The 56,475-nt window shown below is 52.3% G+C and carries 53 protein-coding genes, 1 other RNA gene and 2 pseudogenes (1 of these 56 only partly in view); 7 read left to right on the top strand and 49 right to left on the bottom strand.

Features of this window, described 5'->3' with window-relative positions; all coding sequences use genetic code 11:
* From DS743_RS02460 to DS743_RS02445, 4 genes are all read right to left on the bottom strand, one after another.
* A protein-coding gene (locus DS743_RS02460; RefSeq protein ID WP_050890471.1) for a YutD family protein crosses the window boundary here: on the bottom strand, positions 1–488 show its 5' portion. Its footprint begins 58 nt before the window's first position; the window shows 488 of its 546 coding nt (coding positions 1–488); the start codon lies at positions 486–488; the stop codon falls past the left edge of the window.
* A complete protein-coding gene (locus DS743_RS02455) occupies positions 436–1,866 on the bottom strand; it encodes a bifunctional metallophosphatase/5'-nucleotidase (RefSeq protein ID WP_003615701.1) in 1,431 nt (476 codons plus the stop codon). Before DS743_RS02455 ends, DS743_RS02460 begins: the two co-directional genes overlap by 53 nt.
* A 10-nt stretch (positions 1,867–1,876) precedes the next feature.
* On the bottom strand, positions 1,877–2,209 hold the full coding sequence (locus DS743_RS02450; protein WP_013439960.1) for a hypothetical protein: 333 nt from the start codon (positions 2,207–2,209) through the stop codon (positions 1,877–1,879).
* Positions 2,210–2,315: 106 nt separating this feature from the next.
* On the bottom strand, positions 2,316–3,317 hold the full coding sequence (locus DS743_RS02445) for a substrate-binding domain-containing protein (RefSeq protein WP_035185370.1): 1,002 nt from the start codon (positions 3,315–3,317) through the stop codon (positions 2,316–2,318).
* A gap of 152 nt (positions 3,318–3,469) precedes the next feature.
* Between DS743_RS02445 and pepQ the strand changes: the two genes are divergently transcribed.
* Positions 3,470–4,576: a Xaa-Pro dipeptidase gene (gene pepQ, locus DS743_RS02440; RefSeq protein WP_002876588.1), complete on the top strand. Its 1,107-nt coding sequence runs from the start codon at positions 3,470–3,472 to the stop codon at positions 4,574–4,576.
* 63 nt (positions 4,577–4,639) lie between these two features.
* On the opposite strand, the gene DS743_RS02435 is transcribed toward pepQ, so the two are convergent.
* From DS743_RS02435 to DS743_RS02425, 3 genes are all read right to left on the bottom strand, one after another.
* Positions 4,640–4,885 (bottom strand): hypothetical protein, encoded by a 246-nt coding sequence (locus tag DS743_RS02435; protein ID WP_181406066.1) that lies wholly within the window; start codon positions 4,883–4,885, stop codon positions 4,640–4,642.
* A 123-nt stretch (positions 4,886–5,008) separates the two neighbouring features.
* Positions 5,009–5,344 carry a hypothetical protein gene (locus tag DS743_RS02430; RefSeq protein ID WP_035185367.1) on the bottom strand — a complete coding sequence of 112 codons (336 nt, stop codon included), beginning with the start codon at positions 5,342–5,344 and terminating at the stop codon, positions 5,009–5,011.
* 22 nt (positions 5,345–5,366) lie between these two features.
* On the bottom strand, positions 5,367–5,786 hold the full coding sequence (locus DS743_RS02425) for a DUF948 domain-containing protein (RefSeq protein ID WP_016396726.1): 420 nt from the start codon (positions 5,784–5,786) through the stop codon (positions 5,367–5,369).
* A 131-nt stretch (positions 5,787–5,917) separates the two neighbouring features.
* On the opposite strand from DS743_RS02425, the gene DS743_RS02420 reads away from it, so the two are divergent.
* A complete protein-coding gene (locus DS743_RS02420) occupies positions 5,918–6,769 on the top strand; it encodes a mechanosensitive ion channel family protein (protein ID WP_072544159.1) in 852 nt (283 codons plus the stop codon).
* A gap of 41 nt (positions 6,770–6,810) precedes the next feature.
* On the opposite strand, the gene DS743_RS02415 is transcribed toward DS743_RS02420, so the two are convergent.
* Positions 6,811–7,431, bottom strand: coding sequence for an XTP/dITP diphosphatase (locus tag DS743_RS02415; RefSeq protein ID WP_035185363.1), 621 nt, complete (start codon positions 7,429–7,431; stop codon positions 6,811–6,813).
* A 238-nt stretch (positions 7,432–7,669) separates the two neighbouring features.
* Here DS743_RS02415 and DS743_RS02410 point away from each other — a divergent pair, with 238 nt between their 5' ends.
* A complete protein-coding gene (locus DS743_RS02410) occupies positions 7,670–8,065 on the top strand; it encodes a YslB family protein (RefSeq protein ID WP_035185361.1) in 396 nt (131 codons plus the stop codon).
* A gap of 81 nt (positions 8,066–8,146) precedes the next feature.
* Here the strand turns inward: DS743_RS02410 and trxA are convergent, their stop codons facing one another.
* The 18 genes from trxA to DS743_RS02320 all read right to left on the bottom strand — a co-directional run bounded on the left by trxA (position 8,147) and on the right by DS743_RS02320 (position 29,537).
* On the bottom strand, positions 8,147–8,458 hold the full coding sequence (trxA, locus tag DS743_RS02405) for a thioredoxin (protein WP_035185360.1): 312 nt from the start codon (positions 8,456–8,458) through the stop codon (positions 8,147–8,149).
* A 93-nt stretch (positions 8,459–8,551) separates the two neighbouring features.
* A complete protein-coding gene (locus DS743_RS02400) occupies positions 8,552–10,912 on the bottom strand; it encodes an endonuclease MutS2 (protein WP_181406067.1) in 2,361 nt (786 codons plus the stop codon).
* Between the two features lie 66 nt (positions 10,913–10,978).
* The gene (locus tag DS743_RS02395; RefSeq protein WP_016396732.1) at positions 10,979–11,302 is read right to left on the bottom strand and encodes a DUF1292 domain-containing protein; all 324 of its coding nucleotides are present in this window, start codon (positions 11,300–11,302) and stop codon (positions 10,979–10,981) included.
* A gap of 2 nt (positions 11,303–11,304) precedes the next feature.
* Positions 11,305–11,733 carry a Holliday junction resolvase RuvX gene (gene ruvX, locus DS743_RS02390; protein ID WP_002876575.1) on the bottom strand — a complete coding sequence of 143 codons (429 nt, stop codon included), beginning with the start codon at positions 11,731–11,733 and terminating at the stop codon, positions 11,305–11,307.
* Positions 11,733–11,990: an IreB family regulatory phosphoprotein gene (locus DS743_RS02385; RefSeq protein ID WP_003615719.1), complete on the bottom strand. Its 258-nt coding sequence runs from the start codon at positions 11,988–11,990 to the stop codon at positions 11,733–11,735. Before DS743_RS02385 ends, ruvX begins: the two co-directional genes overlap by 1 nt.
* Before the next feature lie 65 nt (positions 11,991–12,055).
* Positions 12,056–14,689 carry an alanine--tRNA ligase gene (gene alaS, locus DS743_RS02380; protein WP_002876573.1) on the bottom strand — a complete coding sequence of 878 codons (2,634 nt, stop codon included), beginning with the start codon at positions 14,687–14,689 and terminating at the stop codon, positions 12,056–12,058.
* Positions 14,690–14,927: 238 nt separating this feature from the next.
* Positions 14,928–16,289, bottom strand: a complete 1,362-nt coding sequence (locus DS743_RS02375; protein WP_035185358.1) for a DEAD/DEAH box helicase — start codon at positions 16,287–16,289, stop codon at positions 14,928–14,930.
* Entirely contained in the window at positions 16,282–17,241 is a 960-nt protein-coding gene (locus DS743_RS02370) for a DHH family phosphoesterase (protein ID WP_003615726.1), read from the bottom strand. The genes DS743_RS02375 and DS743_RS02370 overlap by 8 nt, the downstream gene beginning before the upstream one ends.
* Positions 17,242–17,303: 62 nt before the next feature.
* Positions 17,304–18,419 carry a DNA polymerase IV gene (gene dinB, locus DS743_RS02365; RefSeq protein ID WP_013439971.1) on the bottom strand — a complete coding sequence of 372 codons (1,116 nt, stop codon included), beginning with the start codon at positions 18,417–18,419 and terminating at the stop codon, positions 17,304–17,306.
* Positions 18,419–19,867: a glucose-6-phosphate dehydrogenase gene (gene zwf / locus DS743_RS02360; protein WP_035185354.1), complete on the bottom strand. Its 1,449-nt coding sequence runs from the start codon at positions 19,865–19,867 to the stop codon at positions 18,419–18,421. The genes dinB and zwf overlap by 1 nt, the downstream gene beginning before the upstream one ends.
* A gap of 92 nt (positions 19,868–19,959) precedes the next feature.
* On the bottom strand, positions 19,960–20,367 hold the full coding sequence (yajC, locus tag DS743_RS02355) for a preprotein translocase subunit YajC (RefSeq protein WP_002876568.1): 408 nt from the start codon (positions 20,365–20,367) through the stop codon (positions 19,960–19,962).
* Between the two features lie 88 nt (positions 20,368–20,455).
* Positions 20,456–21,466: a Holliday junction branch migration DNA helicase RuvB gene (gene ruvB / locus DS743_RS02350; RefSeq protein WP_035185350.1), complete on the bottom strand. Its 1,011-nt coding sequence runs from the start codon at positions 21,464–21,466 to the stop codon at positions 20,456–20,458.
* Positions 21,467–21,480: 14 nt separating this feature from the next.
* Positions 21,481–22,074: a Holliday junction branch migration protein RuvA gene (ruvA, locus tag DS743_RS02345; protein ID WP_035185347.1), complete on the bottom strand. Its 594-nt coding sequence runs from the start codon at positions 22,072–22,074 to the stop codon at positions 21,481–21,483.
* A 9-nt stretch (positions 22,075–22,083) separates the two neighbouring features.
* Positions 22,084–24,066: a DNA mismatch repair endonuclease MutL gene (mutL, locus tag DS743_RS02340; RefSeq protein WP_035185345.1), complete on the bottom strand. Its 1,983-nt coding sequence runs from the start codon at positions 24,064–24,066 to the stop codon at positions 22,084–22,086.
* Positions 24,066–26,636, bottom strand: a complete 2,571-nt coding sequence (mutS, locus tag DS743_RS02335; RefSeq protein ID WP_035185343.1) for a DNA mismatch repair protein MutS — start codon at positions 26,634–26,636, stop codon at positions 24,066–24,068. The genes mutL and mutS overlap by 1 nt, the downstream gene beginning before the upstream one ends.
* A gap of 138 nt (positions 26,637–26,774) precedes the next feature.
* Positions 26,775–28,388, bottom strand: a complete 1,614-nt coding sequence (groL, locus tag DS743_RS02330; protein WP_035185340.1) for a chaperonin GroEL — start codon at positions 28,386–28,388, stop codon at positions 26,775–26,777.
* A gap of 22 nt (positions 28,389–28,410) precedes the next feature.
* The gene (gene groES / locus DS743_RS02325; protein WP_002876557.1) at positions 28,411–28,695 is read right to left on the bottom strand and encodes a co-chaperone GroES; all 285 of its coding nucleotides are present in this window, start codon (positions 28,693–28,695) and stop codon (positions 28,411–28,413) included.
* Between the two features lie 155 nt (positions 28,696–28,850).
* Positions 28,851–29,537, bottom strand: coding sequence for a redox-sensing transcriptional repressor Rex (locus DS743_RS02320; protein ID WP_002876556.1), 687 nt, complete (start codon positions 29,535–29,537; stop codon positions 28,851–28,853).
* A gap of 292 nt (positions 29,538–29,829) precedes the next feature.
* Here DS743_RS02320 and DS743_RS02315 point away from each other — a divergent pair.
* Positions 29,830–31,746 (top strand): annotated as a pseudogene (locus tag DS743_RS02315) (ABC-F family ATP-binding cassette domain-containing protein).
* Positions 31,747–31,812: 66 nt separating this feature from the next.
* Here the strand turns inward: DS743_RS02315 and tsaD are convergent.
* From tsaD to DS743_RS02215, 20 genes are all read right to left on the bottom strand, one after another.
* Positions 31,813–32,853 carry a tRNA (adenosine(37)-N6)-threonylcarbamoyltransferase complex transferase subunit TsaD gene (gene tsaD / locus DS743_RS02310; RefSeq protein ID WP_035185336.1) on the bottom strand — a complete coding sequence of 347 codons (1,041 nt, stop codon included), beginning with the start codon at positions 32,851–32,853 and terminating at the stop codon, positions 31,813–31,815.
* A gap of 2 nt (positions 32,854–32,855) precedes the next feature.
* Positions 32,856–33,386 carry a ribosomal protein S18-alanine N-acetyltransferase gene (rimI, locus tag DS743_RS02305; protein ID WP_035185333.1) on the bottom strand — a complete coding sequence of 177 codons (531 nt, stop codon included), beginning with the start codon at positions 33,384–33,386 and terminating at the stop codon, positions 32,856–32,858.
* A 4-nt stretch (positions 33,387–33,390) separates the two neighbouring features.
* Positions 33,391–34,113, bottom strand: coding sequence for a tRNA (adenosine(37)-N6)-threonylcarbamoyltransferase complex dimerization subunit type 1 TsaB (gene tsaB / locus DS743_RS02300; protein ID WP_002876548.1), 723 nt, complete (start codon positions 34,111–34,113; stop codon positions 33,391–33,393).
* Positions 34,114–34,130: 17 nt separating this feature from the next.
* Positions 34,131–34,661, bottom strand: coding sequence for a folate family ECF transporter S component (locus DS743_RS02295; RefSeq protein ID WP_002876547.1), 531 nt, complete (start codon positions 34,659–34,661; stop codon positions 34,131–34,133).
* A gap of 41 nt (positions 34,662–34,702) precedes the next feature.
* A complete protein-coding gene (locus DS743_RS02290; RefSeq protein ID WP_003615748.1) occupies positions 34,703–35,452 on the bottom strand; it encodes an acyl-[acyl-carrier-protein] thioesterase in 750 nt (249 codons plus the stop codon).
* Entirely contained in the window at positions 35,449–36,312 is an 864-nt protein-coding gene (gene rsmI, locus DS743_RS02285; RefSeq protein WP_035162528.1) for a 16S rRNA (cytidine(1402)-2'-O)-methyltransferase, read from the bottom strand. Before rsmI ends, DS743_RS02290 begins: the two co-directional genes overlap by 4 nt.
* The gene (yabA, locus tag DS743_RS02280) at positions 36,312–36,644 is read right to left on the bottom strand and encodes a DNA replication initiation control protein YabA (RefSeq protein ID WP_002876544.1); all 333 of its coding nucleotides are present in this window, start codon (positions 36,642–36,644) and stop codon (positions 36,312–36,314) included. The genes rsmI and yabA overlap by 1 nt, the downstream gene beginning before the upstream one ends.
* 14 nt (positions 36,645–36,658) lie before the next feature.
* The gene (locus DS743_RS02275; protein ID WP_035185327.1) at positions 36,659–37,531 is read right to left on the bottom strand and encodes a DNA polymerase III delta subunit-related protein; all 873 of its coding nucleotides are present in this window, start codon (positions 37,529–37,531) and stop codon (positions 36,659–36,661) included.
* The gene (darA, locus tag DS743_RS02270; protein ID WP_002876541.1) at positions 37,531–37,857 is read right to left on the bottom strand and encodes a cyclic di-AMP receptor DarA; all 327 of its coding nucleotides are present in this window, start codon (positions 37,855–37,857) and stop codon (positions 37,531–37,533) included. Before darA ends, DS743_RS02275 begins: the two co-directional genes overlap by 1 nt.
* An 11-nt stretch (positions 37,858–37,868) precedes the next feature.
* On the bottom strand, positions 37,869–38,507 hold the full coding sequence (gene tmk / locus DS743_RS02265) for a dTMP kinase (RefSeq protein WP_035185324.1): 639 nt from the start codon (positions 38,505–38,507) through the stop codon (positions 37,869–37,871).
* A 129-nt stretch (positions 38,508–38,636) separates the two neighbouring features.
* Positions 38,637–38,873 (bottom strand): YaaL family protein, encoded by a 237-nt coding sequence (locus DS743_RS02260; RefSeq protein WP_035185322.1) that lies wholly within the window; start codon positions 38,871–38,873, stop codon positions 38,637–38,639.
* Between the two features lies 1 nt (position 38,874).
* Positions 38,875–39,474 carry a recombination mediator RecR gene (recR, locus tag DS743_RS02255; RefSeq protein ID WP_002876538.1) on the bottom strand — a complete coding sequence of 200 codons (600 nt, stop codon included), beginning with the start codon at positions 39,472–39,474 and terminating at the stop codon, positions 38,875–38,877.
* Between the two features lies 1 nt (position 39,475).
* The gene (locus DS743_RS02250) at positions 39,476–39,805 is read right to left on the bottom strand and encodes a YbaB/EbfC family nucleoid-associated protein (protein ID WP_002876537.1); all 330 of its coding nucleotides are present in this window, start codon (positions 39,803–39,805) and stop codon (positions 39,476–39,478) included.
* A gap of 71 nt (positions 39,806–39,876) precedes the next feature.
* Entirely contained in the window at positions 39,877–41,700 is a 1,824-nt protein-coding gene (gene dnaX / locus DS743_RS02245; protein ID WP_035185320.1) for a DNA polymerase III subunit gamma/tau, read from the bottom strand.
* 53 nt (positions 41,701–41,753) lie between these two features.
* Positions 41,754–41,850: signal recognition particle sRNA small type (ffs, locus tag DS743_RS02240), an RNA gene on the bottom strand.
* Positions 41,851–41,859: 9 nt separating this feature from the next.
* Positions 41,860–42,369, bottom strand: coding sequence for a tRNA adenosine(34) deaminase TadA (tadA, locus tag DS743_RS02235; protein ID WP_013439987.1), 510 nt, complete (start codon positions 42,367–42,369; stop codon positions 41,860–41,862).
* Positions 42,369–42,971 carry a class I SAM-dependent methyltransferase gene (locus DS743_RS02230; RefSeq protein ID WP_002876534.1) on the bottom strand — a complete coding sequence of 201 codons (603 nt, stop codon included), beginning with the start codon at positions 42,969–42,971 and terminating at the stop codon, positions 42,369–42,371. The genes tadA and DS743_RS02230 overlap by 1 nt, the downstream gene beginning before the upstream one ends.
* Before the next feature lies 1 nt (position 42,972).
* The gene (pyrR, locus tag DS743_RS02225) at positions 42,973–43,503 is read right to left on the bottom strand and encodes a bifunctional pyr operon transcriptional regulator/uracil phosphoribosyltransferase PyrR (RefSeq protein WP_002876533.1); all 531 of its coding nucleotides are present in this window, start codon (positions 43,501–43,503) and stop codon (positions 42,973–42,975) included.
* 91 nt (positions 43,504–43,594) lie between these two features.
* Positions 43,595–46,462: a hypothetical protein gene (locus DS743_RS02220; protein ID WP_035185318.1), complete on the bottom strand. Its 2,868-nt coding sequence runs from the start codon at positions 46,460–46,462 to the stop codon at positions 43,595–43,597.
* Positions 46,463–46,518: 56 nt separating this feature from the next.
* The gene (locus DS743_RS02215) at positions 46,519–46,797 is read right to left on the bottom strand and encodes a hypothetical protein (protein ID WP_003611058.1); all 279 of its coding nucleotides are present in this window, start codon (positions 46,795–46,797) and stop codon (positions 46,519–46,521) included.
* A gap of 220 nt (positions 46,798–47,017) precedes the next feature.
* Between DS743_RS02215 and DS743_RS02210 the strand changes: the two genes are divergently transcribed.
* Together DS743_RS02210 and DS743_RS02205 are read left to right on the top strand one after the other, a co-directional pair.
* Positions 47,018–48,229 (top strand): SLAP domain-containing protein, encoded by a 1,212-nt coding sequence (locus tag DS743_RS02210; protein ID WP_035185315.1) that lies wholly within the window; start codon positions 47,018–47,020, stop codon positions 48,227–48,229.
* Between the two features lie 131 nt (positions 48,230–48,360).
* On the top strand, positions 48,361–49,380 hold the full coding sequence (locus tag DS743_RS02205; RefSeq protein WP_035185312.1) for an SLAP domain-containing protein: 1,020 nt from the start codon (positions 48,361–48,363) through the stop codon (positions 49,378–49,380).
* A gap of 667 nt (positions 49,381–50,047) precedes the next feature.
* Here DS743_RS02205 and DS743_RS02200 read toward each other — a convergent pair.
* Entirely contained in the window at positions 50,048–53,548 is a 3,501-nt protein-coding gene (locus DS743_RS02200; protein WP_258945802.1) for a glycosyl hydrolase 53 family protein, read from the bottom strand.
* A gap of 239 nt (positions 53,549–53,787) precedes the next feature.
* On the opposite strand from DS743_RS02200, the gene DS743_RS02195 reads away from it, so the two are divergent.
* Complete coding sequence (locus DS743_RS02195) at positions 53,788–54,735, top strand: glycoside hydrolase family 3 N-terminal domain-containing protein (protein WP_035185307.1); 948 nt, start codon at positions 53,788–53,790, stop codon at positions 54,733–54,735.
* A gap of 129 nt (positions 54,736–54,864) precedes the next feature.
* On the opposite strand, the gene DS743_RS02190 is transcribed toward DS743_RS02195, so the two are convergent.
* On the bottom strand, positions 54,865–55,983 hold the full coding sequence (locus DS743_RS02190) for a serine hydrolase domain-containing protein (RefSeq protein ID WP_035185305.1): 1,119 nt from the start codon (positions 55,981–55,983) through the stop codon (positions 54,865–54,867).
* A gap of 147 nt (positions 55,984–56,130) precedes the next feature.
* Positions 56,131–56,475 (bottom strand): annotated as a pseudogene (locus tag DS743_RS02185) (IS30 family transposase); the annotation flags it as partial.

Genomic DNA, 56,475 nt, shown 5'->3' with positions numbered 1-56,475 from the left:
TCAGCATAGCTGCCCTTCTTGGGCCGGCCGTCCTTGACCTTTCTTTCGCTAAAAGCCGCCTTGTTCTTCGGCCGCTTTCTGGCTGGCCGCCGGCGCTGGGTCGGCCAGGGCTTACGACTGGGCTGGAGGGATTCCAAGATAAAGTAAGGCGCGCCAGGGTTGCAGTATTCAGTCAAGTAGTCAACAATCGTCGACTTTTTTCGGTCAATGGATGTCTTGACATAGTCATTGTAAAAGCCCCTGAGGCGGAGGTGGTCGCTGGATACATCCCCGACCAGATAATCATACTGGTCCAGGTATGGATCGTACTTTTTCTTCAAAACTTCCCGGTCTAAAGCATCCCGCTGGTTGACCAAAAGGCGGTATTCCCGCTGATTGATCACGACCTTTTCACCGGCAACCACCACCTCTGCCAGGGGGTGGAGGGGCTTAGCTTCAGCTGCCTCTGTTTTCTGCTCTTTTTTCGGCTCTTTCTGCTCTTTCCTCAATAAATTCACCTTCTTTTTTCACAGGATACTTGCGGCCTAAGTAGTCGCCTACGACTTCCCTTAAAAACTGCGGGAAGAGGAATTCATTTTCACCGACAATGGCCAAAGTCGGGAAAAACGGGATCAGGACATAGTGGTCCAAAACGGCGATCCGGTATTCTTCCGCCGGGTCCAGCAATTGCCCGTTGACGAAAACGTTCCTGGTCATTGGGTCATACTTGATCCCTCTGTAGTAGACCTGGCCAAAAATCTTCCCTCTAAAGCCCATCCCCACCAGAGGATAATGTTCCAAAAAGTGCCGGTTCTTTTCCACTTCCATGACCAGCCGCCACAAGTCCCGGCCTAAAAGGGTAGTCCGGACGACATGCATCGGGTGCGGCAGGGCATGCTGAAGGTCAAACTGGTTGATGAGGCCGCTCTTAAATGGCGTCAAAAAGAGGCCGGTGCTCAGCATGGCCAGGTCAGTACCGGCAAAGTCAGCGATCGCTTCCAGGGAGACGTCGATCGCGGCCAGCTTGTCATCCTTGAACTTCTCTGGCAAGTCCGCCACCTGCCGGCTCTGCAGCATCTTCTTCCCCTCTTCATATAAGGCGGCAATTTCTGCTTCATCGCCCGCCTGGCTTGGCAAATCAGCTACCGGCACGGTAGTTGGTTTAATCGAAATGATCTTGTGGTCATCGCCGATTTCCAGGCTAATGTCGCCGACATAATTGCCCCACTTGCCCGTCTGGGTGATCCAGGTGCGGCCTTCCTTGACCCCTTTTTCCAAAAGGGTGTGGCTGTGTCCGCCCACGATCAGGTCGATTTCCGGGTAGTGCTTGGCCAGCCACTGATCCATTCTGAGGCCCACGTGAGTCAGCAAAATCAAGCAGTCATACTGGCCGGCAATTTCCGGCAGGACCCGGTCCATAGTTTCGCCCAGCATCTTGATCTGCCAGTGGTTGGGACCGTATGTCATTGGATAAGCGGCCGTCAGACCCACCAAGGCCAGGCGGGTGCCCTTTTTGGTCTTGATGATCTTGTAGTCATTAGCCCAGGCCGGCCAGCTTTCGTCTTCTTCTCTGAGATTTGACAAGAGGACCGGGAAGTTGGCATGGTCAAAAAGCCGCTCCAAGACGGCATGCGGGTTGGAAATCCCCTCATTGTTGCCGATCGTGATGGCGTCATAGTGAAAGTCATTCATCAAGCGGATGTTGGCCCGGCCCTCTGTAGCATCAGACAAGGGATGGGACCGGTCCATGAAGTCGCCGGCGTCAAAAGTCAAAACCTGGTCGGCAGCCGCCGTTTCTTGCACCTGCTTCAAATAGCGTCTGATTTTTGGAAAATGCTCAAAGTGCGAGTGCAAGTCGTTGGTATGCAGAATCCGCAAAGTTTCCATTGTCTTCCTCCTAGCCGATCTTGTTGGCTTTCAAAACCATTTCGTAAGCATCCCTGACCGGGCCTTTAGGCTTGTCCCATTCCACCCATTGCGGGTTCTCCCAGTCTTCTTCGTTCATCAAAGTATGCAGCTGGTAGGCCTTGTTAATGTACTGCTCGTAAGTTTCCAGCGCCTTGGTGCGCGGGATGTTGATGACCAGAATCCGCACGCTCTTGATTAAACCGTTGTTGGCCGCCAGTTCCGCGAAGCCGTTTTGGTCGATGTTGGAAATTTCATAGTACTGACTGCCGTCGTTTCTGGTAATCTCTTCGATCAAGTCGAATTGCTGGTATAAGTGATCCATTTGTGCCCCCCATTATCTTATAAAAAGATTGTAACACAAAGTTCAGCCGCCTTTGCCCGGGCGAAACTAAAAGAGCCCGCCGCTTGGTAGGCTCTTTCGAAAAATCTTACTTGTTCAAGGTACTTTGCTTCTTGATCAGTTCATATGGCAAAACGATGTGCTTGTCTTCCAGGCTTTCATCGTTCATCAGCTTGGTCAGCATTCTCATGGCCACGGCACCCAAGTCGTAGAGCGGCTGCTTGATCGTGGTCAAGGCTGGCCGGACAACTGAGGCGATCTGGGTCGCGCTGGCCGTAATGATTTCGAAATCTTCCGGCACCTTAGCCCCGCGATCCAGAGCTGAGTTGAGGAGGCCGACTGAGGAAACGTCCTTGGTGATGATGGCCCCGTTGATCCCCTTCTTGGCCAGTTCCGGGTAAAGGTTGTAGCCGTCAGAGTAGTCCTTGATGTTGTCAAAAATCTCGCAGCCTTCCAGTTCATTGTCAGCCACGAACTTCTCAAAGGCCGGAATCCGGTAGTTCCGGTTGATCGAAGCTTCCTTGTCGCCCACGATCAAGGCCAGCTTTTTCTTGCCGTCGTTCAAAAGCAGGTTCAAAGCTTCCGTGTCGGCCTTCTTGTAGTCGATGTTTACTGAAGGGAATTCCAGTTTGTCGGAAACAGTCCCGGCCAAAACGACTGGCGTGTCGGTCCGCTTGAATGCTTCCGCTGCTTCTTCAGACAGCTTGTTGGACATGTAAATAACCCCGTCAACCTGCTTGTTGAGCAAGCCTTGAATGACGGCGTCTTCCTTCATCAAACGGTTTTCCACGCTGGAGATGATGATATTGTACTTGTACAAAACAGCAATGTCGTCGATCCCCTTTGACAATTCGGCAAAGTACAAGTTGGTCAGGTCCGGCACGATCAAGCCGACTGTTGTGGTCCGCTTTGAGGCCAGACCCTGCGCTACCGCGTTTGGTTGGTAGTGCAGACGCTTGATAACTTCCATGACCCGGTCACGGGTTTCCTTGCGGACATTGTTGTTGCCGTTGACTACCCGGGAAACCGTGGCCATAGAAACCTTGGCTTCCCGAGCAACATCGTAAATGGTTACATCTTGCTTATTCATAATAACAGCCCTACCTATCTAAATACTAAATACTGATTTAATGATACCATGAGAACACTTTTTGTGCAATCGCTTACAGCTATTTTTTCAACTTTTTTCAGTTTTTTTAGTGCTATACTGAGGTTAATTTCATCAGTAAGGAGAATTTTGCCATGAATTTAGACAAATTACAAAACTGGCTGCAGGAAAACGGGATGGACGTAGCCTACGTTTCCAGCCCGACTACCATCAACTATTTCACGGGTTTCATTACCGATCCTGAAGAAAGAATCTTTAAGCTTTTCGCCTTCAAGGACGCTGAACCCTTCCTCTTCTGCCCGGCCTTGAACTATGAAGAAGCCAAGGCATCAGCTTGGGACGGGGACGTGGTCGGCTACCTGGACAGCGAAGACCCATGGAGCAAGATCGCTGAAGAAATCAAGAAGCGGACCAAGGACTACCAAAACTGGGCTGTCGAAAAGAACGGCTTGACGGTTGCCCACTACCAGGCCCTGCACGCTCAATTCCCAGACTCCGACTTCTCCAAGGACTTGTCTGACTTCATCGCCCACATCCGCCTCTTCAAGACGGAAAGCGAACTGGTCAAGCTGCGCAAGGCCGGGGAAGAAGCGGACTTTGCCTTCCAGATTGGCTTTGAAGCCCTGAGAAACGGGGTTACCGAACGGGCCGTGGTCAGCCAGATTGAATACCAATTGAAGCTGCAAAAGGGCGTGATGCAGACCAGCTTTGACACCATCGTCCAGGCCGGCAAGAACGCGGCCAACCCGCACCAAGGCCCAAGCATGAACACGGTACAGCCAAATGAACTGGTACTTTTTGACTTAGGGACCATGCACGAAGGCTACGCTTCTGACTCCAGCCGGACGGTCGCTTACGGGGAACCGACTGACAAGATGCGGGAAATCTACGAAGTCAACCGGACTGCCCAGCAAGCAGCCATCGACGCGGCTAAGCCAGGCATGACGGCCAGCGAACTTGACGGGGTAGCCCGCAAGATCATCACTGACGCCGGCTATGGTGAATACTTCATCCACCGCCTGGGCCACGGGATCGGGATGGAAGTCCACGAATTCCCGTCCATCGCTAACGGTAACGACGTCGTTTTGGAAGAAGGCATGTGCTTCTCCATTGAACCAGGGATCTACATCCCAGGCTTTGCCGGGGTCCGGATCGAAGACTGCGGGGTCCTCACCAAGGATGGCTTCAAGCCATTCACCCACACCAGCAAGGAGTTGAAGGTTCTGCCGGTTAAGGAATAAGACTGAAAACAGAAAAAGGCTTCTAGAAGTATCTCTCTTATAGAAGCCTTTTTTCGTATACAATTATGCCTTGCGCAGGTCGCGAATCAAGTAGTAGACGCCAATTAAAGTCAACAGCAAGTAGACATTCAGAAAATCGTGATAGCCTTCCTTCATGACAAAAATGGCAAAAAACACGGCAGGCAGGATAGTCAAGATTATTCCCCGATATTTTCTCAGCTTCAAAACAAAAGGATTATCTGATTTTCTGAAGGAAAAACACATTACCATTAGGTAAATCAGAAAAAGGACCATGTTTGTTTTCGGCATGTGATTTATCCTCAACTAGTAAAAAAGCGAAACCCGAAAGCATCGAGTTCTACTTTTCTGCTTATTCAAAATCTATCGTGAAAAAATTTACTATTCTTGATCTGGACTAGTCGGCGTGCTTGGTTATTCCGGCTTCTCTTCCCCTTCTTCGCTCTTTTCAGCATTGTCCAGGTCGCTGGCGTCTTGTTCGCCGGCGCCGTTAGCTGAATCGTCGATTACGATGTCGTCGAAGTCCTTCAATTCAGAATCATCTTCAATGTTCTTTGGGAAAGAAGCCAGTTGGTTTTTCACGATTTCTGTCCCGTTGTCGTACTTTTCCTTCAAGTCTTCAACGTTTGGATTGCTCTTGATCTTGTCCTTGACTTCTTTAAGCTTGTCGTCTGAGATCAGGCTGGCAGCTGCAACCCCAGCAGCAGCCCCAAAGACGGCCCCTAATAAAAAGCTACCAAATTTGCTCATGGTTGTTCTCCTTTTCTTAATCCTAACCCTTCCGCCGGAAATGTCTGGCAAAAGCCGACGTAATTACGGAAGTGATCATTCCCGTCCGGGTAAAGTGGGCATTGGAAACCTTGTTGATCATCTTCTTGGATGATTCGTTGATGTCTGAGACGCTTTGGCCCAGGTCAGCGGCGGCCTGAACGACCGGCTGCAAAGTTTCCATCTTACTATTGACGTCTTGCAAAAACGCGTCGGTCTTTTCCAAGAGTCCGCCGGTCTGCTTCATCAAGTCATCCATGTCTTCAGTCAGCTTGGCCATAGATTCATTGGTCAATTGGACTGTCTTCTCAGCCTCTTTCAAAGTCTTCGAAACATTAAGCAACATGGGAATCGTGAACAGGACCAGTACCAAAAAGGCAATGGCCGCGATCAAACCGGCTAAAGCGCCAAATGAAATTGTCATAGCTTACTTCCCCTTTCCTTTCTAAAAAGAGTCTAGCATGAAAACGATTTAGACACAATCGAAAGATTTTTCAAAGTTTTTACCCGCTTTTCTGATATCCTTTAAGCATAGCTGAAAGGAGCATTTTTTCAATGAAAAATCTTGATTTCAAAATTGCCGGCATCTCTGTCGACGTCGACAAGCTTTTTACCAGCGGCGTGACCATCCTCTGGAAGCTGCTGATTTCGACCCTGGTCTTCTACCTGGTCAGCCATTTTGGTCGGAAAATTATCAAGCGCTACCTGGATAAGCACAACGACAAGCTTGTCCTCTCCAAAAGGTCCCAGACCATCTCAGCCTTGGTGAACAGCCTCTTCCACTACACCATGGTCTTCTTCTATGTCTACTCCATCTTAACCATCCTGGGCATCCCCGTCGGCACCTTGATTGCCAGTGCCGGGATCTTCTCTTTGGCCATCGGCCTTGGGGCCCAGGGCTTCATGAGCGACCTGGTCAACGGCTTCTTTATCCTCAGTGAAGGCCAGTACGATGTCGGCAACAATGTCGAGATCGGGACTGAAGCCGGGACCGTGACCCAGCTGGGCCTCAGAACCACCCAGATCGTCACCACTGACGGCACCTTGATCTTCATCCCCAACCGGCAGATTTCCATCGTCAGAAACCTAACCCACGGCGGGATTGGCCTTAACTTGGACCTGAACCTGGATGCAGACACCGACTTAAAGCAGCTGGCCAGCCTGCTTGACCAGGCTGATGAAGATCTGCTTGCCTGGCATGACAAACTGGTCAGCGGACCAACCCAGATCGGGGTCATCGGCCAGCAGGGGCAGACGATCACCTACCGGGTCCACTTCCAGGTCAAGCCGGGCTTTGAAGGCAAAATCCGCCAGGCCTACTGGCAGACCTACCTGCAATACTTACGGGCCAACCAGGTCAAATTTGGCCAGGAACCGGTTATCATCAACAACAGTAAAAAAGCTTGATCTAAAAATGCTGAGCCGCGGCCCAGCATTTTTCTTTGATCTTAGTTGAATTGAGCGAGCCAAGCTGGCAGTTCTTCGATCAAAGCCTTGACTGCCTTGCCCCGGTGGGAGACTTCGTTCTTTTCTTCAGTGGTCATTTCGGCGAAAGTCTTGCCCTTGCTTGGTACGTAGAAGAGCGGGTCGTAGCCGAAGCCGCCCTTGCCGCGCGGAATTGCCAGAACTTCACCTTCGCAGGTGCCAGTTACAACCAAGTCCTTGTCTTCGTGGCCTGGCATGGTCAAAACAAGGGTAGTGACAAACTTGGCTTGGCGCTCGTCTTGCGGAACCCCGCCCAAGGCTGCCAAAAGCTTAGCGTTGTTTCTGGCATCGTTGTGGGCCTCACCGCCGTAACGGGCTGAGTGTACGCCAGGAGCGCCGTTCAGTTTAGCAACCTGCAAGCCTGAGTCGTCAGCCAGAGTTGGCAGCTTGCTGTAGTCTGCCAAAGCGTGCGCCTTCAGCTTAGCATTAGCTTCAAAAGTCGTCCCCTTTTCGTTAACGTATGGCGGGTTGTCCAAATCTGCATTTGATTTAAGCTCAATGTCCAGACCAGCCTGCTTGAAAGCTTCTTGCACTTCCTTAACCTTGTTTTGATTATCTGTAGCAAACAATAGTACTTGAGTCATATGGTACTCCTATCATTTCAAAATATAAAAAATCTCTCTACTGAAATTTTACCACTTATTCAAGCCTTTTCGAACTTACAAATAGAGTAATTTCTGCTATTTTCACCGCTTTTTCAGCCGACAGGAACTTTTTTCTTTTTTTCGGCGATTTCCTAGCCTTTTTCTAAAACTTGTTAAATAATTTCACCATCCTGTAATATTTAAGGTAGAATAAAAACAGAGAATAAGGATGAGGATTATGTCAGAACACAACGACCACGTATACTTTGTTAATCAACTATACCGCGACTTCTTGTTGCCAACCATTTTAGGTGGAGACACGCCGGCGATTCTCTACTGGGCCGGCAAGCGGATCACCCGCAAATATGCCTTGAGTGAATTTGAAGACTTAAGCGAATTCTTCAAGATGGCTGAATTCGGCAATTTAACCATTGTCAAGGAGCGCCGCTCCTCAGTCATCTTCTCCTTGAGCGGGCAGCCAATCAGCGACCGCCTGGCCGCCGGCAGCCGGGAATTCTCCATGGAAAGCGGAATGATCGCCGAAGCGGTTGAACAGAACCGGGGCCGGTCAGCTGAAGCCGAAATCGCCATCGACGACAAGAAAGAGACCGTTCAGATCACCGCCTTCTTCTAACAAGCAAATTCAGCAAGATAAAGAAAATACAAACGAAAAAGACCAGAGCCAATGGCTCTGGTCTTTTAACATGCTTATTTCTTAGTCAGTGTACTGGTCAAGAATTTCGTTCAGCTTTTCCTTTGGAGTATAGCCAGTCAAGCGGTCAACCACTTGCCCGTCCTTCTTGATCAAGAGGGTTGGGATGGCCATGATGCCATAGTTCTTGGCCGTTTCCGGGTTGTCGTCAACGTCCATCTTAGTGAAGTGCACGTCTTGTCTTTCTTCAGCCAAAGCTTCGATGACTGGTGACTGCATCCGGCAAGGACCGCACCAGGTTGCCCAAAAGTCAACCAGAACTAAGCCATCCTTGGTTTCTTCTTCAAAAGTTGCGTCAGTAATTTCATCTACCATATAAATACCTCAAATTCGTTAATCTGAAAAACATTATTATCTACTTACTGCTTTAAGTTTACTAGACTTACTTACTTTTTGCAAGTAGATTGCCTACTTTAAGGTCACGATCGTGGCCCCGGTCCCGCCTTCATTGGCTGGCGCGTAGCTGTAGGTCTTGACATGCTTGTTGCGCTTGAGATACTGCTGGACCCCCTGCCGGATGGCCCCGGTCCCGATCCCGTGGATGATCGTGACCGTGCTAAGGCCGGACAAAAGGATGGTGTCAAAGTACCGGTCCAAATTGACCATGGCCTCTTCATAGCGCTGCCCTCTAAGATCCAGGGAACTGCGGGCCCGGCTGGACCGGGAGGCAGAAGTGGCCCGTCTTTGGGCCTGCTGCTTCTGCCCGGCGGCCAGCTTGTCGATGTCCCTGTCGGTCACCTTGAGCTTGATCCGGCCCAAGGAAACCTCATAGTCATGCTCACCCAGCTGCTTGGTCACCGTCCCGGTCTGCCCGTAAGACAGGACCTTGACCTTGTCACCCACCTGGACGTGGTGGCGTTTCTTTTCCTTTTGCAGGACCTTGTTTTTGGCCAGGTTGGCCTCCTGCTTGGCCAGCTGATTGAATTCGCCCTTGGCGTCCATCAGCTGGTTGGTCTTGACCTGCATCCCTTCCTTGCGGGCTTCCTCCAGCTCGGCGATGATCTTGTCGGCCTTCTTGCGCTTCTTGGCCACGATTTCATTGGCCTGGTCCAAGGCAAAGTCCAGCTGCTTTTGGACCCGCTGGTTGTAGATATCCAGGGCATCCTGCAGCTTCTTTTCCAGCTGCTTGGCCCGGTCCAGGCTGGTCTGCAGCTTCTGCTTGTTTTCCGTGACCAGTTTGGTCTGCTTGTTTAATTCGTCGATCATGTGGTTGATGTCAGAATCATCGCTGCTCATCAGCTTCTCAGCCCCGGCCACCACGTCTTCCCGCATGCCCAGCCGGCGGGCAATGGCAAAGGCATTACTGTGACCCGGGATCCCCATCTGCAGGCGGTAGGTCGGCGACAGGGTCTTGATGTCAAATTCCATGGAGGCGTTGGTGGTCCGCTCTCTGTTATAGCCATAGAGCTTGAGTTCCGGGTAGTGGGTCGTGACGATGATCTTGGCCCCCTTCTTTCTGAAGAAGTCCAAAATTGAGATGGCCAGGCGGGCCCCTTCTTCCGGGTCGGTCCCGGCCCCGATTTCGTCGATCAGGACCAGGCTTTGGTCGCTGACCCGCTTCATGATCGCCACGATATCGTTGATATGGGATGAAAAAGTACTCAGCGACTGCTCGATTGACTGTTCGTCCCCAATATCAGCAAAAATCTGGTCAAAAACCGCCACGCTGGAGCCCTCATTAGCCGGAATAAAGAGACCGGACTGGGCCATCAGCTGGAGCAAGCCTGCCGTCTTCAAAGTGATCGTTTTACCACCAGTGTTGGGCCCGGTGATCAAAATCGTGTCAAAGTCCTGGCCTAAAGCAATGTCATTGGCCACGACCTTGTCTGGATCAATCAAGGGGTGACGGGCCCCCAGAAGCTTAAAGGACTGGTCAGCAGACAAAGCCGGCTGGCTGGCCCGCATCTGCTTGGCCAGCTTGGCCTTGGCCTGGAGGAAGTCCAATTCGCTTAAAGCCGCGGCCACCCGCTTGATAGCTTCCATTTCTTCTCTGGCGTCCAGAGACAGTTCATGCAGAACCCGGTGGATTTCCTGCCGCTCTTCAGCCAGCAAGTTTTGCAGGCGGTTGTTTAACGGCAGGATGGCAGCCGGTTCAACAAACAAGGTCTGGCCAGAGGCACTTTGGTCGTGGACCACCCCGCCGAACTTGTAGCGGTATTCCTGCTTGACCGGGATAACGTAGCGGTCGTCCCGGATGGTCACGATCTGCTCAGACAGGTACTGGCCGTTCTTGCCCTTGGTGTAGGCGGTCATCTTTTCCTTGATTTCCGCTTCCGTGGCCAGGCGGCCGTGGCGTAGGCGGGCCAGGTCAGCTGAAGCGGTATCCAGGACTTCCCCGTCATAAGTCAGCGAAGTCCGCAGGCGCCGGTAAAGGTCATCCGGCAATTCCAGGTCATCCAGCAAAGTTTCAATCGCCGCCAGGTCCAAGGTCTTATTTTCTTCCGCGTCTTCTACAAAGCGGCTGCTTTCCTGGGCCAGGGTGAAAATCAGCAGGATATTGCCTAATTCCAGGGCGTTCAAGTCGGCCTTGACCTTCAAACGCTTGAGGCTGGGCGCAACATCTTGAAAGTCGGTCAAAGGCAGCTGGCCCTTGATCCGGTCCAAGTCAACCAGGGCCTTGGTTTCGCTTAAGGCCCGGCTGACCGTCTCCCGGTCGCTGGCGGGCTGGAGGTTCAAGGCCTTGCTCTTGGCCGGAGCCGTTACCGCTTGTTCAGCCAGGCGGCTGCTAATTTCCTGGTATTCCAGAATGTCTAAAATTTTATGATTCATCATCTCAGTAATTTTATCTAAAAAATTTTCCTAACAAAAAAAGCGGGCTAAGCACCCGCTTCTTTCTTATTCTGCAGAATCCTCACCGCTCAAACGGTCATCTTCAAGGAAGGTGTTGAGCACCCCTTGAACCATGTCCCATTCAGCGTCAGAAGTGATTTCGTGCAGGTCGCTGCTGGTTACGTCGCCATCTTCATCGGCGTCGTAGCTGAAAGCCTGGACTTCAATTTCGTCGTCATCTTCTACAGCTGCCGGGTAAAGCAGGATGTAGGACTTGTCATTGTCGTCAGAATGGAAAGTAAACAATACTTCAAATAATTCTTCATTGCCGTCTTCATCGATCAAGGTCAATTGTCTGTCTTGATCTTCGGCGCTAACTTCAAAAGCCATAGTTATTCCTTTCGCTGTAAATCCAAATAGTTCTGCAAAATCAACACAGCTGCCATTTGGTCAACGACCTCCTTGCGCTGCCGGCGATCATGCATTCCCGCCTCTTCAACCAAAATCCTCTCTGAGGCCACGGTCGTCAAGCGTTCATCGTCATAGTAGACTGGCAAGCCGAACTTCTGTTCCAGGCGCTCGCCCATGGCCTTGCTCCGGCTGACCGACCGGCCGGCCGTTCCGTCCATGTTCTTAGGCAGGCCCAGGACAAAGCCGTCCGCTTCATATTCGCGGACCAGCTTCTTTAAAGACCGCATGCCGAAATTGTGCCGGTCTTCATCAATCGGGATCGTCATCACTGCCTGGGCGGTGATGCCCAAGGGATCACTGACGGCCACCCCGATGGTCTTGGAGCCGACGTCCAAACCCAGCAGGCGCATTACTTGTCCTTGTCCAGGTAGCTCTTGACCAGTTCTTCGATGATTTCATCGCGTTCGTGCTTCAAGATCAGGTTCCGGGCGTCGTTGTGGCGTGGGATGTACGCTGGGTCGCCTGAAAGCAGGTAACCCACGATTTGGTTGATCGGGCTGTAGCCCTTTTCTTCCAGGGCCTTGTATACGTCTTCCAGAGTGTCGCGGATGTTCTTTCCCTTATTCTGATTAAAATCAAAGTGCATCGTCTTATCAAGCGAACTCATTGTTATTCCCCCTCTTTTGTCTATTCTACTTAAAAATTTTCCTTAACTCAATTATTTTAGCTTAATTAGTCCAGCTGGCTGACTGCAGCATCGATGGCATCCTGCAGGCCTTCTGGCTTCTTGCCGCCGGCTTGGGCCATGTTTGGCCGGCCGCCGCCGCCACCGCCAAAGATAGCAGCCACGCTCTTGATCAAGTCGCCGGCCTTCAGACCCTTGTCCAGGGCCTTTTGGCCCAGGCTGATCAGCATGTTGGCCTTGTCTTCAGACTTAGCGCCCAGGATCAAGACGTCAGACTTGCCTTCGCTCTTCCATTGGTCAGCGATTTCCCGCAAGTCGTTCATCCCCTTGACGTCAGCGATCGTAGCGATAACCGTCAAGTCACCAACCGTCTTGACCTGATCAAAGATCTTGCCGGCCTTGGAAGCGTTGATTTGGGCTTTGTAAGCGGCGTTTTGCTTTTCAGCGCTTCTGAGTTCTTCTTGCAGGCTGGCAATCTTGCTTTGGATGTCTTCAGCCTTAGTGGCCTTAACTTGAGCCTGGATCTGGTCCAGGATGTCTGAGCGGCCAGCTAAGTATTCGTAAGCCAGCTTGGAAGTTACGGCTTCAATTCTTCTGACCCCGGCACCGATGGCTTGTTCAGAAATAATCTTGAAGACGCCGATTTGGGAGGTGTTGTCACAGTGAGTACCCCCGCAGAATTCGATGGAGAAGTCATCCATTTGCACGACTCTGACCTTATCAGTGTACTTGCCGTCAAACAGAGCCAAGGCCCCCATCTTCTTACCGGTTTCCGGATCAGTTTCCGTGGTCTTGACTTGGATTGATTCCCAGATCTTTTCGTTGACGATCTTTTCAACATTCTTCAATTCTCTTGGCGTGATTGGGTCAAGGGAAGTGAAGTCGAATCTCAAGTAGTCTGGTTCAACAACTGACCCGGCCTGGTGGGTGTGTTCACCCAATACTTGCCGCAAGGCGGCGTGCAAGAGGTGGGTAGCTGAGTGGGAGTGGCGGAGGCCTTCCCGGCGCGCCCGGTCAATCTTCAGCTTGTAGGTCTGCCCCTTTACAAGTGGCAGGATCACGTCGACAAAGTGCAGGTTCTGGTCGTTAGGCGCGTGCTGAACGTCAACTACCCGGGCAACTAAGTTGCCTTCCTGGTCGTAGATGTCACCGTGGTCAGCCACCTGGCCGCCCCGTTCAGCGTAAAATGGCGTCTTGTCGAAGATCAAGGTTGCCTTTTCACCGTCAGCCTTGTCCACCAGCTTGTCGTCAACGATGATGTCAACCAGCTGGCTTTCTTCTTCATAGACCCCGTATTCAAAGACGCTCTTGTCCTTGATTTTCATCAAGGTTTCGTCTTGTGAACCCATGGATTGCAGGTTACCCCGGGCCTTGCGGGCACGTTCCTTCTGCGCTTCCATTTCGGCGTCAAAGCCATCCTTGTCAACCTTCAAGCCCTTGTCTTCAGCAGCTTCAACCGTCAATTCGTATGGGAAGCCGTAAGTGTCGAACATCTTGAAGGCGTCCTTGCCGGAGATGGTCTTGTCTTCGCTGTTTTCGGCCTTGTCGATCAAGTCGTCCAGCAAAGTCAAGCCGGCTTCCAAAGTTACACCGAAGCGGTCTTCTTCGTTCTTGATGACCTTGCTGATGAATTCAGCCTGGTCGCTGACTTCTGGGTAGTGACTCTTCATGATGTCGCCGACAACTGGCACCAGCTTGTAAAGAAAGGCGCCGTCGATGCCTAGCTTGCGGCCGTTCAAGGCTGCCCGCCGCAAAAGCCGGCGCAAAACGTAGCCGCGGCCAGTGTTGCCTGGCAGAGCCCCGTCACCGATGGCAAAGGAGATAGCCCGGATGTGGTCAGCGATAATCTTGAAGGAAGTGTCGTCAGCCTTGTTTGCGCCGTACTTCTTGCCCGCGCTCATTTCTTCAGTAGCGTGGATGATTGGCAGGAAGAGGTCGGTTTCAAAGTTGGTCGGGGCATCTTGCAGGATAGACAGGACACGTTCCAGACCCATCCCGGTATCGATGTTCTTGTGTGGCTGTTCAACGTAGCTGCCGTCTGGCAGGTGGTTGAATTCTGAGAAGACGATGTTCCAGATTTCCAGGTAACGGGCGTTTTCCCCGCCTGGGTAGTTTTCCGGGTCGTCTTCTGGCACGTCATTGTTTTCCTGGCCACGGTCGTAGAAGATTTCTGAGTCAGGACCACATGGGCCTTCACCGATGTCCCAGAAGTTGTCTTCCAATTGCACGATGTGGCTTTCCGGCAAGCCGACGACTTCATGCCAGATCCGGTGAGCTTCAGTATCCTTAGGGTAAACAGTTACGTAAAGCTTGTCCTTGTCCAGGTCCAGCCAGTCAGGACTGGTCAAAAATTCCCAGGCCCAAGGAATCGCTTCTTCCTTGAAGTAGTCACCAACTGAGAAGTTGCCCAGCATTTCAAACAAGGTTTGGTGGCGGGCAGTCTTACCGACGTTTTCAATGTCGTTGGTTCTGATTGACTTTTGTGAGCTGGTAATCCGGCGGTTCTTTGGCACAACTGAGCCGTCGAAGTACTTCTTCATGGTTGCCACCCCGGAGTTGATCCAGAGCAAAGTCGGGTCATCCTTTGGAATCAAGCTGGCTGACTGCATGACCATGTGGCCGTGTTCAGCAAAAAAGTCGAGGAACATTTGCCGAAATTCTGAACTGTTTAACTTTTTCATCAAAATCTCCTAAAAACACAAAAAACAAGCATGTTTGCCTTCTTCAAGGACGCTCTAGACGCGGTACCACCTTGATTGCAACAATGCTTGTTACCTCTTGGTTATCTTAAATTAATCACTTTAAGGAGCATTTCCTGCCTGGTGATAAACCCTTCCCAGCTGCCGGTTCTCTCTTTGAATCGCCTAGACAGAAAACATATCTTAAACGTCCCTAATTTTACTACTTATAGAAAAAATGTCAACGGTTTTGCTCGCGCTTGCGCTTACGGAGGCGCTTTTGGTGGCGCATTTCGTGGCGGGCTTCAATCTTCCGCTTCTTGCGGTTATCTTCTTGAATCGCCTGCTTGATCTTCTTCTTATAGCCAGGCTTGCGCTTGGACTTGACCTTCTTGACCACGCCCCTCATGTGGGGGTCAAGCTGGCGGTTTGCAGCCGTCCGGTTGTCCCGGCGGCGGTAGTGAGTCCGCGGAGCGAGTGCCCCGTCCTTGATTTCAACGAAGTCAAAGTGAACGCCCATGTGCTCCAAGGCCCCCACCCTGTTCATCTCTTCTTCCCTGACCAAAGTCACGGCGTGGCCCGGCAGGCCGTTCCGGCCAGTCCGGCCGATCCGGTGGATAATGAATTCCAGCTCCTTGGGAATCTCATAGTTGATCACCAGGCTGACGCCAGGCAGGTCGATCCCCCGGGCAGCCAGGTCGCTGGCGACGACATACTGGTACTGGCCGGCCCGGACTTCCCGCAGGGTCCGCTTTCTTTCCCGTTCGGTAATGCCGCCGTGGATCTTGGCCACCTTAAGCCCTTGCTTAGTCAGGTAGTCAGCCAGTTCGTCAACCATCTGCTTGGTATTGGCGAAAACCAGGGCCAGGTAAGGCTGGCCCATGGTCAAAAGCTTGTAGACGATCTTCTTTCTGTCCTTGCTGCCGATGTCCAAGAGGTCGTTTTTGATGGTTGGGGCAATAACTGCCGGATTGTCGATCACGATTTCTTCCGGCTTGGCCATGTACTTGCGTAAAAAGTTGGTCAGCTTGACCGGAATCGTGGCTGAAAAGGCGGACATGACCACGTCCTTTGGCAGGCGGGCGGCAATCTTGTCCACATCGGCCAGGAAGCCCAAGTCCAGGGTCATATCGGCTTCGTCGATGACAAAGTTCTTGACCTGGTCCAAAAGCAGGATCTTCTTGTCAGCAAAGTCCAAAAGCCGGCCCGGCGTAGCGATAACCAACTGGGGCTTGTTCTGTTCAAATCTGGCGATCTGCCGGTCCCGGTCGCTGCCCCCGGCCAGGTGGGCAATGGCGATGCTTAAACCGGAATTATCCCGCAGCTGGCGGGCCACCCGGTAGAGCTGGTCAGCCAGTTCCCGGCTGGGAGCCGTGACGATGGCCTGGACATAGCGGGCGTCTTCATCAATGGCGTTTAAAATCGGGATCAAGTAGGCGTGGGTTTTCCCGCTCCCCGTAGCCGCCTGGACGATCACGCTTTCGCCTTTCAGCATGGCCGGGATGACTTTTTCCTGCACCGGAGTCGGTTTAGCAAAGCCGATCTTGGCCAGGCCCTGGCGGATTTCGCTTCTTAAGCGGGTATCAGTAAAAATGTTATTCATGGTCTTCCTTGTATTTCTTGGTTACTTCAACTAATTCCTGAAAAATCTGGTCGATTTCCACCTGGTCATGGGCCGTTGCCCCAGAGGCTAATTCATGGCCGCCCCCGTCGTGGGCTTCAGCCAGCTTGTGGATGTGCGGACCCTTTGACCGGTAGTGGACCCGGTAAGTACCGTCTTCTTTTTCCACGATGACCAGCCAGGTCAGAATCCCCTTGATCCGGCCCGGGGTTGAAACAGTGACTGAAGCTTGCGGCTGGGTAACGCCCAGGGCCTTTAAGTCAGCCTGGCTAATTACGGCGATAGCGACCAGGCCGCTTTCGTCCAGCTGCATTTTCTCCAGGGCCAGGCTCTGCAGCTTGGCCTGCTGGAAGGTAACTTCACTTTCGTTTCTGGCAATTTGGGAGATGTCGATCCCCGTCTCCATCAAGCGGGATACTACTTCGAAGGTGTGGGCGCTGGTCGCGTCATACATAAAGCGGCCAGTGTCACCGATAATACCGGCGTAGAGGGCCAGGGCGATTTCCTGGTTAAGGGGCAGGCCTTCTGCTTCGATAAAGTCAGCGATGATTTCACAGGTAGCAGCGGCTTTTGAGTCAACGTAAGACATGTCAGCATATGGGTCAACGTCCGGGTGGTGGTCAATCTTGATCAGGTAGTCCCCCAGCCGGTAGCGCTGGTCAGAGATCCGCGGCGTGTTGGCCGTGTCAGTCGTGATCACCAGGGCGCCTTGGTAGTCTTCATCCTTGACTTCGTCCATGGTGTTGATCCAGTCCAGGTCACCGACGTCATTTTCCCCGGTGCAGAGAATCTTCTTGTCCGGGAACTGCAGGCGCAGGCTCTTGGCTAAAGCGGCCTGGGAGCCGATAGCGTCCGGGTCGGGATTGGTGTGCCGGTGGAGGATAATGGTTGGATATTGCTTAATCTTACTAAATATTTCGTCAAAAGTGTTCATCGCGGGGTCCTTTCTGCCTTATGAGTTCAAAATTTCATTTTAGCAAAAAATCAGCCTTTTAGCTATTCATCTGCAAAAAGACTGATTTCCTGGTAATGTTTTTCTTCAAGTTCGCCGGCTGACAGGCCCAAGAGGCGGATGCCTTCAGCCAGGAATTCCGGTTCCCGGGCCAGGAGCTCCTTGGCCAGCTGGTAAAAGACTTCCGGGTCACTGGTCGGCTGGATCTGCTGCCGGCGGGTGATAGTTTTAAAATTGCGGTCGCGGACCTTTAAAACGACCACCCGGGCTAAAAGATTTCTCTCCTTTAGTTCAGCCGCCACCGTCTGGCTGAAGTCCTTTAAGTAGGCATCAGCTCGGTCCGGGTCATAGATTACCGGTTCAAAAGTCCGCTCCTTGCCCAGGGACTTGCGCTGCCTGGAGGCTTGGACGGGGCTTAAGTCAATGCCATAAGCATGCAGGGCCATGTAGTAGCCGGACTTCTTATAGTCTTTTAAAAGGCGGCTGAGCCCGTAATTTCTGATGTCGCGGCCGGTCAAAACTCCGGCTTCCTTTAGCCGCTCCTGGGTCTTCTTGCCGATGCCGGGGAATCTCTTGATCTCCTGCCTGTCTAAAAAGTCCTGGGCCCGGTCCGGGGCAAGATAAGTGCGGCCAAAAGGCTTGGCGTATTCTGACCCCATCTTGGCCAAAAACTTGTTGTAGCTGACCCCAAAAGATGAGGTCAAATGCAGCTGACGGAAGATCTGCTCTTGCAAATAGCTGGCCAGCTCCAGGGCGCTTTTGCCGGGGATCTTGCTCCGGGTCACGTCCATATATGCTTCGTCCAGCGCCACGCTTTCGATCTGGTCGGTCAGTTCGTGCATTAAGCCGTGCACTTGCCCGGAAACCCGGTGGTATTTCGCGAAATCGGGTTCAACGAAAACCAGTTCTTCAGCTGGAATCAGCTTGACGGCTTGGGCGGCCGCCATGGCTGACCCGACCCCGTACTTTCTGGCCCGGTAGTTGGCGGTGGCGATCACGCCATGGCCGCCAGTTTTCCGGGGGTCCTGGGCAATCACGACTGCCTTATTCGCCAATTCCGGCCGGTCCCGCATTTCAACTGAAGCATAGAAAGCGTCCATGTCCAAGTGGATGATCCGGCGGGAAAAATCGTTCCTGGGCAAAAGGTCAATATCGGCCATTACTTGTAGATCCAGCCATCCTCAGGATCCGCAAAGATCTTGCTGGTATCCGGCCCCATGCCGTAAGGACGGTACTTGACCGGCTTTTCGCCGGCAGCGTTTTGCTTTTGCCAGGCAGCTTCAACCGCGTCCACGAATCTCCAATACTGCTTCAGTTCTTCCCACTTGGTAAAGTTGGTGGAGTCGTTGACAAAGACGTCGTGGATCAAACGTTCATAGCCGTCTGGCACCTCAGCTTGTTCATCTTCGCTGTAGCGGTAGCGGAATCTTTCAAGACGGAGGTCACCGCCAGCAACAATCTTGCCGTTTAAGCGGAAGTATACCTGGTTGACCGGGTCAATCTCAATAGTCAGTACGTTGGTCTTAGCCTTATCGCCATACAGGCCAGCTTCATCCTTAAAGACCACGTCCACCCGGGTCTTCTTTTCCCGCATTTCCTTGCCAGTTCGGAAGTAAATCGGCACGCCAGCCAAAGGCCCCTTGCTAAATTCCAAACGGCCAGCCACGTAAGTTTCCGTCTTGGAGTCTTCCGCCACGTTCGGCTCTTTGACATATTCAAAAGTGGTTTCCGTCCCCAGATACTGGCCGCGGATGATGTTTTCGCTGACGGCTTTTTCATCTGGGATAACTAAAGATGCCAAAAGGTCTTCTTTAGCCGCGTGGATGGCCTTGTCAGACAAGTCTTTTGGCTCCGGCATGGCCAAAAGGGTGATGATCTGCATGATGTGGTTCTGAACCATGTCCCGCAGGGCACCGGAGCTGTTATAGTAGCCGCCCCGGGCTTCAACGCCCAGCCGTTCAGCCAGGGTAACCTGGACATTTTTAACCGCGTCGGCGTTCCAAATCCGCTTAAACAAGGAGTTGCCAAAGCGCAGAGGCAGGATATTCTGCACCATTTCCTTACCCAGGTAGTGGTCGATTCGGAAGACCTGGTCTTCAGCAAAAGAATTGCGGATCTGCTGGTTCAAGACTTCCGCACTGGCCAGGTCAGTCCCGAATGGCTTCTCAACCACCAGGCGGTTGAAGCCGGTCCCGGTCAAATGCTGGTCGGCAATGTGTTCGGCAATCGTCCCAAAGAAGCTTGGGGCCATGGCCATGTAGAAGATGCGGTTGCCGCCGCATTCATAGCGCTCATCCAGTTCCTGGGCCAATTGCTTCAAAGTTACGTAGTGTTCAACGTTGGTTACGTCGTGGGACTGGTAGTAAAAGTGGCTGGCAAATTCCGTCAGCTGCGCTTCGTCGACCTCTTCCCAGCTTTCATGAACAGCTTGGGCCACCTGCTCGCGCAGGTATTCATGCGACCATGGCCGCCGGGCAGTGCCGATAACGGCAAAATTGTCGTGAATGACATTCCGGCGGTAGAGATTGAAGAGGGCCGGATAGATCTTGCGGTGGGCCAGGTCGCCGCTGCCGCCGAAAAGGATCATTACTGTTGGAATATTGTTCATTATAGTACCTCAAAAAAATCAACTACTAACTATTTTAGCAATTTATCGGCGCAGGCAAAGCAAAAACGTCCCCGAAGGAACGTTTTGTTCGTTTACTCTTGACTGTCTTTGTCTTCTGCCTTATCTTCTGCTTCTTCAGTCTTGGCTGCTTCAGCCTTTTCTTCTGCTGGCTTGGCTGCTTCAGCTTCACTTGCGTCAGCTTGCTTCAAAACAGTTCTGACTGCCAGTCTGGAGAAGGTTAGGTAAATGCCGTCAGCGTCCAAGACGATAGTCTTGTCAGCATCGTTGATTGAGTCGATCTTGCCGCGCAGGCCGTCGACCATTTCCACGCTGTCGCCCTTCTTGAGCTGATTCATCATTTCCTGGCGCTGCTGTTGCTGCTTCTTTTGCGGCTTGATCATCGTAAAGTAAGTAAAACCAAACAAAACGGCCAGCATAACCAGCATGAAGATGCTGCTGCCAGCACCGCTGTTGGCTGCGGCTAATGCAAAAGTATTCAAATTATCCACCTCATAAAATTTATTTGCCGCTTTTTGGCAGATGCCAAAAGGCTTTAACGAACATTATACTGTAAACCAGATTTTTTTGCTATTCTTCCTCGCCCGGCAGGGGCAAATTCAGCTGCTGGTAGGCCTTCTGGGTCACTACCCGCCCCCTTGGGGTCATGACGATAAAGCCGTTTTGCAAAAGATATGGCTCATACAGGGACTCGATCGTCTCCCGGTCTTCCCCGATATTGGAAGCCAGGGTCCGGATCCCGACCGGGCCGCCCCCATAGCTTAAGATCATGGTTCTCAGCAGCTTGCGGTCAGTCTGGTCCAAGCCGGCACTGTCGACTTGCAGCTGCTTTAAGGCCATGGCCGTGGTTTCCAGGGAGATTTCTTTTTCTCCCTTGACTTCCGCAAAGTCCCGCACCCGCTTTAAAAGGCGGTTGGCCACCCGGGGCGTTCCCCGGGACCGGCGGGCCAGTTCATGAGCAGCTTTCGGGGAAATCTTGGTGTGGAAGACCTCGCTTGAGCGGAGGATGATTTTTTCCAAGTCTTCGACCTGGTAGTACTGCATGTGCTCAACGATCCCGAAGCGGTCGCGCAGAGGCGCCGACAACTGCCCGGCCAGGGTGGTTGCCCCAATCAAGGTAAAAGGCGGCAGAGGCAAGTGGATTGCATGAGTCGTCTGCCCTTCCCCAACCACGATATCGATGTAAAAGTCTTCCATGGCTGAATAGAGGACTTCTTCAACCGGCTTGGCCAGGCGGTGGATTTCGTCGATAAACAAGACATCCCCCGGCTCAAGGTCAGTTAAGAGGGCCACCAGGTCCCCGGCCCGCTCGATGGCCGGACCGCTGGTGCTTTTTAAGTTGACCCCCAATTCATTGGCAATAACAAAGGCCAGGGTGGTTTTACCTAAACCTGGCGGGCCATAAAGAAGGACATGGTCCAGGGCCTCGTCACGCTGGCGGGCGGCCTGGATGTAGACTTCCATGTCCTTTTTGACATGCCCTTGCCCGATATACTGGCTGAGCAGCTGGGGCCGTAAGGACAGTTCCACCGCTTCCTCGCCTTCGGCGGCTTCCTGGCTGGTCAAATGTTCTTCCGTCATTTCCCTTTACTCCCTTATTTCTTCAGCAAAAGGCCCAGCCCCTGCTTGATGTATTCGTCAGCGGACATTTCCGGCAATTTCTTCAGTTTCGGCTTGATCCGGTCAACTTCCTTTTGACTGTAGCCCAAAGCCCCAAGGGCCAGAAGAGCGTCTTCCAGGGCTGGGAAAACAGACTTAACCGGTTCATCTTCGGTAAAGAGGTTTTCCGCCACATAGTTGCCCATCTTCCCCCGCAAGTCCAGGACGATCTGGGATGCCGTTTTCTTACCGATCCCCGGGAAACGGGTCAAGTAGGAAACTTCGCCGCTCTCAATGGCGGAAGCCAGGGCTCCGTTGTCTTCAGCGGCCATGATGGCCAGGGCAGACTTAGGACCGATCCCGGAAACTTCATTAAGCTTGTTGAAGAGGACCTTGTCTTGCTGGCTCTTGAAGCCATAGAGGGTCATCCCGTTTTCCCGGACGACCTGTTCAACGTAGATCCGGGCCTTGTCCCCATTTTTATAGGCATAAGGGGTCGGGGTCAGGATCCGGTAGCCGATTCCAGCCACTTCAATCACGACATAGGCCGGATTAACCACGGTAATGGTGCCCTCAAAATACTCGTACATCTAGTTTTGTCACTTCCCTTTCTTAAAAAGCTTGCTTAAATCATTCTGGCTCAAGCGGACGACGGCGACCTGGCCGCTGGCATCCCGGTAAGGGTCGCTGGCCGTCTGCAAACGGAGAAGCAGATCGGCGGCTTCAGCGCCGGTTAAATTGACCCGGCGGGAAACATTGCTTTCCGCCGCCTTAGCCGCCACCAGCTTCAAGAGACTTTTTCCATCGTTTTCCCGGCTGGACAAGAGCTGGTCTAAGAGCTCCCTGACCTGCACGGTGACTTCCCCTTTCAGCCAGGTTGGGTAAGAGTGCATCAAGAGGGTGTTCTGGCCAAAGTCTTCCATCTCCAGGCCCAGCTGGCGCAAAAGGGGCAGCTGGTCTTTTAATTTCTGGTAGTCATAGACGCTGAAGTCAAAGACCAAAGGCTCAAGCAAGCCTTGCTGGTAGTTCTCGTCTTTTTCCAGGCTGGCTAAAATCTGGTCGTACTCCAGCCGTCTTCTGGCCGCCACCTGGTCAAGCAGGTAAAGGTCGCCCCCGTGTTCAGCCAGGAGATATCCCCCCATCTGGCCCAAAAGGCGCAGGGCCGGCAGGTGTTGCCTTAGCAGCTGGTCAGCCTTTGACGTGACCGGGCTAGCGGCTTCCTCTCCGCCCGCAAAAGGCGGCAGGGCCGTCTGTTCCTTGACATGCTGGTCCCAGCTCTTGGTTAAGACATATTGGTCATCTTCTCTGACCTGGTTTAAGTCCACGTATTCCGGAGCAGAAGTTTTTTCTTCTTTCTCTTCTTCTTTCTCTTCTTGTTTATTTTCTTTCTTCTCTGCTGTTTCTTTTGTTTCTTTTGTCTCTGTTTCTTTTTTATTAGTTATATCTGTTTTGCCTTCCGGCTCAGCCACCTGGGAGACTTCCAGCTGGAAGTCATCTGGCCGGCGGGTGTCGACCACGTTTGGTTTTAAGTTGAATTCCAATTGGTCCAACTGGGTCTTGTCTTTAAAAGGAGTCAGCTGAAAAAGCGGGCTGGCCTCGTCCTCATCCATTAAAGCCTCAGTCACGGCACTGGTGATCAAGCGGCTGAGCTCTTTTTCCTTGGACAGGCGGACTTCTTCCTTAGTCGGGTGGACGTTGACGTCGACTAAGAGGGGATCAGCCTCAATCGCCAAGACCGCGATCGGGTACTTGCCCCCCAATTTGTTGCCGTAGCCGTCCAAAAGGGCACTGGAGAGCTGGTAGTTCTTGATGTAGCGGCCATTGAGCAAAATCGAGATAAAGTTGCGGGATGACCGGGTCAAGTTTGCTTCTGACACCAGGCCATAGAGGGTAAAGTCCGGGTCCTCATTTTCCACCGTCAGCATTTTTTCGGCGACTTTGCGGCCATAAATATTGGCCACGTCCTGCTTTAAGTTGCCGTTACCGGGCGTTCTGAGCAAGACTTTCCCGTCGCTGGCCAAAGTCAGGCTGATTTCCGGGTGCCCCAGGGCAATCCGGTTGACAATATCCACAATCTTCAAGAGTTCAGTCTTCGGGCTCTTCAGATACTTCAGCCGGGCCGGAGTATTGTAAAAAATATCCCCGACCGTGATCTTGGTTCCCTTAGCGCTGCCGGCATCTTCCTGGAACTTTTTCACCCCGCCGGCAAAAGCTGCCCGGGTGGCCGTCTGCCCGTCAGTTGAAGTCAAAATTTCCACATGGGCTACGGCTGCGATGGAAGCTAGGGCTTCCCCTCTAAAGCCCAAGGTCGCGATATTGAACAAGTCATGCTCATCTTGAATCTTGCTGGTCGCGTGCCGCATAAAAGCCAGGTCAACCTGGTCCGGGGCAATCCCGCTGCCGTTGTCTTGGACAGAAATCTGCTTTAAGCCCGAATGCTGGACTTCAACCCTGATCCGGCTGGCCTGGGCATCGATCGCGTTTTCGACCAGTTCCTTGACCACGCTGGCCGGCCGCTCGATAACTTCCCCGGCCGCGATCTGGTTGGTCAGATTTTCTGAAAGTTCATGAATTTTCGCCATTATTCTTCCTTCAAGGCCTGCTGCCAGTCAGCTACCAGCTGCATGACTTCCAGCGGCGTCTTTTCATTCAAGTTGACCTGGCTGATCTCGTCTAACAGTTCCTCCTGCTCTGCCTTGAGCGGGTTCTCTTCCACTACTTCCACCGGACTGAAGAGGTCCAGCTGCTGGCGGCTTGGGTTGATCTCCCGGGCTCCTTCTGCTTCCAGGCGCTTGAGCATGCTGGAGGCTTCTCTTAAAACGGCCCGCGGCAGGCCAGCCAATTTGGCCACGTGGATCCCGTAAGACTGGTCGGCTGGTCCTGGCAAAATCTTGTGCAGGAAGATCAGCTGGCCGTTTTCTTCCGTTGCTCCGACGTGGATGTTCTTTAAGTGCGGCAAGGTTTCGTCCAGTTCAGTCAGTTCATGGTAGTGGGTGGCAAAAAGGGTCTTGGCGCCAACCTTGTCATGCAGGTACTTGATAATCGCCCCGGCCAAGGCCATCCCGTCGTAAGTGGCCGTCCCCCGGCCGATTTCGTCAAACAGGACCAAAGACCGGCTGGAAGCGTGCTGGAGGGCCTCATTGGCCTCGCTCATTTCCACCATGAAGGTGGACTTGCCGGAGTAGAGGTCGTCAGCGGCCCCGATCCGGGTGAAGACCTGGTCAAAAACTGGCAGCTTGGCGCTGTCTGCCGGGACGAAGGAGCCGATCTGGGCCATGATGGCGATTAATGCCAGCTGCCTCATGTAGGTGCTCTTACCAGACATGTTTGGCCCCGTGATGAGGTAGATACTGGTGTCTTCATCCATGACCAGGTCGTTAGGGATATAGGAGCCAGCTGGTAAAACTGCCTCAACAACCGGGTGGCGGCCGTTCTTAACGGCGATTTCGTTTTTGCTGGAAAAACTTGGCCGGCAGTAATTTTTCTCTTCAGCATCCTGGGCAAAGGCCACGAAGACGTCCAGGGCCGCCAATTGCCGGCCCAGTTCCTGCAAGGCCGGGATATGGGCCTTGACAGCCTCTCTCAGCTGGCTGAAGAGCTCGTATTCCAGGTCAGTTGACCGGCTCTCAGCTTCCAGAATCAAGTTTTCGTGTTCCTTTAATTCCGGGGTAATGTAGCGCTCAGCATTGGTCAGGGTCTGCTTTCTGGTGTAGCGGTCCTGGGGCACTTTAGCGACATTCCCCTTGCTGACTTGGATGAAGTAGCCAAAGACCCGGTTGTAGCCGATCTTCAGATTGTCGATCCCGGTTCTCTGCCGCTCTTCCATTTCCATCTGGGCCAGCCACTTTTTCCCGCCATTCATGGCTTCTCTGTACTTGTCCAGGTCCTCGCTGACCCCGGCCCGGATAATGCCGCCTTCTTTAGCCGAAATCGGCGGCTGGTCAACTAAGCAGTTAGTGATGCTCTCAGCAAGTTCACTTTGCGGGTCGATCCCCTGCCCGTATTTTTCCAGGTCTGGATTGCCCGATTCGGCCAGGGCCTGGATGATCAGCTTGGTCGCCTCTAGGCTTTTCGCCAGTTGCAAGAGCTCACGGGGGTTGACATTGCCAAAAGCCACCCGGCCACTCAACCGTTCCAGGTCATAGACTCCCTTCAAGGAGTCAACGATATTTTCCCTGGTAAAGTAGTCGTCCAACAGGGCTTGCACCATCTGCTGGCGCTGCTTAATCCGGTCTAAAGACAAGAGCGGCCGGCTCAGCCACTGCTTTAAAAGCCGGCCCCCCATAGCCGTGGTGGTCTTGTCCAAAACCCAGAATAAAGAGCCCTGCTTCCTGCCAGTCGTGGCTGACTGGGTCAGTTCCAGATTCCGCTGGACAGTGTTGGCCATCTGTAAATACTGGCCGATTTCAAAGCTTTCCGCCACTTGCAGGTGAGCTAGGCTCCGCTTCTGCGTGGCCAAAAGGTAAACGACCAGCTGGCGGACGGCGGCTTTTTCCATAGAGTCAGTCAGTTTCTGCTGGACATAGGAAATTTCCGCATGCTCGCCTTCCAGTTCTGCCGGTTCAGACACGGTGATGTTGGCCTTTTGCAGTCTGTCCCGGTCGCTGGCGCTAAGGTTGCCAGCAAAAACGACTTCCCGGGTTCTCAAAGACAGGAGCTCGTTGACCACCTCGGCGTAGTGCTTGACGTGGGTGGCAAAAATCTCCCCGGTCGACAGGTCGCTGTAAGCCAGACCATAGCCGCCGGCCTTTTCAACCACGCTGGTCAGGTAGTTGCTTTCCTGGCTGTCGTCTGGCCCCTGGGCCATCTTGGTGCCGGGAGTAACCAGCTGGATGATCCCCCGCTTGACCATCCCCTTGGCCTTCTTCGGGTCTTCCAATTGCTCGCAGATGGCCACCTTGTAGCCTTTTTCCACTAAAGTGTTGACATAAGAATCAACCGCCATGTGGGGCACCCCGGCCATGGGAATCGGGTTTTCCGACTTATTTGACCGGTGAGTCAGGGTCAACTCTAAAATCTGTGATCCCTTGATGGCATCGTCTTCATAGAGTTCGTAAAAATCTCCCACCCGGTAGAAGAGAAAGGCATCCGGGTACTGGTCTTTAATCTGGTAATATTGCTCCATCATTGGAGTCGTGGCTTTTCTTGGCATAAAAACTCCCTCGCTTATCGTATGCTTTCAATTATACAGCATTTCGCCGGCCTACTTGCCTTGTCTGCACGCAAAAAGAGCCCAGCCAAAGCTGGACCCTTCTTACAGTAATTCTTGTGTGTGTTAATTTTCAGTATTTTACATCATGCCTGGTTGAGCTGGAGCAGCTTCTGGCTTGTCTTCCGGAATTTCTGCCACAACTGCTTCAGTGGTCAGCAAGAGGCCGGCGATTGAAGCGGCATTTTGCAGGGCTGACCGGGTCACCTTGGTTGGGTCGATGATCCCTTCGTCAATCATGTTGACATACTTGTCTTCAGCAGCGTTGTAGCCGACTTCCGGGTCAACCTTGCGCAGGTGGTCAACAACGACTGAGCCTTCTTGGCCGGCGTTTTCAGCGATTTGGCGAACTGGGGCAGTCAAGGCACGGGCCACGATGTTGATCCCGGTTTGTTCGTCAGCAGTGTCACCCTTGATTGCCTTAACAGCTTCTTCAACGTTAACCAAAGCAGTACCACCACCAGCTACGTAGCCTTCTTCAACAGCAGCACGGGTAGCGTTCAAGGCGTCTTCTACCCGGTAGCGGCGTTCCTTGAGTTCAGTTTCAGTAGCAGCACCGACGTGGATTACGGCTACGCCGCCAGTCAGCTTGGCCAGACGTTCTTGCAGCTTCTTCTTGTCGAAGTCAGAAGAAGTGTCTTCGATTTGCTTTCTGATGGTGTCAACCCGTTCTTGGATGGCTTCCTTAGCGCCAGAGCCGTCAACGATAGTAGTTGAGTCCTTGGTGATAGTTACCCGGCGGGCTTGACCCAATTGGCTGAGCTGGGTGTCCTTGAGTTCCAGGCCCAGGTCTTCAGAGATTACCGTACCGCCAGTCAAAGCAGCGATGTCAGCCAGTTGTTCCTTGCGGCGGTCACCAAAGCCAGGAGCCTTAACAGCAACAACGTTGAAGGTACCGCGGATCTTGTTCAAAACAAGAGTTGGCAAAGCTTCGCCAGTCACGTCATCAGCGATGATTAGGAGTGAGCGGCCTTCTTTCACGATTTCCTGCAACATTGGCAAAATGTCCTGGATGTTGGAAATCTTCTTGTCAGTGATCAAGATGTATGGGTTTTCCAAGTCAGCTTCCATCTTGTCGTTGTCCGTTACCATGTATTGGGACAGGTAGCCGCGGTCGAATTGCATCCCTTCAACCACGCTCAGTTCAGTTTCGATCCCGCGGGAGTCTTCAATGGTGATAACACCGTCTTTGCCGACCTTTTCCATGGCTTCAGCGATCAAGTCGCCGATTTCCTTTGAAGCACTTGAGATTGAAGCAACTTGGGCAATTTGGTCCCGGCTGGAAACTTCGTGGCTGTTCTTGTGCAATTGGTCAACGGCTGCTTGGGTGGCCTTTTCAATCCCGCGGCGAATGCCAACTGGGTTAGCCCCGGCAACCACGTTCTTCATCCCTTCTTGCACGATGGCTTGGGTCAAAACAGTGGCCGTGGTCGTACCATCACCAGCGATGTCGTTGGTCTTTGAAGCAGCTTCAGCAACCAGCTTGGCCCCCATGTTTTCGTAGTGGTCTTCCAGTTCAATTGCCTTGGCGATAGTCACGCCGTCGTTGGTAATCGTTGGGGCGCCGTAGCTTTGTTCCAAAACTACGTTTCTGCCCTTAGGCCCCAAGGTCGTCTTGACCGTGTTGGCCAGCTTGTTAACCCCGTTTAAAAGTGAACGTCTTGCTTCTTCTGAAAACTTGATGTCTTTTGCCATTTTTTAATTCACCCTCCTTAAATTACTTAATAATTGCCAAAATGTCTTTTTCATGAAGGACTAAGTATTCCTTGCCTTCGTACTTGACTTTGGTGCCAGAATACTTATCGTATAAAACTTCATCGCCCTCTTGGACGGTCATAGGAAGCTTGCTACCATCTTCCGCGTACAGGCCGCCGCCTACGGCAACAACCTTGCCTTGGGTTGGCTTTTCCTTAGCGTTGGAAGCAAGTACGATACCACCAACAGTTTGTTCTTCAACTTCTTTAACTTCAACGATCACGCGATCTCCAATTGGCTGTAACACGTTATTCCCTCCTAAAATTAATTGTCTTTAGAAATTCTTTAGCACTCATCTTGATCAAGTGCTAACTTACAACTATGATAATAATACCTTTTTTCCAAAAAGGCAAGAGAAAAATAGCACTTTTTAGCCGAGAGTGCTAAAAAGTGCTGTTTTCCTTATTTATTCGTGTTGTTCATGGCCTTTTTCCGCTCTTCCAGCTGCTTTTTGATCATTTCGTCAGAGTCAAGGAAGTAGATCAAGGTCTGCAATTCGGTAGCCAGGTCGACGTTTTGGATCCGGACCCCGTTTGGGGCGGACAGGCGGATCGGGGTAAAGTTCATGATCCCCTTGATCCCGGCTTCGATCATTTCATCAGCCGTCTTCTGGGCCGTCGCCTGGGGAACGGTCAAGATAGCGATCCGGATCTGCTGGTCAGCGATCTGCTGCTTCATTTCATCCATTGAGTAAACCGGGACCCCCTGGGTGATCTTGCCGGTGATTTCCGGGTTGATGTCGAAGGCGCAGGAAATTCTGATATTATTGCTGCGCTTGAAGTTGTAGTTCAAAAGGGCATGACCCAGGTTGCCGACCCCGACCAGGGCAACATTGGTCAAAGTGTCCTGGTTGAGGATCTTCTTAAAGAAGCTGAGCAGGTTCTTGACGTCGTAGCCGTAGCCCCGCTTGCCCAGGGCACCGAAGTAAGAAAAGTCCCGGCGGATTGAAGCGCTGTCGACTTGAACGGCTTCCGCCAGTTCAGTTGAAGAAACCTTGTCTTTGCCTTCATCATTCAAAAGCAGCAAGTAGCGGTAATATAGCGGCAATCTTTTGGCAGTAGCCTTGGGAATTCTAAATTTGTTGTTCATAAAAAGATGCCTCCAGTTTTTATTTTGTGAATGTGAATCTCTAATCAATCTTCTACTATGATACCCATTTTTACCAGTCCTTGGCAAGTCGTATTTTCACAATATTTGCCGTATAATCCTTTTTATTGAACTTTTTCACAAATTGATTAAGAGATCAGCGCTTCCGGCATTTTCTTTAAAGAAAAAGAAAAAATAAAAGGAGGGAAAAAAGAAGCGGAAAAGAAAGGGAAAATCAGCCTGGCTGGCGGCAGGCAAGCCTTTTGCATGGTACAATGTTTCAAGGTGAAAAAATATGATAATAGCACAAGGACACAATTTGGAGCAACGCTTCGGAGCTGCTCCTATATTCAGCAAGGTAAACTTTTCAATTGAGAACAATGCCCGGATCGGCCTGGTCGGGCCAAATGGGGCCGGGAAAACGACCCTTTTAAAGATCATGACCGGCCGCCAGGAAGCCAGCCAGGGGGAATTTACCGTCAACAAGGGGATCGAGCTTGGCTACATCGCCCAGGAGCACGACTTTGACGAAGAGAAGTCGATCTGGGAAGAGATGCTGACGGTCTTCCAGCCCTTGATCGACCAGGGCCAGCAGCTGGAAAAGCTGCAGTACGCCATCGCCGACCATCCGGAAGACGAAGAGCTTCTGCGCCGCCTGGACCAGGCCCAGTATAATTTTGAACAAGCCGGCGGCTATACCTACCAGGCCGAAATCAAGAGCATGCTCAACGGCTTCAACTTCCCGGAAGCGACCTGGAACAAGCAGATTGCCAGCCTGTCCGGCGGGGAAAAGACCCGGCTCAGCTTCGTCAAGCTCCTTTTAAAGAAGCCCCCGCTCCTGCTTTTGGACGAACCGACCAACTACCTGGACCTGGATACTTTGGACTGGCTGGAAGCCTTTCTTAAGAACTACCCTGGCGCCATCCTGACGGTTTCCCACGACCAGTACTTCTTAGACCACCTGGCTACGCAGATTTTTGAACTCCAGCATGGGGAACTGACTGTCTTTAAGGGCAACTACAGCCAGTACCTGGCGCAAAGAGAACTGCGCGACCAGCAGCAAGAAGCCGCTTATGAAAAGCAGCAGGAAGAGATCAAGCGAGAAGAAGAGTTCATCCAAAAGAACATCGTCCGCGCCTCCACCACCAAGCAGGCCCAAAGCCGGCGCAAGGCCCTGGAGAAGATGGAACTGGTCGACCCGCCAAAGCACAAGTCAAAAGTCCGGATCAAGTTTGACAGCGCCCGGCCGTCAGGCAAGGAAGTCTTGATCTTGAAGGACCTGGCCGTTGGCTATCCAGACAAGACCATGCTTAAGGACATCTCCTTCCAGATCAATAAGGGTGACCGGGTGGCCATCATTGGCCAAAACGGGATCGGCAAGTCCACCCTTTTAAAGACCGTCATGAAACAACTGCCGGTTAAGAGCGGGGCCATCAAGTACGGGGCCAGCCTGGATATCGGCTACTATGACCAGGAACTGCAGGGATTAGACTATTCTAAGACCGTGATCGATACCATCTGGGACCGGCACAAGGACATGAACGAAAAGGACATCCGGTCCATCCTAGCCAGCTTTTTGTTCACGGCCAAGGACATTGACAAGCAGGTCAGCCAGCTGTCCGGGGGGCAAAGAGCCCGCTTGACCCTGACCGTCTTGTCCATGGAACACAACAACTTCCTTTTGATGGACGAACCGACCAACCACTTGGACCTGGACGCCAAGGAAGTTTTGGAAAAAGCTTTGGCCGATTACGACGGCACCCTCCTCTTCGTTTCCCACGACCGCTACTTCATCAACAAACTGGCCAACAAGATCGTCGTCGCTAAAGACGGCCAGGCCAAAATCTATGAAGGCAACTACACTTACTACTTGAACGAAAAGGCCAAGGAAGAAGCCGCTGCTCAAGAAACAGCCGCGCAGGAAGCGCCAGTCGTCAAGTCAGTCAGCGAAAGCAAGTTCTCCTACCAGGAGCAGAAAAAGCGGGACTCGGAAAAGCGGAAACTGGAGCGGCAGGTCGCCCAGGCAGAAAAGGACCTGGAAGAGCTGGAAGCAAAAGAAGAAGAGATCCAGGAAGCAATGGCTGACCCGGCAATCGCCGCCGACTTCAGCAAGCTGGGGCCTCTCTAGGAAGAATTGACCGCTGTCCAGGAAAAGATCAGCCAAGTTAGCCAGGCTTGGGAAGATGCCTCCTTGGCCTTGGAAGAATTTTAATTTTAGGCAAAGGAAAAGCAAGTCCAGTACTGGACTTGCTTTTTTGTTGCATTTTCGTCTTGCTTTTTACTTGTAATCCTCAGCGTAAGGCAGTTCCATTGACGGGTCCGCGTCCAAGGTCAAGTCGGCAAAATTACCGGCCAGGTACTGGTTGTAAGCGGCAGCCCCGATCATGGCCGCGTTGTCCCCGCAGAGCTTAAGCGGCGGCAGGATAACCTTCGGTGCCTTTTCCAAAGCAGCGATCTCCTTGTTCATCCGCTCTCTTAAGCCCTGGTTGGCGGCAACCCCGCCCCCCATGATGAAGGTCTTGGGCTGGTACTGCCGGATGGCCCGCATGGTCTTTTCAGCCAAAACGTCCACCACGGCCGCCTGGAAGCTGGCCGCCAGGTCATACTTGTCTAATTCCTGCCCCAATTGGTCAGCATGGTGGCAGGTGTTGATAAAGGCACTCTTGAGGCCTGAGAAGGAGAAGTCGTAATTATCTTCATCGATCATAGCTCTAGGGAAGCCGAAAGTATCCTTACCCTGGTGGGCCCACTGGTCGATCGTCTTGCCGGCCGGGTAGTTGACCCCCAGGACCCGGCCAATCTTGTCGTAAGCTTCTCCGGCCGCGTCATCGCGGGTGTCGCCCACGATTTCAAAGTGGGTCGGGTCTTTCAGCAAAACAATTTCGGTGTGGCCGCCGGAAACCTGCAGGGCCAAGGCCGGATACTCAACCGGTTCAACCAGCTGGGCAGCTGAAATGTGGCCCATGATATGGTCCACCCCAATTAAAGGCAGGCCGGTCGCCATGGAGGCTGCCTTGGCCGCGTTGATCCCGATCAAAAGGGCTCCGACCAGGCCTGGCCCGTGGGTTACGGCGATGGCATCCAGATCTTCCCAGCTGACCTTGGCTTCTTCCAGGGCTTCCCGGGTAATCTGGGTAATCACTTCGATATGGTGGCGGCTGGCCACTTCCGGCACAACCCCGCCAAAGCGGGCATGGCTCTTGATTTGGGTAGCCACGACCAGGCTTTCGACCTCTGACCCGTTCTTGACCACGGCAGTCGAAGTCTCGTCACAGGAGCTTTCAAAAGCTAAAATGCGAATGTCTTTCTTTTCCTTCACAGTCAGTTCTTCTTTCTTAGATGGCAGATCATGTTCAAACCGTCGCTGTCCGGACGGTCATCATTATCGTAGTAGTTCTTGCGGACAAAATTGTCTTCAAAGCCAAGCTGCCGGTAGAGCTCTTGGGCCTTCTTGTTTTCGACCCGCACTTCCAAGGTGACCGCTTTAAGGCCAGCCGACTTGGCCAAATCTAAAACCGTCTGAACCAGGTAGCTCCCGATCCCCTGTCCCTGCTCTTTCGGCATCACCGCCAAAAAGGTGATGTGGGCTTTAGAGAGACTGAAGCGGCAGCCGATGGCTCCGACCAAAAAATCCCTCTCAAGCAAGAGCAAGTATAAGGAATCCCGGCGACGCAATTCTTCGGCAAAGACTTCCCAGTCCCAGGGCAGGCGGCCGGCATAAACTTCCTTTTCCAGCAAAAGGAGGCGGGCAAGCTCGCCTGCCTCCGCCTTCTTTAAGCAGTATTCATGGCCGCTGATGCTGATTGCCCGGGGGGCAAACTGCACCAGGTCAGCTTTAAAGAATAGTCCCATAAGTCTAAACTTCTTCTACATATGCACTGTCTGCTGCAAATTCCTGGCCGGTCTTCTTTGCCCAGTCATACTCGGCCTGAGTCCGGCGCAGATAGTTCGGCACGGCCTGGTCCGGATCAAGGACGGGAGCACTTACCGCCAAGCGGCCAATTGCACCGGCGTGCAGAAGGTTCTCTTCCCCTTCAGCCAGGCGCAGGTCCTTGTCAGCCAGCCCTGCCGCGATTTCTTCCTGGTACTTGCTGAAGTCGCTGCCGGCAAAAATCACCTTCTGGTCAGGCAGGGCTCCTACTTGCTCTAAGAGCTCGCTTAAGTGGTAGTGACCGTCTGCAATCACGGCTTCCTTGCCCCGGTAAGCACCAGCAAAGAAGTTCTTGTTTCTGGCGTCTAATGCCGCCACGATCAAGGCATCTTCACCGGCAAAGTTCTGGGCCAGGGCCTGTAAAGTTGAGACCCCAACCAGCTCTTTATTCAAAATGCTGGCAAACATCTTAGCCGTGGTCAAACCGACTCTGAGTCCGGTATATGAACCAGGCCCGATCGCCACCGCGAAGCGGTCGATGTCTTTTAAAGACAGACCGTTTTCTGCCAGCAGGCTGGCAATATCCGGATCAAGGTCAACGCTGTGGTTGCGCTGGTTTTCCTCGATCTTTTCGCTGACCAAGTGGTCAGCTTCATTCAAGGCAACGCTCAAATCGCTCGTTGCCGTCGAAATGCTTAAAATCTTCATGCTCTAACTTTTATTTCCTAAAATTTTCTACTCAGCTTGACCCGGGACAGGCCTTCCAGGATAAACCAAACCACGACCATCTGAATCCATGGAGTGATCATTTCCTTGAGGATCCGGCTGGACAGGGCGACCATAAAGTTGGTCCCGTACATCATGCTGACCCAAAGGGTGTTCAAGCCGATGTTGCAGATTACCGTGACGCAGATTACGGACGCGATGACCCGCCAAATCTGGATGGGCTTCTTGTACAAGAAGAAGCCGTAGATCATCGGCCCCAAGGCCGCGGTCAAGGTGTAACCGATAAAGAAGCCGCCCAGGTTGCCAAAAATTGCGGATGAAACCAGGTCGCTCAAAGCACCGCCGGCAAAGCCCCACCAAGGCCCGAACAAGTAGCCCAGCATGACGCTGCCGATAAAGCCCAGGCCCACCTGCAGGGTGGCATCCCCGACCTTAAACTGTCCCAAAACCACCTTGATGGCGATAACCATGGCCAATAAGACCAGCTCCCGCAGCTCCAGCTTGCTGCTGACTTTTGATTCACTTTTCACAAGACTGTCCTCCTAAAAATGGCTTAACAAAAACAACTGAATCAGTCTCTATTAAAGCACATTTTTTGCCAGTTTACCTCACAAAGTGCCATAAGTTCACCTTGCCGGGTAATGGCGTGGCAGGTCTTGACAGCGCTGTCTTCCGTTTCCTGCATAACCTGGCAGGCAACCTCATCGCCGTATTTAATTTCCTTCTCAAACTTGATGGCCAGGTCTTTCGGCTCATGGCTGTTGATGAAGTCCCGGGGAAGGCTGTCGACGATCCAGTCCAGGTAGTGGGCGTTGTTGACGTGGTGGTTGGAGTCCAGGTCATAGTAGTAGGCCCGGTAGACCTTCTCGTCTTTGTAATCGTCTTTTGGCCGCAATTTCTTAAAGCGGGGCATTTTAGCCAAAAGGGGTGCTCCCAATTCCTCAGCGATTTTATCATCGCTGGGCAAAAGCTTCCGGCTCTTTAAATCAAACAAAACCCACTGGCTGTGGGCAATTACCAGGTCTTTGCCTGCTTCGTCCTCAATGCCGAAGTCCCGGTAGGACAAAAAGCGGTTGTAGCCAACCGCTTCAGTCCAGACCCTAACCTTTTGGCCGGCCCGGGGAAGGCTAGTAAATTCAAACTCGTACTGAGTGACTACCCAGCCCCTGCCTCGCTCTTTCATGGCGCTAGCCCCGCCTAAAGTTGGCGCCAGCTGCCTTTCAGAGCTTTCCATCATCAGGTCGATCATTCTGGGCAATTTCAGCTGGCCGCTTTCCCCGCAGTCAGCGTATTCCAGCTGGTAATCCTTGTAGTATCTCATTTTGCCCCCTCCTGGTGGTAGCGGTCATAGAGTTCGTTTTTGGAAACGCCCTGGCTCTTGGCCACCTGCTTGATGGCATCCTTTTTAGAAACGCCTTGGGCAACTTGCTCTTTGACCAGCTTGACCAGGTCAGCCCAGTCCAGGGGCTTTTCTTCCGTGTTTGGCGACACCAAAACGACGAACTCGCCCCGGGGGTCGACTTCTTTAAAGTGCTGGATGACTTCTTCCAGGCTGCCGCGGATGAATTCTTCATGAATCTTGGTCAGTTCTCTGGCACAGACGACCTGCCGGCCGCCTGGCAAAACTTCCAACATTTGCTCTAAAGTCTTCAATAGCCGGTGGGGTGCCTCATAAAAGATCGAGGTAGCTCTTGAAGCATTGATTTCTTCTAAAAAAGGCCGCTGCTGGCTGGCCTTGCGGGGCAAAAAGCCGTAGTAGGTAAAGGGCTGTCCGTCAAAGCCGGAAGCGATCAAGGCCGTGGCAAAAGCCGACGGGCCCGGCAGGGGAACGACTGGAACATTGCTTTTGATGCATTCCTGGACCAAAATATAGCCGGGATCAGAAATCACCGGCATGCCAGCATCGCTGATCTCAGCGATTGTCGCCCCCTCCTGCATCAACTTGACCAGTTCCGGCGCCTTTTCTTTAGAGTTGAACTTGTGAAAGGCAACCATCTTGTTGTGAATGCCCAGCCGGTCCAGCATGATCCCGCTGGTTCTGGTATCTTCAGCGGCAATGTAGTCAGCCTCTTCCAGAATCCGCTTGGCCCGGATCGTAATGTCTTCCAGGTTGCCGATCGGGGTAGGCACCAAGTAGAGCTTGCCCTGCTGGTCATTCGCGTAGCTGTGTTGCGTTTGCATTATTTGTGCACCGCCTTCTTTCCAAAATTATCCAAAATATCCAGGCAAAACATGCAGTCCGCGCTGGGATCCCGGTGGGTTCCGTAGTACATGTTGCAAATATGGTAGCCAGACTGGTAGATCTGCTTGAGCATGGCCATCCCGCTCTGGCTCTTGCCTTCGTGTTCTTTAACCGTCAATTTGTCCAGCTTCTCGCGCAAAAGCTGGTTTTCAACCTTGAGCTCGGTATTTTCCTTCAAGCTCTCCAGCATCTCCTGCTGCAGGGAGTCCATGCTTTTGAGCATGCGCTCCATCTGCTGCTGCAGCTGCTGCAACTTAGTATATGGGTCCACTTTCCTTACCGCCTTTACTGCTGCCACTTTAAGGCCAAATAGTCCAAATTGTTCAAAAAGCCGACATTACTCTGCCGCATCTGGTCAACCCGCATGAGGTCCGCCAAAAAGTTGGCCGCTTCCTGGTAGTCACCCTTCTCCAGGTCCTTTTCGCCCCACTTCTTGAGCAAAATCCAGACATACTTCTCCCAGGCCTTGGTCCCCTGCTTTTGCTTTTTAACCAGGTCCGCCAGCTGGTGGGCGGACACGATAGCCAAAGAGTCATGCTCGCGGAGCTCCTGGTAAAAATATTTTACCGCCTGGTCGACTTCCTGGCTGCTTTTCACCTGGTCAACTTCTTCCTGGCTCATCCCGTTGGCCAAAAGGAGCCTGTCCTTGCTGGAAGCAGCTTGCTGGCTGAAATTGATGATCTGGGTTCTGGACTTGATCGTCGGCAGAATCTGCCCGCCGTTATTGGCAATCAAGAAGGTGACTACCGGCGCCGCTGGCTCTTCCAGCAGGTTGAGCATGGCGTTTGCAGCCGGCAGGGTCAATTTCTGGGCATGGTTGACCACGAAGTAGCGCCGGTCGCCTTCCAGAGGGCTCTTGGCTAATTCCTGCTTAAGCGGCCGGATCTGGTCAATCGCGATCGACTGCTTGTTTTCTTCCGTGTCGATCAAAAAGACGTCCGGGTGGTTGCAGGCCAGAATCCGCCGGCAAGCCGGGCAGGTCCCGTCCGGCTTCTTTTCGCCCGTGCAGTTCACGTAGCAGATCAGCCAGTAGGCCGTGTTTAAGGCTTCTGCTTCATCACTTGACAAGAGCAGGTAGGCATGCGACAGCTGACCCCGGTCCTGGGCTTGCTTGAGCTGCCGGGATTCAGAAGCGCCAATTTGCTTTAAATCCAGCATTAAAAGTGTAGGAACTGGTCAACCGGCAAGACAAAGACCGTCGCGCCGCCGACCGTGATGTTGACCGGTTCAATCGGCTGCTCGAAGGAAATGCCAGGGTGAATGCCAGGGTTGATTGTTTCTTCTCTGGTTTGGGAATGCTCTTCGATCAGCTTCAAAACGCCGTCAACGTCTTCATCTTCCACCCCAATCAAGAAGGTGGTGTTGCCTTCGCGCAAAAAGCCGCCCGTTGACGCCAGTTTAGTGGCGCCTACATTGTTGTCAACAAAAGCCGCCTGCAGGCGCTTGGCGTCTTCAGACTGGACAATGGCAATGATCAGTTTCATCTTGATCCCCCCTAAAACAATTCTGGAAATGTGCTTTTCACCAGTTTAACACTTGCGGCCACAACTTGCGGCAAATCTTGACTCGCGTCAACCACTTTTACCCGGTCCGGATGAGCCTGGTTGACCTTTTGGTAGCCCCGATAGACCTCTTCATGGAAGGCCAGCTTCTCTTGTTCCAGCCGGTCTTCGCTGCCTGACCGGACATTGGCGATTCTGGCCAGGCCCTGGGCCGGGTCTAAATCCAAAAAGATGGTCAGGTCCGGCTCCAAGTGGCCGGTAGCGAAAGCGTTGATCTGGGCTACTTCATCAATTCCCAGTCCCCGCCCCTGGCCCTGGTAGGCCAAAGAAGAGTCGACAAAGCGGTCGGAGATGACCAGGTCCCCCCGCTTTAAAGCCGGATTGATGATCTCGCTGACATGCTGGGACCGGCTGGCCGCGTAGAGCAGGGCCTCGGTCTTGGCATTCATTTCCGTATTGGCCGGGTCCAGGATGATGTCGCGGATTTTTTCCGCGATTTTTGACCCGCCTGGCTCCCGCGTTACTAAAATTTCCCGCTTGCACTGGCCCTGGATGGCCTTGACGACTTCATTGATCACTGTCGTTTTGCCGGCGCCGTCGGGACCTTCAAAAGTGATAAAGTAACCTTGCATTTGAACTTGCCTCCTATCTATCTATTTTACAGAACTAAGGCTAGTATTTACAGACTTATCTTCCCACTAAATCTAGTAGGTAAAAATCGTAAAAAAATAATCCCCCGAAACCGGGAGATTATCAGTTTTTTATTGGGAAATGGCGTTGGTCACGCCGGTGTAAGAAGCATGGCGGTAGCGGGCCTCATCGTACAAAAAGGCATACTCAGCTCTTAAAATCTTGTCCGCCACGATATTGTCCTCGGACATGTCCAGGGTCATGTTGTCTAAGCCATTGCTAAGGCTGATTTCCTGCTGCAGCTTTTCTACCAAAGCCATCAGCTTCTCATCTTCTGCTTGCTTGATTTTGTCGCTGTGCTTACTCATGCTATAGCTCCGTTCTACCTTGAACTGCCCGCTTCAAAGTGATCAAGTTGGCATACTCAATGTCTGAGCCGACCGCCAGGCCCGCGGCCAGCCGGGTAACCTTGAGGCCGGCCGGCTTGATCAAGCGGGAAATGTACATGGCCGTTGACTCCCCTTCCGGGGTGGAATTAAGGGCCAGGATGACTTCTTTGGCAGCATCATTTTTCTGCAGGCGGACGATCAAGGACTTGATGTTGATCTGCTCCGGCCCGATCCCGTCCATCGGTGACAAGACCCCGTGCAGGACATGGTAGAGGCCGTCATATTCGCCCATATTTTCAAAGGCCATCACGTCCTTGGCTTCCTCAACCACCATGATGGTTGACCGGTCCCGGGCTGGATTGCTGCAGATGGCGCAAGGGTCTTGTTCGGTAATGTTGCCGCAGACGGAGCACTGGCGCAGCTTTTCCTTAACGTCGACCAGAGCCTGGGCGAATTCGTCCACGTCTTCTTTAGGCATGTCCATGGCGTAAAAGGCCAGGCGGGTCGCCGTCTTTTCACCGATGCCCGGCAGTTTCATGAAGGAATCGATCAAGCGGGCAATTGGCAATGGGTATTGCAAATTACATCAGGCCTTTCGTGTACTTGCCCAGGCTCTGCTGGGTTGCCTGGTCGATCTGCTTCAAGCCCTTGTTAACAGCGTCGATAACCAGGTCTTCCAGCATGTCCGGGTCATCCGGATCAATGGCTTCCGGCTTGATGAACAAGCTCTTTAAAGTCCGGTCGCCGGTAAAAGTAGCCACTACCATGTCGTCAGCTGCCTTGCCGGTGAATTCCTGGGTCGTGATGTTTTCCTGTTCCTGGGCCATTTGCTCCTGCAGCTTCTTGGCTTGCTTCATCATCTGCTGCATGTTCATGCCGCCCATTCCTGGGAAAGCTGGTCTCTTGCTCATGAAAAAATCTCCTTTTACTACTTCGTTTTTATCTGCTTAATTTTAACGCGAAAAAAGTTTTTTGGCGAATATTAGTCCTTAACCTGGGCCAAAGGGCCGAAAAGCTCTTCTGCCTTGGTCACGATCGCATCATCTGCCGCTTCTTCCGGCGGCGCCTGGTCCGGCAAAGGCGGCTCAGGAGCTGCTTCTTCTGCCGGCTGGGCTTCTGCTGGCTGGGCCTTGGCCCGGAGCTGACTGGCATGTTCTTTAATGAATTCCTGGCGGATCTTTGGCCAGGCCTTTTCGTCAACGATGGCGATGGTCCAGCTCTCCTTAGTCAATTGATCCAGGTCAGCTTTGAGAGTTGCTAAAAATTCCTGAGGATTTGTGGCCAGCTGCCAGGCCCGGGACTGGCTGGACAAAAGAACCGCCCGGTCGCTGGCCGCGATCGGCTGCAGGAAGCCCAAGACCGTCTTGGCCGGCTCTTCCAGCATGCTTGGCAAGTCGCGGTCCCAAAGGTTGCGGGCCTCAGCTAAGCCGGACTTGGTGGCCTGGCTTAAGACCGCGTAGATCTCTTCCTGGCTGCTGGTGATTTCAGCCTGCAGGCTTTCGGCTTGCTGCTGCTTTTCCGCCGCCTGCTGGGCCACTTCGGTTGCCCCGCCCTTTTGCGTGTACAGCTGCTGGTTGAGCTGGAAGACATGGCGGGGGCTGAAGGCCTGGCTTGGCCGCTGACTCAGCTGCTGAACCTGCTGGGTCAGCTGGTGGACTTGTTCTTTCAAGGCCTTGATCTGCCGCTCTATGGCCGGGTTGCTGGCCGCGGAAGCAACTTGCGGGCCTGCCTGGCTGTTTTGCCGCTTCTGGCTGGCCTGGACTAAAAAGACTTCCAAGGGAATCTGCTGCTGGTTGGTAAAGCGGAGACTGCCCAAGGCGTCATTAGCCTGGTCAATAATCTGGCTGAAGCGGTCCGGGCTTTGCTGGGCAATTTCCTGGGCAAAGTCATCCGTCAGGAATTCCCCCTGTCCTGTTTTGGTAAAAAGCATGGCCTGGACGGTCAAGCTGATAATTTCATTTAAGATGTTTTGAGCGCTGGCCCCGTCCTGGATGGCAGACTTAGCTAAATCCAGGGCCGTCTGGCTGTCCCCGTTTAAGAGGGCCAAAAGGAGCTTTTCCACTTGCTCCTGGGCGGCAAAGCCGGTGACTTCCAGGGCGTCCTCGTAGCGGACACTGCTTTTTTCAAAAGAAAGGAGCTGGTCCAAAATGCTCAAGGCATCCCGCATCCCCCCGTCAGCGACTTGCGCGATGACCTTTAAGGCCTTGTCCTCATATTCGACCCCTTCCTGGCCCAGGATGTATTCCATCCGCTGGACCATGGCCTCATTTGAGAAGCGCTTGAAGTTGTAGCGCTGGGTTCTGGAAATGATGGTGGCCGGCACCTTCTGCAGTTCAGTCGTCGCCAAAATAAAGACGACGCTGGCCGGCGGTTCTTCCAAAGTCTTTAAAAGGGCATTGAAGGCTGAAATCGACAGCATGTGGACTTCGTCGATGATGTAAACCTTGTACTTGCCTTCAGTTGGGGCGTAGTGGACCTTGTCTAAAAGGTCGCGGATTTCGTCAACGCTGTTGTTTGAGGCCGCGTCCATTTCAATTATGTCCGGCATTGCCCCCTGGTCGGCGGCCAGGCAGTTGCTGCACTCGTTGCAAGGTTCGCCCTCTTGCAGGTTTAAACAGTTCAAGGCCTTGGCAAAAATCTTGGCGCATGAGGTCTTCCCCGTCCCCCGCGGGCCGGCAAAAAGAAAGGCATGCGAGACCTTGCCCCGGATAAGTGAATTCTTGAGGGTATCGGTAATGGCTTCCTGCCCGACCACATCATCAAAGGTGCGCGGGCGCCATTTGCGATACAAAGCTTGATAAGCCATACATTCTCCCCGTAATGAAAAAGCTCCTAGCCCCGAAGAGCTAAGAGCCTGTTAATTGCTAAATAAAGGGCACATGTCCAAGCGACCTTAGTGCTGCTACCTTCCGGTCCTGACACGCTTCGGAGGTCGAACATTGCCCAATACATATTGTAACCTAAACTAATCCTTTTGGCAATTTTCCTGGGCTTTTTTTGCTAATTTTTGCTTGCGGCGGATTTCCCGGAAGAAATCTTTCAAAAGCAGGGCCCCTTGCTCCTTGTAAAGACCCCGGATGACCTCGGGATGGTGGTTGAATTTTTCCACGCTGAAGAGGTCGACCACGCTGCCGGCGGCGCCAGCTTTGGGATCCATGGCCGCAAAGTAGACTTCCTTGATCCGGGAGTTGATAATGGCTCCGGCACACATGGCGCAAGGCTCCAGCGTGACAAACAGGCTGCAGTCGATCAGGCGCCAGGAGTCTAGCTTTTGGCAGGCTTCTTTAATAGCCAGAATTTCGGCATGGGCTGTCCCGTCTTCATCCAGCTCCCGCCGGTTGTAGCCCCGGCCGATAATCTGCCCGTCTGGCCCCACGACAACGGCCCCGATGGGAACCTCGTCTTGCCGGCGGGCCTTTTCTGCTTCCGCAAAGGCGGCCTCCATGTAGGTCTTTTTTTCTTCGCTTGAATACATTATTTCTTCACGCTCTTTAAAATGTAGTAGCCCTTGTCCCGGGTCAAGATTTCGCAGTTGCCCAGGCTGGCTGCCATCAGCTTCTTCGCGCTCGGTGCCCCCTGCTTTTTCTGGATGACGACCAGCAAAATCCCGCCATCAATTAAGTGGTCCTTAGCTTCTGACAAAATGCTGGACCAGATGGCTTTGCCGGCCCGGATCGGCGGATTGGTCACGATCATGGCATATTGGCCGGAAACTTCTTGATAGCGGTCTGAGGCAAAAATATTAACGTTGCCTGCCCCGTTGGCCGCCGCGTTTCTTCTGGCCAGGTCCATGGCCCGTTCATTAACGTCAACCATGTCGACCTGGCGGCCGGGCCACTTTTTAGCGGCGAAAAGACCGATCGGGCCATAGCCGCAGCCGACATCCAGAATATTGCCGCCTGGCAGCTCCTGGTCCAGCATCTGCTCAATCAAGACCCCGCTGCCGTAGTCGACCCGGTTTTTGGAAAAAACGCCGGCGTCCGTGGTCAGGTTTAAGTTAATGCCATTAAGGTGGTAGTTGACATGGTGCTCATCATGGTCAACCGTGGGATTTTCAGTAAAGTATTGTTCAGCCATCTTATGCCTCGCTGATCTTTACGGCGTCAGTACCGTCGATTTCGCTGACCTGGACCTGGACGTCCTCGCTGGCCGCGGTTGGGATGTTCTTACCGATAAAGTCCGGCCGGATCGGCAGTTCCCGGTGGCCCCGGTCGATCAAGACCGCCAGAGCGATCTTGTCTGGCCGGCCCTGGTCCATGATGGCGTCAAGAGCTGCCCGGATGGTCCGGCCAGTGTAAAGGACGTCGTCAACCAGGATGACCGTCTTGCCAGTCAAGTCAAAGGAAGTGTCAAAGCTGGCAATGGCCTTGGCCTTTTCCTCCTGGCTGAGGTCGTCCCGGTAGGCGGAGATGTCTAAAGACAAGACTGGCAGCTGGCTGTCTTCAATCTTGGCCAGGCGATCACCGATTCTCTGGGCCAGGTACCAGCCCCGGGTCTTGATCCCGATTAAGACCAGGTTTTCCGTCCCCTGGTTTCTTTCCACGATTTCGTAGCTCATTCTGGTCAGAGCCCGGCGGATCCCCGCTTCATCCATGATTTGTTTGCTCATTTTTCTTCTCTCCGTATGGTAGTCTTTTTCTATTCTATTGTTCTTTTCTGTTTCTATTTTTTATTCTGGTAAAAAAGCATCGCTAACCATTTTATAAGACTGGCCCGGATTTAGTCAAATTCCGCCAGTTCTTTTCATAAGCGCTGGCCACCAGGTCCAGGTACTTGTCATAGTCAAGCGAATGCAAAATTGCTTCCTGCTCTTCAGCTTGAAGTAAGTTGACGGCCCGGTTTTCCACGTGCATGAACCAGTCAGGTGACAGATTAGGAATTTTCTGGACCGTAGCCTCCCGGCCTTTTGCCAAGTTGCCCAGGCCGTTAGCCTTAAGGACGGACAGGGCTTCTTGGTCATGCTGGATCACGGCCTCCCCGCTTTTCTTGCGCTTGTTCAGCATGGCCGGGGTCAGCTTTTTAGCCGCGGCGGAATAAAGGTGAACCGTCTTCGGCAGGCCGTCTTGATAGATAAAGACCCGGTTGTAGCGCTGCAAGATTAAGAGCTGGCCGGCATCCCCCCGGCCGAAAATGCAGTTAGCCCGCTCCTTGCTGTGGTTGGCTGAGAGGACGTTTTGGAACATTCTGAGCCGGTGGGCCGGGTCTGGGAAGGCTTCCTCAGCTTCCGCCAGAATCTGCCGGCCCAGGTCCCGGTCAAAAGGCGCTGCCAGGTCTGTTCTTTTTTCCAGCAGGTAGCGGCTTAGGGCCCAGTCGATGATGGCCGGGTGGGCCAGGGACTTGGTTGGGCTGGTGTCCTTCCGGCAGGCCAGGCTGCCTGAGGCAGACAGGATCTTGGTCAAGTCCGGGCTGGCTTCCAGGCGGTTGTTGGAGTCTTTAGAAACCAGGTAGAGTTCTTCCGGGACGATTTCCACACCGATTTCAGCAGCTTCTTTAGCCAAGATCTTCCGGTTTAAGTCCGCGTCCAAAACTGAGTAAAGGCCATCAGTGTTGGTTGACACGATCCGGGCTCCGGCATAGGTCTGGGCCTGGCCGATCATATAAGTGAAGAGCTGTCCGATGATCCGCATGGACCGGATCCGGTTGTTCATTCTAATAGAGGACGGCACTTGCCCCTCTCTTGGGTCAGCGGCCCCGGTAGCTGAGTTTAAGATCAGCTTGGTCCCTTCTCTTTCAATATTAAACATCCGCCGCTCTTCGTCGCTGTATTGGGGATCAGTCCGCTTTTTGTCCAATTCCTGCTTTCTTTCAAAGATCGCCGTATACCGGTCTTCACCTAAGCGGTCATTGTAAAAAGCATTCAAGCGCCGGAGCATGTTTGGATAGTAGGAAGTAAAGTCCTCGTGGTTGGTCAGGTCGCTTGAAGTAAAGGCATAGCGGTCATCCAGTCGAACCCGGCTCCCCTGCTTTTTGAAAACGGTTGGTTCATCTTGACTGAAGTCCCGCCAAAACTGCCCCCGGTCGGCCGGATCCGTCTTCTCCATCAGCTTGATCGTTGCTTTGGCAGTCAGAAAAGTCTGGTACTTTTCCACCCGGCCGTCTGGCAGGGTAACTTCTCTGGCCTTACGCAAGTCCAAAGGGTCTGGGTAAAGCTTTTGCACATAAGCCAGGTCAGCCTGCTTTTTCTCCCAAAGGGCATGGTCTTTTAAATAAAGGTCACGGTTATATTCTGACCCATGCAGGCCGCCGACGGAAAAAGTAATGTAGCAAGTCGATGGCTGGCCGTCCTTTTGGTAGTAGAAAAGGTTGGTATCTTCGTTTTCGACATCACTTAAGTCGCTGACCGGCAGGGCCTGGTCGCCGTAATCTTCCCGGTATTCTTTTGAAGGATTGAAGTTCTTGCCGGCAAACTGCTTGTAGTAGTCATAAACCCGGTCGAACTTCTTGCGTAAGTTTTTGTCCTCAAAGAGCTTGTAGAAAAAGTCCCGACTTTCTTCCAAGATGTCTCTCTGCTTTTCGCCCGTTTTTTCCGCCACGCTGGCCGCCGGGTACAAGAAGGAAACAGCCCGGTCGTCTTTTAAGCGGCCGTATGGGCAGATGGTCCGGCGGGCAAAATTAGCAGAAGAAGAATCGATGGTCAAGCGGTCTTTTCTGACAAAGGCCGGGCCGATTTTCGCCTGGTAGCTGTCCCCGTCTTCTTGGTAGATCAAGTCCGGGTACTGGCCCAAGAGGCCCTTTTTCAAAATAAACTGGCCCTGGTAGTAAGGATGGCAGAAAAGCTCCTTTAAATTGACCACGTCAGAAACGTTGTAGGCAATGAGATCTGCCAGTTCTTCAGGACTGGTCAAATAGTCCTGGCCAGGCTTTAATTTGTCACTTTCCAGAATCTGCCAGCCCAGCATCCCCAAAAGGCGCTTGAGGCCAACCCGTCTTTGCCGCTCATTGAGCTGGGCCACGTCGATATGGCGGCCGGACATCTGGAAGTTTTTGGCAACTAAACCCATAGTCTTGTCCTGCCAAAGGCGCAGGCGCATGTTGCCCATATAGCGGCTGAAGAGCTCATCGTTAAAGTCCCGCATCTCCCTGGCCGTCACGGCTGAAAAGCGGTCCCGCTTGCCGCTTTCGCCAGGCTGCCAGGCTCTAGTAAAGTAGTAGGCCAGCATGGTCAAGTCGTAGTTGCTGGAATTGTAGCCCATCAGGTAGGGCGCTTCTTCTTCCTGGTAGCCGGCGTCAGTGTCGCAGACCGGGCGGAACTGGCCAGGGAAAGAGGACGGGGCTTGGGGATCATTGACGTATTGGGCATCTGAAACCCCAAAGGTCTGGGCCAGACGGGCGGAAGCTGCACTTGAGCAGAGATTGTAGTAGTAGATCTCCCCTTTAAAGTTCTGGTTCTTCTCCCGGATCCGCCGGGCAGCAGCCTTCTTAAAGTCCAGGCTGTCTTTGTCATTTAAGGCCGGATCATCAACTAGGTAATAGATGTCAACCCGCTGGTCGTCTGGCCGGTAGCAGGACAAGGTAAAGGCGTTGGTCAAAGATTCGATATCGTAGAAATAAGAATTGAGTCGGCTCATTTTTTCCTCCAGTCGTTTACTTACATTTTAGCAAAAAGCAAGAAAAAAGCGGGCCATCAGGTCCGCTCCCTTGTCCTGCCGTGCAGCTGCTCATAGCGCTCCAGCGACATTGAGGTTACATGATAATTCTTGCAATAAGGACACCGGTAAGCCCGAATCGGCATCTGCCGCCAGTGCTCATGGTTGATTTCACGCAGGTGAACGGTCACCTCTTCCTGGTAAAGAAACAAGTCGGCATCAAACTTCGTCTTAAAGGCCCGCTTGCCGCTGGGACAAGCAAGCAGACGGCTGCGGCGGGCGCGCCGGTAAGCCTTACTGGCTTTGCTCTTCGTCATTGCCATGCCCCCTTACTTTCTTCAGAAGTAAAACAGCAGATCACTGATTCCTTATGTCAATATTCACTTTCTAGCTTGATTTTATCACCATTCGCCTGCCTGCTCAATTAATAGCCACTTTTTACCAAGATTTCAGTAAGCGCTCTATTGTTTTTTAATTAAATAAGGACGATAATAAACTAGTGTGCAAAGAACATTTCATGAATTCTTAGGAGGCAAAATGAGAAAATTAACTAAGTCTGTCGTGACTGCTTTGTCACTGGCAACCGCAACCCTGTCAGTAATTCCGCAAGCAGCCGCTCCGGCAGAGGCAGCTATTCAGACCAAGACCAGCAAAGAATACGTAAATGGCAGCTATACTGTAGCCGCCAGCTTCTATGACAGCGGCAGCAAGGTTTATTCAACTGAAGCCAGCTTTTTGACGGCAGCCGCAGCCAAGGTCACGATCAAGAGCAAGAAAATTTCTTCAGTGTCCTTCACCCTGGCCAAGGACAGCCCGGCCTACAGCGACTTGACCATCAACGGATCCAAGGCCAAGACCAGCACTGGCAAGGACGGCAGCGTAACCTATACCTTTGCTGCCGGCGCTTACCAAACCAGCTCAAAGGCTGCTACCTTCACGGTCAACGGCTCAAAGTTCAGCGCTGACGTTGTCTTCAGTGCTTTGCCAAGCTCAGCCTTTGTGACTGTCACTGAAACTTCAGCAGTAGTCAAGAAGAAGGTGCAAAAGAACTCAGCTGTTTACAACCGTGACGGGGCTAAGACCAAGTACAAGTCAATCAAGGCCGGCAAGACCGTTACTACTTACGGCACTTTGACCCGGGGCACTACTAAGTACTACAAGGTTTCCAAGACCGCAAGCAAGTACATCAAGGCTTCTAACGTTGACGGCCGCTACATCACCTTGAAGAACGCGGCTGCCGTTTACGCCCAGGACTTGAAGAAGACCAAGACCAGCTACAAGAAGGGCAAGAAGGTTTACGCTTACGCCTACGCTATCTTGGGCGGGGAAAAGTACTACAAGCTCGGCACTAACAAGTACATCAAGGCCTTGAACGCTGACGGCCGCTACATCACTGTTAAGCACGGCGCGGCTGTTTACAGCAAGGACTTGAAGAAGACCGGCTCATCATACAGCGAAGGCAAGAAGGTCTTGACCTTCGGCCGGACCACTTTGAGCAACAAGAAGAAGTACTACCAAGTTGGCCAAAACAAGTTCATCGTTGCTTCCAACGTTGACGGCACCACCCGGACTTTGAAGAAGAACGCCTACATCTACAAGAAGTCCAAGGGCAAAGCAGTCCGCTACAAGAAGTACGTCTTGAAGAAGAACAGCAAGCGCAAGACTTACGGCAGCGCTGTATCAATCAAGGGCAAGAAGTACTACATCATCTCAGTTGGCCAATACGTGGTTAAGTCCAACTTCCGCTAAAACTGAAGATAAGCTTGAAAAGATTCTGCTTCGGCAGGATCTTTTTTGCTTTTTTTTGATTTTATAAGGGCGATAATAAATTAATATCTTAATCAGTAAATTTGACTAATCCCGGAAGGCAAAAATCCAGAATGAAGAAGTTAACCAAATCCCTCGTGACCGCCCTGTCACTGGCAACCGCAACCTTATCCGTAATTCCGCAGGCCGCCGCCCCAGCCGAGGCAGCTACTAAGGCCAAAAGCAAAACCGGCACGGAATACAAGGACGGCAGCTACACGGTCATGGTCACTGTAAAGAATCTGGGCAATAACATTGATGTTCCTAATAACTTTTTCCCAGCAGCCACGGTAACGATCAAGAATCATAAGATTTCATCCGTCGCGATCAGTGTAGATGACATTGATGACGCGGGCTTATACTACGTCCAAGTTAATGATCAAGTAGCGATCGGTTACCAGAAGACCTTAACCTTCGACGGCTCTGTCTACAAGAACGGCCTGCAAAACGCAAGCATTAATATCAGCGGTGATCCGTCATACTGCAATATTACTTTCGGCGACCTGCCAAGTTCAGCCTATGAGACGGTTACTGAAACTTCAGAAACGGCAAAGAAAGTCGTCAAGCGGACTGCGGCTGTTTACGACAGAAACGGCAAGAAGACCAAGGACACGGCCCTCAAGGCGGGCAAGACCATTAGTACATACGGCAGCTTAACCCGGGGCAGCGTCAAGTACTACAAGATTTCCAAGACCACTAACAAGTATGTTCAGTCTGCCGATGTCGACGGCCGCTACATCACGGTCATGCACAATTCAGCCGTTTACAGCAAGAACTTGAAGAAGACCACTTCTTCTGTGGCTGCAGGCAAGAAGATCCTGACTTTTGGCCGGACGACGATAAAGAATAAGAAGTACTACCAAACTGGCTACAACTCCTTCATCTCTGCTTCCAACGTTGACGGGACGACCCGGACCTTGAAGAAGAATGCCTATGTTTACAAGAAATCCAAGGGCAAGGCAGTCCGCTACAAGAATTCCGTCTTAAAGCAAAACAGCCAGCAGCAGACTTACGGCAGCGCCGTATCGATCAAGGGCAAGAAGTACTACATTATCGGTGTTGGCAAATACGTGGCCAAGTCTGACTTCAAGTAAAAGACAAACAAGTTGCTCGCAGTAAGAAATGCAGGTCCTTTGCGGACCTGCATTTTAATTTTTCTTTAGCTTTTCCACAGTCTTTTTTAGCAAGCAGTTCATCAAATAGCCACGCTTGCCGGTTATCCTTACAGTACAAGTTCAGAAGAACTTGCGACTAAGCAAAGGAGGCAAAAACTATGCTGAAACTGTTTACCCAATTACTCACGATTTCATTGGCCCTGTTTGCCTTTACCCGCTACAGACGGTCCCGCCGCCAACTGGCAGTAGTTCCTGCCCACCAGCGGCACAATTAAGATTCGTGACTTCCCTTTTCCCCTTGAATTTGAATTCTATCTAATTGCTGGTCTACCGCTTTAGCCAGCATTACATTAAATTTTTTATACATACCAACACACAAACCTCCATCTCGATGGCAAAAAGCCCTGGCATTCGCCAGGGCTTTCTTGCGCTTATCTTTACTTTTTTACCAGCTCTTACAGGTTCTTGACCCACTTCAAAGAAGCAGAAACATTGATCTTGATTGGATCGCCGTACTTGGCCCCCTTGTTCAAAGCTGCTAAGTCGGTCCCGTCCAGGTAGTAGACGTAGTGGTAGACACTGGTTGCAGCAGTAAACTTGACTTGGTATTCCTTGCTTGAAGCAATGCCAGCATTAATTGCTTCAGCTAAGTCCCGTCCAGGTAGTAGACGTAGTGGTAGACACTGGTTGCAGCAGTAAACTTGACTTGGTATTCCTTGCTTGAAGTAATGCCAGCATTTACGGCTTCAGCGATCTTAGCAAAGTTGTCAGCAGAGATTTCCGCTCCCTTTTCACCAGTCAGGTATTGAGCAGCAGCCTTTTCGATCAAGGCCGTGTCTTCAGCTGACAGCTTTTGGCCAACCGTCATTGGGCTGTCAATGGTGACATTGTCCAGGCCCCAGACAGTCGTAGCAGTTGCTTCAACAGTTGAGCTTGCCTTTTCGATCACCTTTTCGTCCTTAACCAAGGTAGCCGTGTAGTTGACCGTGATCGGGCTGCCATAAGTAGCGCCTTCGTTGGCCTTAAGGAAGTTGGCCAGCTTTTCAGCAGAAGTATTTCCTTCCAGCCAGTATTCGTAGTGGTAGTTGTTGCCAGCTTCGTCCTTAAATTGGTCGCTCTTCAAGCCGTCAGTCAAGCCGGCGTAGAGGGCCTTCAGCGAAGCTTCGCTGATCTTGGTCCCCTTGACCCCGTTCAAGTACTTGGAAACAGCCCCGTCCAGGTAGTTAGTCAAAGTCAAGTCCTGGCCGACCTGCAACTGGTTTTCAGCCTTAAGACTTGATTGATCTGCCCCGTAAAGAGCGGCTAATTTTGGCGTGACAGTTGAAGCAGTGTTTTCAGCTGATTCATAGCCAGTTAAGAAGCCCTTGTACATCATCAAGGACTGCAGCGGGTAGCCGTGGTCGTCAAAGAGGGCTACGTTGTCCCAAGTGGAACCGCCCCAAGTTTCCTTGCCTTCGTAGTACATTACGTTTTCTGGCGCATAGCCGATCGCGTACTTGGCAGCCCAGCCAGTCCCGTAGACGTTGGACATTTCCTTGTTGTAGTTCCAGTTGTTCCAGCCGGCCTTAACAGCGATTTGGGCTGGTTCCCAGTAGAAGGCACCAACGCTGCCGCCAGCGATGATCGCCTTGTACATGTCAGCCATCGCGTCAACTTGCCCTTGCGGGTCAGCCGTGTAGAAAACACCGTCTGGCATGGTTGGCATTTGCCCGATGGAGTTGCCAGTACCGTCTGAGTCGTTCAGGTTGTTCAGCCAGCCAGTTTCCAGAATGACGGTCGTCTTGCCGAATTCTTCCTTAGCCATCTTTTCAACAGCCAGCAGGTTGTTTGGCGTGTTGGCACCCTTGCCCAGGCTTTGGCCATTGTAAGTCCCGTTGTCGTTCCCGGTTGACCAGAATGGGTAGTAAGAAGTCCCCAGATAGTCGTAGTCGATCCCATGCTTCTTGAAGACAGTCATGATCGTCCGGTACTTGTAGATATTTGGCGTTTCCAGCTGCAGGGCAATCTTAGCCTGCGGAGCAGCATTTCTGACTGCCTTGGCCGCGGTTGCCAGGTATTCAGCTACCTGGTCGCCGTCAGCGCTCTTCCACAGAGTTTCCCAGTTGCCGCCATGGTCACGGTCAGTGTACAAGCCGAAGGCCCCGTTGGTGATTTCGTTGCCGACTTGCACCATATCAGCGCTGGCACCGGCATTGCGCAGGTCGGTGAGCACCTTTTCCGTGTAGAGCTTAATTGATTCGTCCAGGGCGGTGACTGACAGGTCCTTCCAGGCCTTTGGCAGGATCTGCTTTGCCGGGTCAACCCAGAAGTCGGAGTAGTGGAAGTCCAAAAGGACCTTCATCCCGTACTTCTTGGCTTCGCTGGCGATCTTGATCACACTGGCTTCGTCAGTGTTACCACCGCCGTAGCCCATGCCGTCAGCGTTGTATGGATCGTTCCAGATCCGCAGGCGGACCCAGTTGACCCCGGCGTCAGCCAGAACCTTAATCAAGCTGGCTTCTTTGCCGTCAAAGTCGTAGAACTTAACGCCGGCGTTAACCAAAGCCTGGTGAGTTGAGATGTCGACCCCGCGGATCATGTCATCAGTCATGCCAGGGATCTTTTCCACCTTGACGTTTTCATACTTAAGGCCGGTTTCAGACCCGGTCTGGTAAGCAGCGGTGATTTCATCAGCCGTCTTCTTGCTGGTTGGAGTTTCGTCAACTGCGTCGGTATTAGTACCCGTACCGGCAACCAAGGTAGCCGTGTAGACAGACTTCAAGGCGTCGCCGTACTTAACGCCGGTGTTGGCCTTGAGGAAATTGGCCAGCTTCTCAGCGCTGTCCTTGCCGCTGAGCCAGTATTGGTAGTGGTAGGCCTTGCCATTCGCGTCATAGTAAAGGCTGCTGCCTTCAAAGGCAGTTGCATCCCCGGCCAGACCGGCAAAGATAGTTTGCAGGACTTCTTGGCTGATGGCCGTACCGGCCTTGCCCGTCAACAGGGCTGAGGAAACGCCGTCAGTCAAAGTCTTGGCATCTTCATCGCTCATCTTGCTAGTTACCGGGTTGGTCACCTTGCCGGCGTCGCTGTAAACGGCGCTGACGCTTGGGTCGATCTTGGAGACAGCTTGAGCTGCTTTTTTCACTTCTTCAACCTTGTAGATCAAGGCAGATGCGACACCGTTGTAGTAGCCGGCCCCGATCACGCTGCCAGTAGCATCAGTATTGCCCAGTTTGGAAACCAGGGCGGCAGCTACTTGGCTGGCGCTAGCCCCGCTTTGACCGACGTTCAAGGTCAGACTGGCCAGAACCTTGCCGGACATGGAGGAGTTGTTTTCCATCAAGGTCGCGATCAGGTCATTGTCGTTCTTAACGTCACCTTGGGCCAGGAGCTGGGCCATTTCGTGGGTAGCTGATTCTTGGTACTTGTTCTTAGTTTCAGTCCAGTCATACTTGACTGCCTTCTTCAGCTTGCTTGCGGCTGAGAATTCGATTTGGTCGCGGAGCAATTGGCCGAAGTCCAGGTTGTTGCTGATAGCACCGGTATTGTCAAAAGTAGCGGTAATCCCGTTGACCTTCTTTGTCGTGCTCTTGGCAATCCGGCCATTGGCGTCAGCGTAGTACTGCTTGCCCTTGACCGTGAAGACCTGGTTCTTGACTACTTGGCCGTTTGCATCATAGTAGTAAGTCTTGCCGCTGGTCGTCTTAAAGGCGCTCTTAGTGGCAGTAGTGGTCGTCGTGGTAGTAGTTGCCGCCTTAGTCGCCGTTACCGCGCTGGTCTTGGTTTGCACGGTGTTGGCAGCTACAGTCTTAGTGGTGGTAGTAGTTGCCGCAGTAGTTTTAGCAGTATCTGCCGTGGCAGTTGCAGTCTTTGCGATATTTTCAGTAGCTGCAGTATCTGCGCTAGTCTTGCTGTCAGTTGCCGTATCCGCGGTCTTAGTTGTATCCGCTGCGGTTTGCTTTGCCTGGGTATCAGTGCTTTGAACGGCTTGCGTTTGCTCTGCTTGTGCTGCTTGGGTATTGGCAGTCTGCTGGTCACTAGCCTGGCTGTCGGTTACGTCAGCCTTGGCTGGGTTGGCATAGGCCAAGCCAGTTGCCGTGGCTAACAGGGCCAAGTTGGCCGCTACGATTTTTTTGCTCTTAAAATGCTTGATCTGTCTCTTTTTCATAGAGGTCCTTCCCAATTTTTTCCATTAAATTTCTATCTTAGTTTATTATACCGTTTTCAATTAAGTTGTTCAGTCTTTTTCGAGAAAGCGATAAAATATCAAGAAAACTGCCAAATCTATGCTTTCTTGCCTCCTTTTCCTTGCCTGCCGCCCGGAAAAGGCCAATAATATTATTTATCAACAGATTGTAAAACCCACAAAATATCCATTTTGTTTTAACTTTAGAAAGCAGGTACATCATGTCTTCACTTAGTCAAAAACTGGCCAGCCTTTTCCTAATCGACAGCACTGGCGATTTTACTGAAAACCTCCGCCTTTTGGAGCAGTACCAGCCAGCCGGCCTCCTCCTCTTTGCCAAAGACCTGGCGGGCCTAAGCGAAAAGGCTGTTAAAGAGCGGCTGGCAATTTACCGGCAGGCCCGACCAGGTTTGCTGCTCGCCATTGACCAGGAAGGCGGCTTAGTCAGCCGCTTGTCCACCCTTTACCCAAACCGGTCTTACCCCAGCCAGGCTGAACTTTTGAAAAAGGGGGCTGACTTTTTCTTAGCAGAAAACCAAAAGACGGCCCTGGAATTAAAAGATTTAGGCATCAACTTGAACCTTGCTCCGGTGGCTGATCTTTCGCTTGATCCGGCCAGCTTCATCTACAGCCGGACCCTGCAAGCAGGAGCTGAGGAAACCGGGCCGGCAATCGCGGCCTTTATCAAGCTCTACCGGCAGCTGGGAGTCGCCTCCTGCGCCAAGCATTTTCCTGGCTACGGGGATGCCGGCAACACCCACCAGGCTCCGGCTAAAGACCTTAGAAGCCTTAAGGAAGCCCAGCTGCATCTTTTACCTTTTAAAGCTGCGATCGCGGCGGGCGTGCCGACTATCATGGTAGCTCACTTGGAAGTTGCCTGCTATAGCCCTGGCCCTGCTTCCCTCTCCCCGGAAATCTACCGCCTGCTCAAGGAGGACCTTCATTATTTCGGCGTGGCCATCACCGACGACTTAGCTATGGCGGCGGCGCGAGAGAGCAGCTGCCCGGAACTTTTGGCCCTAAAGGCCGGAGCCGACCTCCTTTTAGGCGGCAAATTGGAAAACTTGCCAATTTTGGAAGCAGCCGCAGAGAGCGGTGAATTGCCAAAAGAGCGGATCAAAGACGCCCTGGTCCGGGTCCAGACCCTGCAGGACGATTATTCCCTTTAAGCTTTTAAAAAGCTCTGTAACATTTCAGAATTAACCAGCAATTAACGACAAAAAAGGCAGATCCGGAGATCTGCCTTTTTATCTTGCAATTTATTGTCTATTTCTTACTTTGTTTCTTTGTTACTTTGCTTAAGTCTTAGAGAAAGTAGCAAACCTGATCTCTTTCAAGATCTGGTAGCCAACATCCTTGACCTTGTCTTCACCAAAGCTGCGCTGGTTGAGAAGCAGGATAATCCCGTTCTTGTTGTCAGCTGTCAGCTGGAAGTAAGCAGCATAGTGGGTGCTGCCAATTGCCCCGTAGGCCAGCTTGACCTTTTCCCCCTTCTTGAGGTAAACCCCGCCGCTATATTGGTTGATCTTGCTCTTGAGGTGGGTCAGCTTGTGAAAGGCGCTCGGCGACAGGAACTGCCCAGTCCCCAAAGCTTCTTGGATAAGATAGTAGTCGCTGGCTGTCGTCAGCATGTTCCCGGCCCCAACCAGCTGAGACAACCGTGTCTTTTCCAAAGTTGCCGCCTGCTGGTAGTTCTTGCCATGCTTATAGGCGTAAGATACAGCCAGCATCTTATTCTTAGGCAGCTGGCTGCTTACATAAGTTGACTTGAGGCCCAGCCGCTGGACCACCCGCTTCTTAAAGTTCCAGGCGTATGACTTATGGCTCACCTTCTTGATGATGCCTGCCAGCAAAACATAATTGACGTCGCTGTAGTGGTAGCTCCCCACCTTGTCCTGCGGCAATTGGTTGGCCCGGTTCACAATCCAGTTTACTGCCTGGTCTTCACTGTAATTGATATGGCGGTCGGCTTCGACTTCCGGAATCTGCAAGCCTGAAGTGTGGGAAAGCAAGTTGCCCACGCTGATTTTCTTGGCATTCCGCAAGGCCGGGTACCAGCGAGAGATCTTCGTGTTTTGGCTAAAAGCACTTGAACTCCCCTTCTTTTCTTCCATCAGCTGCATGATCATGGCCCCGGTTACTTCCTTTTGCATGGAAGCGGCCGGGTAGACGACCTGGCTGGCACCGTTCTTGACCTTCTGCTTAGCATTAGCCAAGCCGTAGTTAACGACCTGGACATGCCCGTTTTGCACTATAGCCACGCTGCCGGTCACATGCTTCTTCTTAAAAAGCTTCTCGACAAAAACATGCATATCGGCCGCCGTTACCAGATCAGGGGCGGTTTCTTCTGGCCAAAGCGCCAAAGCGGCCACTAAGACAAGCAGGGCAACGATTAATTTCTTACCTTTTTTGAACAAGTCTGCTTTTCCCTCCTAGAATACATATGAACATTATAAGTCCTTTTCCAGGGAAAGGGGAAAAGTTATTATAATTTTAAAGAATTAAAAAAACCGCCAATTGCAAGAATAAATTGAACACTTACCATAACATCTGGCAGATTTTGACTATCTACGCCGGTAAATGCGGTCAAGTTCGGTGTCAAAGTACTCTTCTGGAGTCTTGTAGTTTAAGATCTTCCGAGGAAGAGAGTTGCACCATACTTCGATCTTAGCAATATCTTCCACACTATACTTATCCATATGGTCTCCCTTGGGAATATAGCGTCTGATAAGCCCGTTGTGCCGTTCTACGCTGCCTTTATCACAGGATGTATAAGGGTGAGCGTATTACACAAGAGTCTTGGAAACTTGCTCAAGATCGGATAGATCTGCGAACTCAGATCCATTGTCGGTTGTGATAGACTTAAAGATTTGATTCCATTTGGATCCGTAGTACTCTCGAAGCTTATC

It is taken from the genome of Lactobacillus leichmannii, from assembly GCF_024701915.1.
GTDB lineage: Bacteria > Bacillota > Bacilli > Lactobacillales > Lactobacillaceae > Lactobacillus > Lactobacillus delbrueckii.
Note: the sequence above shows the minus strand (reverse complement) of the source record. Positions and strands in the feature narration are given on the sequence as shown.

Coding starts and splice junctions, on each gene's coding strand:
- dinB (WP_013439971.1), bottom strand. CDS start 18,419: ATGGCCGATATTGACCTTTTGCCCAGGAACGATTTTTCCCGCCGGATC.
- DS743_RS02370 (WP_003615726.1), bottom strand. CDS start 17,241: ATGAACACTTTTGACGAAATATTTAGTAAGATTAAGCAATATCCAACC.
- DS743_RS02410 (WP_035185361.1), top strand. CDS start 7,670: ATGTCAGAACACAACGACCACGTATACTTTGTTAATCAACTATACCGC.
- ruvX (WP_002876575.1), bottom strand. CDS start 11,733: ATGCGCCTGCTGGGTTTGGACGTCGGCTCCAAGACCATCGGGGTGGCC.
- tmk (WP_035185324.1), bottom strand. CDS start 38,507: ATGCAAGGTTACTTTATCACTTTTGAAGGTCCCGACGGCGCCGGCAAA.
- pepQ (WP_002876588.1), top strand. CDS start 3,470: ATGAATTTAGACAAATTACAAAACTGGCTGCAGGAAAACGGGATGGAC.
- DS743_RS02430 (WP_035185367.1), bottom strand. CDS start 5,344: ATGAGCAAATTTGGTAGCTTTTTATTAGGGGCCGTCTTTGGGGCTGCT.
- zwf (WP_035185354.1), bottom strand. CDS start 19,867: ATGAACAATATTCCAACAGTAATGATCCTTTTCGGCGGCAGCGGCGAC.
- DS743_RS02395 (WP_016396732.1), bottom strand. CDS start 11,302: ATGGCTTTTGAAGTTAGCGCCGAAGATCAAGACAGACAATTGACCTTG.
- DS743_RS02420 (WP_072544159.1), top strand. CDS start 5,918: ATGAAAAATCTTGATTTCAAAATTGCCGGCATCTCTGTCGACGTCGAC.
- tsaB (WP_002876548.1), bottom strand. CDS start 34,113: ATGAAGATTTTAAGCATTTCGACGGCAACGAGCGATTTGAGCGTTGCC.
- DS743_RS02435 (WP_181406066.1), bottom strand. CDS start 4,885: ATGCCGAAAACAAACATGGTCCTTTTTCTGATTTACCTAATGGTAATG.
- DS743_RS02290 (WP_003615748.1), bottom strand. CDS start 35,452: ATGAGATACTACAAGGATTACCAGCTGGAATACGCTGACTGCGGGGAA.
- tadA (WP_013439987.1), bottom strand. CDS start 42,369: ATGTATTCAAGCGAAGAAAAAAAGACCTACATGGAGGCCGCCTTTGCG.
- ruvA (WP_035185347.1), bottom strand. CDS start 22,074: ATGTACGAGTATTTTGAGGGCACCATTACCGTGGTTAATCCGGCCTAT.
- DS743_RS02205 (WP_035185312.1), top strand. CDS start 48,361: ATGAAGAAGTTAACCAAATCCCTCGTGACCGCCCTGTCACTGGCAACC.
- groL (WP_035185340.1), bottom strand. CDS start 28,388: ATGGCAAAAGACATCAAGTTTTCAGAAGAAGCAAGACGTTCACTTTTA.
- DS743_RS02275 (WP_035185327.1), bottom strand. CDS start 37,531: ATGCTGGATTTAAAGCAAATTGGCGCTTCTGAATCCCGGCAGCTCAAG.
- DS743_RS02385 (WP_003615719.1), bottom strand. CDS start 11,990: ATGAGTTCGCTTGATAAGACGATGCACTTTGATTTTAATCAGAATAAG.
- DS743_RS02260 (WP_035185322.1), bottom strand. CDS start 38,873: ATGAGTAAGCACAGCGACAAAATCAAGCAAGCAGAAGATGAGAAGCTG.
- DS743_RS02200 (WP_258945802.1), bottom strand. CDS start 53,548: ATGAAAAAGAGACAGATCAAGCATTTTAAGAGCAAAAAAATCGTAGCG.
- DS743_RS02215 (WP_003611058.1), bottom strand. CDS start 46,797: ATGACGAAGAGCAAAGCCAGTAAGGCTTACCGGCGCGCCCGCCGCAGC.
- dnaX (WP_035185320.1), bottom strand. CDS start 41,700: ATGGCTTATCAAGCTTTGTATCGCAAATGGCGCCCGCGCACCTTTGAT.
- pyrR (WP_002876533.1), bottom strand. CDS start 43,503: ATGAGCAAACAAATCATGGATGAAGCGGGGATCCGCCGGGCTCTGACC.
- DS743_RS02455 (WP_003615701.1), bottom strand. CDS start 1,866: ATGGAAACTTTGCGGATTCTGCATACCAACGACTTGCACTCGCACTTT.
- DS743_RS02450 (WP_013439960.1), bottom strand. CDS start 2,209: ATGGATCACTTATACCAGCAATTCGACTTGATCGAAGAGATTACCAGA.
- mutL (WP_035185345.1), bottom strand. CDS start 24,066: ATGGCGAAAATTCATGAACTTTCAGAAAATCTGACCAACCAGATCGCG.
- DS743_RS02230 (WP_002876534.1), bottom strand. CDS start 42,971: ATGGCTGAACAATACTTTACTGAAAATCCCACGGTTGACCATGATGAG.
- alaS (WP_002876573.1), bottom strand. CDS start 14,689: ATGAAAAAGTTAAACAGTTCAGAATTTCGGCAAATGTTCCTCGACTTT.
- DS743_RS02425 (WP_016396726.1), bottom strand. CDS start 5,786: ATGACAATTTCATTTGGCGCTTTAGCCGGTTTGATCGCGGCCATTGCC.
- rimI (WP_035185333.1), bottom strand. CDS start 33,386: ATGGGACTATTCTTTAAAGCTGACCTGGTGCAGTTTGCCCCCCGGGCA.
- DS743_RS02220 (WP_035185318.1), bottom strand. CDS start 46,462: ATGAGCCGACTCAATTCTTATTTCTACGATATCGAATCTTTGACCAAC.
- mutS (WP_035185343.1), bottom strand. CDS start 26,636: ATGCCAAGAAAAGCCACGACTCCAATGATGGAGCAATATTACCAGATT.
- ruvB (WP_035185350.1), bottom strand. CDS start 21,466: ATGACGGAAGAACATTTGACCAGCCAGGAAGCCGCCGAAGGCGAGGAA.
- DS743_RS02400 (WP_181406067.1), bottom strand. CDS start 10,912: ATGAATCATAAAATTTTAGACATTCTGGAATACCAGGAAATTAGCAGC.
- DS743_RS02250 (WP_002876537.1), bottom strand. CDS start 39,805: ATGAGCAAGAGACCAGCTTTCCCAGGAATGGGCGGCATGAACATGCAG.
- DS743_RS02210 (WP_035185315.1), top strand. CDS start 47,018: ATGAGAAAATTAACTAAGTCTGTCGTGACTGCTTTGTCACTGGCAACC.
- DS743_RS02415 (WP_035185363.1), bottom strand. CDS start 7,431: ATGACTCAAGTACTATTGTTTGCTACAGATAATCAAAACAAGGTTAAG.
- DS743_RS02375 (WP_035185358.1), bottom strand. CDS start 16,289: ATGAATAACATTTTTACTGATACCCGCTTAAGAAGCGAAATCCGCCAG.
- DS743_RS02445 (WP_035185370.1), bottom strand. CDS start 3,317: ATGAATAAGCAAGATGTAACCATTTACGATGTTGCTCGGGAAGCCAAG.
- darA (WP_002876541.1), bottom strand. CDS start 37,857: ATGAAACTGATCATTGCCATTGTCCAGTCTGAAGACGCCAAGCGCCTG.
- DS743_RS02320 (WP_002876556.1), bottom strand. CDS start 29,537: ATGAACAACAAATTTAGAATTCCCAAGGCTACTGCCAAAAGATTGCCG.
- trxA (WP_035185360.1), bottom strand. CDS start 8,458: ATGGTAGATGAAATTACTGACGCAACTTTTGAAGAAGAAACCAAGGAT.
- DS743_RS02195 (WP_035185307.1), top strand. CDS start 53,788: ATGTCTTCACTTAGTCAAAAACTGGCCAGCCTTTTCCTAATCGACAGC.
- rsmI (WP_035162528.1), bottom strand. CDS start 36,312: ATGCAAACGCAACACAGCTACGCGAATGACCAGCAGGGCAAGCTCTAC.